The following is a 55,686-nucleotide window of genomic DNA, read 5'->3' on the forward strand; positions in this document are numbered from 1 at the left end:
AAACAGGATGCCATCGAAAAGAAGTAATTCCATGAGGCGCACCAACACAATCGGGGGACACCGTGGCCACACGTAAGACGAAAGTAAAAAGCAGCACCGAGCGGATTCTGGCGATCGATGTCGGCGGCACCGGCTTGAAAGCCGCCATCATCGATGCGGACGGTCAGATGAAAACCGAGCGTTTGCGCGTGCCGACGCCGCATCCGTGCACGCCGGATCAACTGGTGGATGCGTTGGCGAAGCTGGTCGAGCCGCTCATCGAAAAGGAGCCGCCCACGGTGATGTCGATCGGTTTCCCGGGTGTGGTGCGCAACAATCGCATTCTGACCGCGCCGCACTTTGGCGTGGAAGGCTGGCATGACATTCCGCTTGCGGATTCGCTGGCGCAGCGCCTCGGCGGTCTGCCGGTGCGCATGATCAACGACGCGGAAATGCAGGGTTTCGCCGCGATCGAAGGCCATGGTCTCGAGTTTGTGCTGACGCTCGGCACGGGCGCGGGCACGGCGCTGTTTCGCGACGGAGAGTTGATGCCTCACCTCGAGCTTGCACATCATCCCGTCAGCAAAAAGGGCGTGGCGTACGACGAGTACATCGGCGACGCGGCACGCGAGAAGGCTGGAAATAAGCGCTGGAATCGCCGGGTCCAGAAGATAATCGGCATTCTCGATTCGCTGGTGAACTACGACAAGCTGTGGATTGGCGGCGGCAACGCGGCGCGGCTGACGTTCAAATTGCCCGCGAACGTCGCAACCGTATCGAACGATGCGGGGATCGAAGGCGGCGCGCGGCTGTGGCATCCAAAATCATTGCGCGAGACGCGGCAGTTGCCGGAGGCCAATGAGCGGACGGGGCCATTCAAGTGAGGCGTGATTGGCGGATGGATTCGTTGCGCGTCGGCGGAATAAAGCGCCCGGTCGACACGTTTGCCATCCATGGCCGTAACGCGTGTTTGTTGCGCCATGACCTCTTTCCGCTTAGCTAACTTATCCCCGGGGCAGCCAACAATGATTCGAAGCGATACCGCTGGCGTTGCACGACGTCTGTTGTTTGTCAGCGTCTGTGCCGTGCTGACTTTTGCCGCAATGAGTGCCCGTGCGGCCGATGCATTTGCGCTGTCGTCGCCGGGTATGGCCGACGGCGGCACGCTGGATTCTAGCCACGCCGCAAGCGCGAATAATTGCGGTGGCGGGAACGTGTCGCCGGCCTTGCAATGGCGGAACACGCCTGCCGGCACAAAGAGTTACGCCATTACTATTTTCGATCCGGACGGCGCGAAGGGGCTGGGCATTGTGCACTGGGTGTTATATGGCGTCGCGCCGTCGGCGACCGGGCTCGGCGCGGGCGCTACGCCGCCCGCCGGTAGTGTGGCCGGAACGAACCGGACCGGCGGCCCCGGATATTACGGGCCGTGCCCGCCGGTCGGGGACGTTCCGCATCACTACGTCGTACAGATTTATGCGCTTGATCTAGCACCCGACGCATTGCCGGCAGGATTGACGCGCGACGCGTTGCAGGCGGCTGTCAAGGATCACGTGCTGGCCGCGACGAGTACGGTGCTTCGATACGGACGGTGATTTTTATGCCATTGACGGCGGCGGCGCCAGGCAACCGGCGCCGCCGTCATCATCCCAGTACCAACTACCTGGCCGCATCGCCCCAACGATATTCCTGACTGACCTCATCAAGCTGCGCCTTAACCTGTGCATCGAGCACCAGCTCCGAGGCCGCCAGCGTATCGCTCAACTGCTCAGCGCGACTGGCGCCGATAATCGCCGACGTAATCAGCGGATTCGCCAGCACCCATGCCAGAGAAACCCGAGTCAAGGACTCGCCCGTCGGCGTAGCGATCGCTTTCAACTTTTCAATCGTTTCGAACTCGCGCTTATGCCAGTAACGCTCCTGATACATGGCGCCCGCTTTGCCGACGGTTTCGGTGAACCGCCCGGATGCGGGCGCAGCATCCACGCGATGCTTTCCCGTCAACAAGCCACCCGCCAGCGGGTTGTAAGGCATTACGGCTAATTGCTCTTCGGCCGCCAGCGGCAACAACTCCCGCTCGATTTGCCGGAACAACAGGTTATAGCGCGGCTGCACCGATACAAACCGCGCCACGCGCAGCACATCAGCGCGGCCCAGCGCCCGCGCCAGCCGGTACGCCAGAAAATTCGACACACCGATATACCGGGCCTTCCCGGATCGCACGATCACGTCCAGCGCCTCCAGCGTTTCATCGAGCGGCGTGTTCGCGTCGTCGGAATGGAGTTGGTACAGGTCCACGTAGTCCGTGCCGAGCCGCCGCAGCGATGCGTCGATCGCATCCAGCAGATGTTTGCGCGACGCGCCTTGATCCCATGCCGACGGGCCCATTTTGCCGACCGCCTTCGTCGCCAGAATGAAGCGGTCGCGCTTACCCTTCAGCCACCGTCCGACGATTTCCTCCGTGCGCCCGGCAATGCTCTCGCCGCCGCCGAGCGGATAAACATTGGCGGTGTCGATGAAGTTCACGCCGGCGTCCGCCGCCGTGTCGAGGATCCGCTGTGAAACATCTTCTTCAGTCTGCAGGCCAAAGGTCATCGTCCCGAGACACAGGCGCGAAACGGTCAGGCCAGTGCGGCCGAATTTGCGGTATTCCATGGTCAACTCCGGAAATGGACGGAACAGTTACGGTAGGCGGTGTTGTAAAAAGGATAAACGGTGTGGTGATTTCGTGTTCGGTCGCGGGCAAGCGCAAGGGCGGTGGGTCGTTAGTATTTAGAAAGCTTCGCGTGTCGCTCAACTGATTTGTGTAAGTGCCGCGTAGCTCTATCGACGACCTGCGACATCCAGGTCATGTGGGTCAACTCTGCTCAAAGTTGACAGAAGTTGGCGCCCTTATTCGGGACATACGCTGGGTCGTATATTCATCTAACAAATATTCAAAATCGGACTAGGCCGGGCTGCTTAACATTACAAGTTCGTAATATTTTGTTTGGGGTGAGCTATCAAAAATTACGTATTCCATACGTTCGTAAAAATTGGAAACAATTTCATTACACCCGGTAAGCTTCACCGCGATGGATGCATTTTTATGCTTATGGAATGATATCGATTCTCATTTAACCACTAGCCAGCCATCCCGTCGTCCTCGCGCCTAGCAGGAGACCGGCAGCCAGCCAATTGCGGTTTTGTCACCGATTCCATGTCGAGCATGCGGATCGGACAAGCGCACATCCGACGGGATTTCCCATGTTCAATCACACGCCGCTTGCGACTGCGTTAGCGCTAGCTTTTGCCGTTCCATTCGCCACACCCGCTGTCGCGCAAACCGCGCCGCAGGCTGCATCGCAGCCGGCGGCCCAGAACGCACCGTCGGCCACTGCCGACAATGCGACCTTGCCGACCATCGGTGTTGCGGCGCAAGCCGAACAACAGGACTTCCAGGCAGAACGCTCGACGGTCGGCGCCAAGACGCCCACCGCATTGCGCGACATTCCGCAAACCGTGACGGTGATCAACAGGGCTGTGCTCGCCTCGCAAGGCGCCACCTCGTTCCAGGACGCGCTGCGCAATGCGCCGGGCGTGACGATTGGCGGAGCCGAAGGCGGCCAGATCGGTAATAACATCAACTTGCGCGGCTTCACCGCGCAGAACGACATCTATCTGGACGGCTTCCGCGACCGCAACCAGTACTATCGCGACACCTTCGATCTCGAAGAACTCGAAGTGCTGTACGGTCCGTCGTCGATGTTGTTCGGCCGTGGCTCGACGGGTGGCGTGATCAACCAGGTCAGCAAGAAGGCGAACCTGAATGACTCGGCGGAAGTGACGGGCATGATCGGCACCGACGACCGCTATCGCAGCACTGTCGACGTGAACCATAAGCTGACGGACACGTCGGCGATTCGCCTGAACGCATTCGGCCAGAGCCTCGGTTCGACGCGCGACGAGATGAAGAACAAGGACTACGGCATCGCGCCGGAAGTGCGCTTCGGCATCGGCACGCCGACTGAAGTCACGATCTCCGCGCTGATCCAGCACAACTACGACATGCCTGACTACGGCGTGCAGGCGTTGAACGGCCACCCGTCGCCGGTGCCGAAGAACACCTTCTACGGTCTGACCACCGACCGCACAATCCAGGACGTGCAGACGTTCACCGCCGCGATCAAACACAAGTTCTCGGACCAGCTCACGCTGACCAACCAGACGCAGTTTTCGCACTCGATGACCGACGCGCGCGAAACCGCGCCGCAATCGGTATTGACGGGGCCGTTTGCCAACAGCACCGCGCTGACCAATGGCAATTTCACGACGCTGTCGCCGTCGCAACTGTTCATCAAGTTGCAAAGCCACGATCGTGTGATCGAAAACCACTCGCTGTACAACGATACGTCGCTTCAGTACAAATTCGACACCGGGCCGATCAAGCACGAATTGATTGCCGGGGTCGATCTGGGTCACGACAGCTATTCGAATCAGGCCTACACGCGTAACAACTTGCCGATTGTTTCGATGGTGAACCCGGCGTATCTGTCTTCGCCTGCCGGTGTGACCACCACGGTCGGCAACCGCGCCGACTCTGGCTCGAACGAAATTGGCGCTTACGTGAACGACACGCTGTCGCTTGGCCAGCATTGGAAGGTGATCGGCGGTTTGCGTTGGGATCGCTTCCAGGCGCAGATCCACAACACGGTCAGCCTGCCGGGCTATGCGACGCAAACCAACTTCTTCACCAGCGTTCGCGCCGGCGTGATTTATCAGCCGACCGACTGGCAGTCGTATTACGCGTCGTATGGCACGTCGTTCGATCCGTCACTCGAAGCGTTGACCGTGACCAACCTGACGCAGAATCTCGCGCCGGAGTCGACCAAGTCGTATGAAGTCGGCGGCAAGTGGGATCTGCTGGGCGGCAATATCTCGGTGACGTCCGCGTTCTTCCGCGAGGAAATGACCAACGCCCGCACGCAAGTCTCGCCGACCGAATATGAACTCGACGGCGACATCCGCGTCGACGGCTTCCAGGCCGGCGTGACGGGTCACATCACCGACAAGTGGCAAGTGTTCGGCGGCTATACGTACATGGACGCTATCGTCCTGAAGGCGCTCGACGGCACCCAGGGGCATACGCCGGCCAACACACCGCGCAACACGCTGACGTTCTGGACCACTTACGCGATCACGCCGCACTGGGAAATCGGCGGCGGCCCGACCTATATGTCGCCGCGCTACGCGTCGAACACGAACTACGTGCAGGTGCCGGGCTATACGCGCTGGGATGCGACCGCCGCTTATCACGCGAAGAAATACGACGTCCGGCTGAATCTGCTGAACCTGACCAACAAAATGTACTACGACGCGCTCATCCAGTCGGACGGTGGCCGTTCTGTGCCGGGTATCGGACGCACGCTGCTGGCGACGTTCGACTACCGGTTCTGAAGCGTGCCCCATTGATACGGTAGGCTTGCTGTTCTCGCGAATAGCAGGCCGACGTAACGGGGCCAAGGAAACTCAAGATGCTGCTGCACATTCCGAATGTACTGAACGCCGAGCAGTTGCGCTTTGTGCGCGAGCGGCTCGACAGCGCCGGCGACGCATGGGTCGACGGCCGCGCGACCGCCGGTTATCAGGGCGCACCGGTCAAACGCAACCAGCAGATCGCCGAGCATTCACCGATCGCGCGTGAACTCGGCGATGTGATTGTTGCGTCGATCGAGCGCAACCCGCTTTTCATTAGCGCGGCGTTGCCGAACCAGGTTTATCCGCCGCTCTTCAATCGGTACGAAGGCGGCATGCAGTTCGGCAGCCATGTGGACGGCGCGGTGCGCGTGCTGCCCAACGGCGTGAAGCTGCGCACGGATGTGTCGGTGACGCTGTTCCTCTCCGAACCCGATGAATACGACGGCGGCGAACTCGTTGTCGAAGACACCTATGGCGTGCAACAGGTCAAGCTGCCGGCGGGCGACATGATTGTCTATCCCGCCACCAGTCTGCATCAGGTCACGCCGGTCACGCGCGGTGCGCGCCTCGCCAGCTTCTTCTGGGTGCAAAGCCTCGTGCGCAGCGATACGCAGCGCGCGCTGCTATTCGATATGGACACGGCGATTCAACGTCTGAACGCCACGCATGCCGACGATGCCGCGCGCCGCAGCCTCGTCGGGTGCTATCACAACCTGTTGCGCACCTGGAGCGAAACGTGAGCGTACCTGAGGCTATTGAACACCGGCCGGCTGCGGCCATCGACGCCGGGACCGTCGAACCGCAGCGGCTCGATCGCGACGATCAGAAAGCACGGCAGCAGCGCTCGCGCCGCGCCACCTTCGTCAAATGGCTGCGCAAAGTGCACGGCTGGATCGGTTTGTGGGGCGCTGCGCTCGGTCTGCTGTTCGGCACCACGGGCTTTCTGCTGAACCATCGCGGGGGGCCGCTCAAAGTGTCGACCGGCGAGCCGCAGGTGTCGGTCGTGCAGGTGCCGTTGCCGCAACCGGCGCCGCAAACGCCGCGCGAGCTGGGCAAGTGGCTCAAGCAGGAACTGAAACTGGCCGGCAACCCGGGGCGCGCGCAGAAAGAACCGGCGCATCCGGTCGCGTGGGGGGAGCGCAGCATGATCCAGCCGGAGCACTGGCAGCTCAACTTCGCGTCACCGCACGAAAACACCGCCGCTGAGTATTGGGTCGGCAATGGCTATGTGACCGTCAAGCGCAGTGAGAACTCGTTTCTCGCGACGTTGACGAATCTGCACAAGGGCGTCGGCCTGAGCGTCGGCTGGGTGCTGCTGATCGATACGCTGGCGGGCAGCATCATTCTGCTGTCGCTCACCGGCGTGCTGCTTTGGACGGAGTTGAACAAACGCAAAACCGTCGGCGCCGTGCTGGTGATGGGGTCGATCATTGCTGCGGTGTGCATGGGGTTGATTTAAAGAACGCAGCGGGCCAGGCGCGTTCGAAGCGCCGCGCCAGATAACGCCTGCGGCCGCCGCAACGTAGACGTCACGTCGGGCCCATACCCGAGGCGCGTGGTGATGAATGCCGGCGCACACGCCCGGCGTGCTGCACGGCCGCCAGCGGACAAGTGGGCACTCGCGCTAGAATCTTCGCAGACCGCCAAAACCGTTGGCCCTGCCGGAATTCTACCGATGACGCCATCCCCCAACCAGGTCGACGCCGCGCTGATATCGCGGCGTTCGATCCGTGCCTTTTTGCCCACGCCGGTGGCGCGCGCCGATATCGAGGCGATACTCGAAGCGGCCAGCCGCGCCCCCTCGGGCACCAATACCCAGCCGTGGAAAGTGTATGTGGTGACGGGCGAGTCGCTCGCGCGCCTGTCGCAGGCATTGGTCGCGGCCTATAACGACCCTCAGCGCGACGCGCTGTATCAGGAAGAATATCGCTACTACCCGCACCAATGGGTGTCGCCGTACATCGACCGCCGCCGCAAGATCGGCTGGGATCTGTACAGCCTGCTGGGCATCGAAAAGGGCGACAAGGCGCGCATGCATGAACAGCATGCGCAGAACTACCGGTTCTTCGGCGCGCCGGTCGGCCTGTTCTTCACGATCGAACGGGTGATGGAGCGCGGCAGCTGGCTCGACTACGGCATGTTCCTGCAAGCGATTATGACGGCGGCGCGCGGGCGCGGCCTGGATACCTGTCCGCAGGCCGCCTTTACGCCGTTTCATCGGGTGATTGCCGAGCATCTCGGCTTGCCGTCCGAAGAGCAACTGGTGTGCGGCATGTCGCTCGGTTTCGCCGACGAAAACGCGCTGGTCAATACACTGCGCACGGATCGCGAACCGGTCGAGCGGTTCACGCGATTCCTCGATTGATCCCGATCAACCTCGATCGACGGGCATCCCCGCTTCCCATCGGACCATGATGAAAACCTCACGCCGCCATTTTCTGATGCTGAGTGTGGGCGTGAGCTCATCGCTCATGCTGTCCCGCTTCGCGTTCGCCGACACCGCGAACGCACTGAGCGAAGCCGATCCGAAAGCGCAGGCCGTCGGCTATAAAGAGGACGCGTCGAAGGTCGACAAGGCAAAATTCCCTGATTACGCCGCCGGACAAACCTGCGCCAACTGTTCGCTGTTTCAAGGTAAGACTACCGACGCCTATGGCGGCTGCACGCTGTTCGGCGACAAGCAGGTCGCCGCGCGTGGCTGGTGCAGTTCGTATTCGAACATGTGACTGGGCCCAGCGGCCGCAGCACGCTGGTACGGGTGATTAAAACTACCTTTGGCGGGCTAGTTCAAAGCGTCCAGTATCAGGTCATACGAATGGCCGATCCACAGCGCCGCATCGCGGTGATCGCGCAAGGCGTCGCCGGTATTCGGATGCAGAAAAATATCGAGCGCACCGTGATTCAGCGTGAGCCAGCCGACGAGCTCGGCGAACTGCGCCTGGGTGAATGCAAGCTGATACGACCACATTGGATGGGGGCCGACCGGACGTTCGTGAAAGCGGCCCAGTTGCAGTTTGCCGTTCCAGTGTGCTTCGATTTGCTCGCGAAAGGTCCACGCGGCGTCGCGACTGTCTGAATCGAAATAAACATGGGCGTGCCAGCTCTCGATGGCCGAGGTGTCGCGAAAGGTCATAGCGGGTTTCGTTCCGTCTTTGTCAGACATTCCATTCTGCTTGAGTTTTCGCTGGCGCGTGCGGCGCTCGCCAGATGTTCGGTCATGATGGCCTTGCGGGCGCTCAGTCTCATGGTTCATGTCTGAAGAAATCGCCACGCTGCGCCGATTCAGCAAACTGGCTTGCCAATCCCCCTCGTTTCGCGCAATTGCATTCTGGCGCACTCACATAAACTGTTTTCCATGGAGCGACAAGTCACCGAGCCCATCGACGCGGTCTTCCCCCGCGTTGTTTTGAACCGTACCGTTGATGGCAGTTTGCCGCGGTTGTCCCACGTGGCAGGGCAGTAAAGCAGTAGGAAGTCGAAGCAATGCAAATAGTGCGCAATCGCAGTATCCATGCGCACAGATCAGCAGGGGGTTGCAGCGAGGTGATGTTGGATACGAGGGACCGAGCTGTAATGCAGTAGCGTCGTAACGCAGTAGCAGTTCAAGTAGCAACAGCTTTGGTAGTTGTGGTGGTTATCGGTCGGCAAGCATCCACGCGCCTGTACGACTCTGCCATCCTGTCAGGCCCTGTTCCTTCGCGGGAACAGGGTTTTTTTTCGTCCGTCCGTCCAATGCGACTTGTATTTAGTCGATCGGAACTTATATGGGGGCGTTGCGTTTCCCGCCAACTGCAGCGGAAAATCGGCGTACGCACGGCGAGACGCCGCGCACATTCGAGACTTTGAGTTGTTTAAGTCTGTCTTAATAGTTGCTTGCCATGATGGCTACACAGACTCACATTAAGGGCCTGTCAAGCCGCCGGCATATCGGCGGCGTTTGCCACCGGAGAGCACAATATTCGGTGGCAAAGCCGAGAGTTAGCGAAGGAGATTGAATCGATATGTCCAGCAAATCGCGAGTCCGCAAGCACACCCAGCCAGCCATGTCCCCGCTGCTGCGCGCGCTCACCTATAGCCGCACCGCCCACGAGCCGGTCACCATGGCGATGCTCCTGCAGTGCTACACCGCCCTCGATGCGTTCCGGCGCGGCCGGGGAACGCGGGATTTGCACGTGACCTTGAGCCGGCATTTGCTGGTGTCGCAAGAGTTGGCGCGTTTGGGACTCGGTGAGGACGTCATTGCCGATATCGAAAGCGCGCATGCGGCGATGGTGCAGCTCGACGCGCGTGAGCATCAAGACGGCGCCTGGATGCTCGAGGACGGCGAATACACCCGTCTTTGCACGGCGCTGGCGATTCTGGATGGGCAACTGTCGGTCGCATCGCTGAGCGAGATCGCGAACGCGGAAGCGAAGATGATCGAGGGGCTGATGAGATCGGCCCATACGCAGGCAATTGTCGAAGCGACGGTTTAACAACGTCGTGCCCTGCTGCAGCTAGCGCCCAAACCAAGAACGCCCTGCATGGGGCGTTTTTTTTGCTGCAATGCAAGTCCTGTCGTTAGCGTGAGTTAATCCGATGCTTCCGGTTAAAGCGCTGCGGCTATAATCCCCAGCATGAAATTTCTGCGGACCTTGCTCCTCCTGTTGCTGTGCGCTGCGCTGCCCATTAGTGGGCTGGCGGCCAGCGGCTTGACCGGAGAATGTCCGATGCAGATGAGCATGGGCATCGACGAGAGCGATGCAATGTCGGCTGACATGCCCGGCTGCGAGTCGATGCATTCATCGCAGACCGAAAAGGCCAAAGACTTTTTCTGCAAGTTCACGACGCAATGCCAGCTCGGCAGTCTGTATCACCCGGTCTCTCCGGCCGGAATAACCCGGCCTGCCGGGCTATCGAGCACCGTTGTTTTCCACTACGCGCAGTCGCTTCCGGTCCGTGAGCCGACCGGGCCGTGGCGACCTCCTCGCGCCATCTGATCCCTTGCTGACAGGTTCACCGCATTTGCGGTGAGGTCGTCCTGCGTCCAGGACGTGGACTCCCATTGGGAGTTCGCCGTTGGGGTTAGAACATGCCATTCATTTTTCGCACGCCGTCAAGCCGGCGTGCACCACTGCGCGCGCGCTCGCTTTTCGCCGCGCTGATTCTCGCGGGCGGCGCGGCGCACGCTCAGGAAACAAGCTATACGCTCGACGCGGCGCTTCAGGCCGCGACCGACCGCTCTTCTGCCATGGGGGCCGCACAGGCTTCCGTGCGCGCCAGCTCCGATGCCGCGGTCCGGGCGGGGCAATTGCCCGACCCGATGCTCAAAGCGGGCATCGACAACCTGCCGGTCAACGGCGCGCAACGGTTCACCATCGGTCAGGACTTCATGACGATGCGCCGTATCGGCATCGAGCAGGAATGGGTGTCCGGTGATAAACGCCGCCTGCTCTCCGCCCAGGCGAACGACAGGGTGGATCGCGAGCGAGCCGGCTATCTGCTGCAGCTCGTGAACACACGGCAACAGACGGCGGCGGCGTGGTTGAACGCCGTCTATGCCAAGGGGGCGCTCGCGTTGCAGCAGGAGCTGGTGCGTCACATGGGCCACGAACTGGACGCGACGAAAGCGTCTTACCGCGGAGCCAAGGTAACGGCGGCCGACGTCGTGCAAGCTCAGGCGACGCTCGCGCAGACGCAGGATCAGTTGCTCAAGGCGCAACAGACGTTTCAAACCGCATTGATCGGCCTGTCCCGCTGGACTGCTACGCCTGTGCTCGACGTCAGTGGCGAGCCACCGGAGCCGCAATCGTATGTGTCCTCTCTGCCACCCGATGAGCTTCGAGACGTCCAGCCTGTGCTCGTGGCCGCGTCGCGGGATATCGCCGTCGCCGACGCCGATACAGCGGTCGCCAACAGCGATCGCCGTCCCAACTGGAGTTGGGAAATCTCTTATCAGCAGCGTGGCGGACAGTACTCGAACATGGTGTCGGTCGGCGTCAGCATTCCGCTGCCGATCAATCGCAAGAATCGCCAGAACCGCGACGCCGACGAAAAGGCGGAACTCGGCACCAAGGCACGGCTGATGTACGAAGACGCGCAGCGGCAAGTCGAAGCCGATATCCGCACGCAATCGGCGGCGCTCGCCAGTGGTCGCGAGCGCATCGCCCATCTCACCGATTTCCTGCTGCCCGCTGCGGACCGCCGGGTCCAGCTCGCTGCCGCGGCCTATCAGGCGGGGAGCGGGTCGCTCGCGGATGCGTTTGCTGCCAGACGTGCACTGCTCGACGCTCAGCTACAGGTGCTCGACCTTCGACGCGAGGTGTCCCAGACATGGGCCCAGCTCGAATATCAGGTCGTGCCCGCGTCGATGTCCATCAGCCAGTGAAGGAGAACACCATGCACAAGAAACAACTGGCACGCGCGGTTCTCGTTGCGTTTGCCGCCGCCGCTTTGTTAGGCGCGGGCTACGTGGCCGGCACGCGCCATTCCACGCAGGCGGATTCGGCTTCGGCCGCTACGACATCCGCCGCAGGCGACAAGATCGATCCGAAGACCGGGCGCAAGGTGCTGTATTGGCACGACCCGATGGTTCCGAATCAGCATTTCGACAAACCGGGCAAGTCGCCTTTCATGGACATGCAGCTCGAACCCGTCTTCGCGGATGACGCCGGACCGAGCGGCATCAAGATCGATCCGGGCTTGCAGCAGAACCTCGGCATCCGCTACGCAACGGCGCGACGGCAGGAGGTCACCGAAGGATTCGATGCCGTGGGCATCACGCAATTCGACGAATCACGCGCCGACGTGGTGCAGTCGCGCGTCACGGGCTACATCGACCACCTGTACGCGGGTGCACCGATGCAGCGCATAGCGAAAGGCGCGCCGATCGCGTCGCTCTTCGTGCCGGACTGGCTGGCGCCGCAGGAAGAGTACCTCGCGCTCAAACGCAGCGGCATGGACAGCAGCATGCTCGAGGCCGCTCGCGCGCGCATGCGGGCGATGTCGATACCCGATGGTGTCGTTGCGAATCTCGACCGGAGCGGAAAGGCGCAGACACACGTTGTGCTGACCTCGCCGGAAACGGGCGTGGTCAGCGAACTGAACGTCCGCGATGGCGCCATGGTGACGCCCGGGCAGACACTCGCCAAGATCGCCGGGCTCTCCACGTTGTGGCTCGTCGTCGAAATACCGGAGGCCCTCGCGTTGACCGTGCATCCCGGTGCGCCGGTCGATGCGGCATTCGCGGGCGATTCCACCCAGCGTTTCAAAGGGCAGATTCGCGAAATCCTGCCGGGCATCAGCACCGGCAGCCGTACGCTGCAGGCTCGCCTCGAGATCGACAACGCAGCATTCAAGCTGACGCCGGGCATGTTGATGCGCGTGCGGGTCGGCGCGCAGAAACCGGTCTCACGTCTGCTTGTTCCATCCGAAGCGGTTATCACGACCGGCAAGCGCAGCGTGGTTATCGTCAGGAACGGTGATGGCCGTTTGCAGCCGGTGAATGTCACCGTCGGCAAAGATGCTGGCGACGAAACCGAAGTGTTGAGCGGCCTCGCCGATGGCGATCAGGTGGTGGCGTCCGGCCAGTTTCTGATTGATTCCGAAGCCAGCCTCAAATCGGTTCTTCCGCGGCTCACGGGGAGCGCGAACGCGGGCCCGAGCGCGCCAGCGTCCGCATCCGCATCCGCATCCGCATCCGCCGCGTCCGACGCATCCCAAACGTACGAAACCACCGGCCGCGTCGAAAAGGTGACCGCTGAAGACATCACCTTTTCCCACCAGCCGGTCCCGGCTTTGGGCTGGGGCAAGATGACAATGGCATTCGGCAAACCGTCGCCGACAGCCTTTCCAGACGCAAAACCCGGTGACGTAGTGCACTTCGCATTCCGGCAGACGGACAGCGGCTACCAGTTGACGACAGTCGAACCGGCAGGAGGCGCCAAATGATCGCGCGCCTTATCAGATGGTCCATTCACAACCGCTTTCTGGTGCTGCTTGCCACCGTGCTCGTCACGGCATGGGGCGTCTACTCGGTGACACAAACGCCGCTTGATGCGCTGCCTGACCTGTCCGACACGCAGGTCATCATCAAGGCCTCGTACCCGGGCAAGGCGCCGCAGGTCGTCGAAGACCAGATTACTTATCCTCTCACCACGACGCTGCTCGGTGTACCAGGAGCGAAAACCATTCGCGCGTATTCGTCATTCGGCGATGCGTTCGTCTATGTTCTGTTCGACGATAAAACCGACCAGTATTGGGCGCGTTCCCGTGTGCTCGAGTATCTGAACCAGGTGCAGAGCAGGCTGCCTGCTGGCGCGAGGGTATCGCTCGGACCTGATGCAACCGGTGTCGGCTGGGTCTACGAATATGCACTGGTCGACCGGAGCGGACAACACGACCTGGGACAGCTTCGCGCCCTGAACGACTGGTTCCTCAAGTTCGAGCTGAAGTCGGTACCGGATGTGTCCGAGGTCGCGAGCATCGGCGGCATGGTGCGTCAATATCAGGTTGTGCTCGACCCGGACAAACTACGCGCTTACGGCATCACGCAGGCGACAGTCGCCGACGCATTAGGCAAAGCGAATCAGGAATCGGGCGGTTCAGTCGTCGAGATGGCGGAGTCCGAATACATGGTGCGCGCGTCGGGTTACCTGCGCACGCTCGATGACTTCCGCAACGTCGTCCTGCGTACGAACGAAGCCGGTACGCCGGTGCTGCTGGGTGACGTCGCGCGGATTCAGATCGGACCCGAGATGCGGCGCGGCATCGCCGAGCTGAACGGCCAGGGCGAAGTGGCGGGCGGCGTCATCGTGATGCGCTCCGGCAAGAACGCGCTGACCACCATCGATGCGGTGAAGGCAAAGCTCGCCGACCTGAAGCGTTCGCTGCCTGCGGGCGTGGAAGTCGTGACAACGTACGACCGCTCACAGCTGATCGAGCGCGCGGTGGACAACCTGAAGGACAAGCTCATCGAGGAGTTCATCATCGTCGGGCTTGTCTGTGCGGTCTTTTTGTTCCATCTGCGCAGTGCGTTCGTCGCGATCCTGTCGTTGCCGCTGGGCGTGCTGGCCGCTTTTATCGTGATGCGGTATCAAGGTGTGAACGCGAATCTGATGTCGCTGGGCGGCATTGCAATCGCCATCGGCGCGATGATCGACGCGGCCATCGTGATGATCGAGAACGCGCACAAACATCTCGAAGCGTATGAGCACGCGCATCCGGGCAAGGCGATCACTTCGGCTGAACGTTGGGAGCTCATTGCCACGTCGGCCGCGGAGGTCGGGCCGGCGCTGTTCTTTTCGTTGCTCGTCATCACGCTGTCGTTCATTCCAGTGTTCTCGCTCGAAGGCCAGGAAGGCAAGCTGTTTTCTCCACTCGCGTTCACAAAGACCTACACGATCGCAGCGGCAGCGGGGCTCTCGGTGACGTTGGTGCCGGTGTTGATGGGGTGGCTGATCCGCGGCCGCATTCCGCACGAGAACGCGAACCCGATCAACCGCGTGCTGATCCGGCTCTATCGGCCGGTGCTGGAGGCGACGTTGCGTCGACCGTGGGTTGCGATCGGTCTGGCCGTGGTGGCGCTCGCGGCGTCCGCGATTCCGCTTTCGCAGCTCGGCGGCGAATTCATGCCGCCGCTCGACGAAGGCGATCTGCTGTATATGCCGACGGCGCTGCCAGGCATCTCGACGGAGAAAGCGAGTGAATTGCTGCAGCAGACCGACCGGCTCATCAAGACTGTCCCGGAGGTGCAAACCGTGTTCGGCAAGTCCGGCCGCGCTGATTCGGCGACCGACCCCGCGCCGCTCGAGATGTTCGAGACCACGATTCAGTTCAAGCCACGCAGCGAGTGGCGGCCCGGCATGACGCCGGAGAAGCTGGTCGACGAACTGGACCGCACCGTCAAGGTGCCGGGGCTTTCGAACGTGTGGGTTCCACCTATCCGCAATCGGTTGGACATGCTGTCGACGGGGATCAAGACGCCGGTCGGCGTCAAGATTTCGGGTCCTGACCTCGGGCAAATCGACCAGGTCGCCGCGCAGGTCGAAGCGGCGGTCAAGACCGTGCCCGGTGTGACGTCCGCACTCGCCGAGCGCCTGAACGGCGGCCGATACATCGACGTCGATATCGATCGGCTGGCGGCGGCGCGCTACGGCCTGGCGGTGGCTGACATCCAGTCGATCGTGTCGACCGCGATCGGCGGCGAAAACGTCGGCGAGGTCATTGCCGGGCGGGAGCGCTTTCCGATCAACATCCGCTATCCACGCGAGGTGCGCGATTCGCTCGAGAAGCTGCGCGAGCTGCCGGTCGTGACCGAGCGTGGCGCGCAAATCCGGCTAGCCGACGTGGCGCACATCACGATTGCCGACGGCCCGCCGATGATTCGCAGCGAAAACGCGCGGCTCGCCGGCTACGTGTACGTCGATATCCGCGACACCGATCTGCATTCGGCCGTGCAGGCCATGCAGCGCGCGGTCGCTGAGAAAGTGACGCTGCCGGCGGGGTATTCGATTGCGTGGTCCGGTCAGTTCGAATATCTGGAGCGGGCGGCGACGACGTTGCGCACGGTCATTCCGGTGACGCTGGTGGTGATTTTCGTGCTGCTCTTCCTGACGTTCAACTCTGTGGGTGACGCGCTGCTGTTGATGTCGACGGTGCCCTTCGCGCTGGTTGGCGGTTTCTGGTTTATCTGGATGCTGGGGCATGCCGTGTCTGTTGCGACGGCCGTGGGATTCATTGCGCTCGCGGGTGTGGCGGCGGAGTTCGGTGTCGTGATGCTGCTCTACCTGAAGGGCGCGTTGAATCGCCGACTCGACGCGGGCGAGCCGCTCACTGAAGCGCTGCTTCTCGACGCGATTCGAGAGGGTGCGGTGCAGCGTGTGCGTCCCAAGGCGATGACGGTCGCGGTTGTGCTCGCCGGTCTCATACCCATCATGGTCGGCCACGGCGCCGGCTCGGAAGTCATGCAGCGCATTGCTGCGCCGATGGTCGGCGGAATGATCACGGCGCCCATTCTTTCGATGCTGGTCATTCCCGCAGCGTGGTTCCTGTTGCAACGCCGCCGCGCGAAACGTCTGCCCGACCCACGGCTTTCTCACGCAGTCCCTTCCGGCACAACCGTGCCCACTACTCAAACTGGAGAACTTCAATGAAGAAATGGAGTGTTGCCTTTGCTTGTACTGCTTTCGCCGCCATTGCTGCGGCCCCCGCGTTTGCGGGCGACGATATGGCGGGGATGAACATGTCCATGAAGCCGGCGGCTTCAAAGGACTCGCCGAATGCGGCGCTGACGGATGCGGAGGTGAGAAAAGTGGACCCGGCTTCCGGCATGGTCACGCTGAAACACGGCGCGCTGCAGAACGTCGGGATGCCGGCCATGACCATGGCCTTCAAGGCGAAGGATGCCGCGATGATCAAGCAGATTCACCAAGGCGACAAGGTGAAGGTGCGCATTGAAGATGTCGACGGCACGATGACTATCGTGAAGCTGGAAAAAGCGTCGTGATGCGTCGTTGATGCAAACTCGCAGGCTTGTTGCTTCGGCCTGCGAGTTTCCAGGGCTGCGGCCGGGTGGGTGGCCGATTGAATTCCTGCGCTAGACTCTCAGCACGCCCGGTGGTGGCGACCCACAAGGAGACCGGTGTCATGGAACGCGCTGAATTCCTCGCCGTCACGCGGCAACTGGCCGCCGCCGCTGAACTTCTGGCCAAGGCCGGTCCGGAGGACTGGCGATTCGACGCGTTCCAGATGCTCGCGTTTTTTCGCCGATACGACCAGCCGGGTGCCGGTTCGAATGCAGTCGTAACGTTCAACGACGAATTGTTCGCGAGCACCGGCCATGCTGCGCTGACGCTGGCGGGACGCAACGAGTTTGCTGCGTCCCACGCGCTTCTCGAACAGGCCCGATCGCTGTTGCCGGCCATGTGAAAGCCGCTGCGATGGGCCGGCGTTGCTTGTTTGTCCTGCTCTAATCGTTGTACTTCGTAATATCGAAGTACGCAGTCCCATTCTGCCCACCGCTCAACTGCACGAGCCGCGAACCACCCGACGTCAACGCCGGGAACGGGCAATTCGTGCAAGTCTGCGCGCCCAGAGAATTGACCCCTGCGGAGACCGTCGTTTGATACTGACCAAACGTAGTGTTGTTCGGCGCGCCGACCGAGAAGCCGTCGACTTCCGTCGTCGAACCGCTGGCCGTTCCAGGGTAAGCCTGAATTTGCACGGACGTCACCGGATACGCGAGATTCTGTCCGTTCACGAGGCTCGACCACGTCACGCTCATTGCGTACTGCACGCCGGCCAGCGACCCGGCTGGCGTGAGGAACTGAGTCGCGAAGTCCGGCAGCAGCGTCGGCCACGCCACCGTGCTGCCCGCCGCCGCGTTCAACGGGCTGCCCGGATTGATGATCGACGACTGACCGAGTTGCGCACCGTTCTGGTCATAGAACGTCACGGTGTAGGTCGAATAGAGCGGCACGGTGCTCGCGTCGATCGGTTGCGCCGAGTAGTAGCCGCTCGAAGCCGGCGGCGTGAAGTTCGCGGTCGACGACAGCGATTGCCATGACCAGCGATACAGCGACGTATTGCTGCTGGTGGTGGCGGGCGACACCGGTGCCGCGCTCAACGTCAGCTCCGACAGCCCCAACGTGCTGCTGCCGACCGCATTACGCTGCATCAGCCAGACCGGCGCAGCGAGGCCAGGTCCTGTCACGGAAGCCGAATACACCGACGGATTCGACGCGGTCGGAATCGCAATCGTGAGACCCGACTCGTACCGGTTCACATCATTCAGCTTCGAATCGAGGAAGGTGCGACGCTGGATTTGCGACATGATCGACACAGCGAATTGCGATTGATCGCCGATCAGATCCCAGCCGAGTTGCGTGCCGTTGGCGAGCGTGACGGGCGTGGGGAGCTGTTGCGCAATGGTGTAGAGCACACCGGCTGCCGTGCCGCTTGCCAGCGTGAACGGCAACTGCACAAGCGCAAGCTGCTTGCCGTTGCGTGTGAAGAAGGCGAGCGTCTTCGGCGAACCGAAGACCGCGCCGGTCAAGGTTGCTTCCGTCAGACCGTGGGCTATGGCCAGATCGGTCGAGCCGCTTTCGAGGTAGGCTGAGTCGATGGCCGGCGAGCATGACGTGTTGAGCGTGCCGTTTGCCGCGCACGCAGTCAGCAGGGATGCAAGCGGCTCCAGATAGTTGGCGGCCGCGGGCGGCGCTGCCAGCGTGATCGACTGGGCGGTCTGGTTGTTCAGCGCGACCGTCGTGCCCGGCGCCGCATTCGATAGCAGCAACAGGCCGCCGTTGGCCGCCGACACCAGCGACACCGTGTCGATCACCGCGTCGGCGCCGGTGTGGTTCGGCGTAAAGGCCATCCCGATGGGATCGAAGCCCGCCGTCTGGATGCCGTTCTGCGTGAGGATTTTCGCCAGCAGCGTGTCGAGCGTGATGGTGGCGATCTGCACGGACGGCAGCGTTACTTTGGCCAGTACCGTGGTAGACGCGAGGTCGAGCGGGTTGCCCGAGGCCGTCAGCATGGCGGCAATCGCGGTCGTCAACGTAGTGACGTTGACGACGGCCGGCGCCGTGCCGTTCGGCAGTTTGGCGAGCACAGAGACGAGCGGGGCGGAGACGCCGGCGGCGTCGGTGGCGACGATCAGGAACGGTGCGGTCATACCCTTCACCGAGATCGTGTACGCGCCCTGGATGTTGGTGGTTGCCGTGGCCTGAGCGCCGGTCGCATCGGTCAGCGTGACGGTCGCGCCCACCAGGGCGGTGCCGGTCGCGACCGTGCCGCTCACCGAGGTGGCCGTGACCGCCGGCGTGCCCGACGACGTCGAGCTGGAACCCCCGCCGCCGCCGCAACCGCCAAGTTGGAACAACGCAAAGGCCACGGCGGCCGCGACGCCGCTACGCACTAACGATCGATGCATGAATTTCCCCGATGCCCTGTTTATATGGACTCGTCTGTTATGCCGGCAGATTATGTATGCCGATGAGTTTGATTGTATTTGCCGCGCTGGTTCGCCGGATTGAAAGCAGATTATTTGCTGGCTTTAGTCCACGCAGAATGCGTTCACGGCTTGCGCTTAAGCGTTGGGAGAATACTTCAAAGTGGCGCTGCTGTGTCAGCGGCGGATGCGGCGGCACACAGGCTTGAATAGGGAGAATATGAAGGGCGCTCGCGGGGTGCGAACCGAACCCATCATATTCTCCGACCGAATCGGTTCAGACAGATCAGGCGCTCATTACTTGCCCAGTTCGTGTCCGATAATCCCGCCGGCTACCGCGCCGCCGACCGTGCCGACCGCGCTATGATCGGTCGCTTCGTTGCCGATAACGCCGCCCGCCGCCGCACCGCCCAGGGTGCAGCCGGCCGTCAATGTCAGTAGCGCCAGTGCCATTGCAATGACGCCCAGGCCAGATCGGTTCCGCATGATGTCACCTCGGATGTATGTCGATACAACCGAAGCAGCAATCCCCATGCCGCATCTGTATTACGAGTCTCCGTAGCGCTTGCGGTTCGCCGGTGCCCGCGCGGTGAAACGGGTTTGCTGGCGTCATCCGCGCTTGCTAGACTGCCTTTCGCAACCCAACTGCAAGCGCGTTTTTTGCCGTCGTACGCCTGCCTGGCGTTCACGTCCGCAGCGCGATCAATCGGAGACGCCATGTCGTACATGCTGCTTATCGTCGAACCCCCGAATCAGCGCATCGAACGCGGTGAGCAGGCGGGGCGCGAGGTTTATGACCAGATGGTGCGTTTCGCGAACGGCCTCAAAGAGCGCGGCAAGCTGATCGCGGCCGAAGCACTGACCTCCTCCAGTGACGCCGTGCGCGTTCAGGTGCGCGACGGTCAGGCAAAACTGCTCGACGGCCCGTTCGCCGAAGCCAAGGAAATGATCGGCGGCTTCTTTCTGCTCGATTGCGAAAGCCGTGAAGAAGCGGTGGCGATCGCGCAAGCCTGCCCAGCGGCCACGTGGTGCACCGTCGAAGTCCGTAAGCTGGGGCCGTGTTTCCTGTAAGCGGGCTCGCCCATTCGCCGCTATTTTCATGGGGTTTTCCCTGGTGCGGCAGAAAATTTGTCGATCCGGTCGCGCATCGCTCGTCGTGTGAGTAAGGAGCCAGCACACAGATAATGGCTCTCCCGTTACCACACACCACCCAGGGAGCGATTGCGATGCGATTCATGATCATAGTGAAGGCGACTGCCCTCAGCGAAGCCGGCGGTCCGCCGGACGATGCCGTGATGGCCGCGATGGGCACCTACCATGAAGAACTGGCCAAGGCCGGTGTGCTGCTCGATGCAACCGGGCTGCAACCGAGTTCGAAAGGCTGGCGCATCCACTACAGCGCGGGCAAGCGCACGCTGACCGATGGTCCGTTCGCGGAAACCAAGGAACTGATTGCCGGCTACACGCTGATTCAGGTTCGCTCCCGCGAAGAAGCGATGGAATGGGCGCGGCGGTTTCCGGCGCCGTTCGGCGAGCAGGCCGAAGGCGAAATCGAAGTGCGCCAACTGTATGAACCCGAGGACTTCGAGCCGACTCCGTAAGCGGACCGCTTCCGCTAGCTGGACGCAGCCAAACATTGATCGTGAGGCCGATGTGAGCGCCGAACGCGACACCGATCCGGCCACATCGAGAGGATTTCGTTATGCATAAGCAGATCTACGTCAATCTCGCCGTCGACGATCTCGAACGGTCGAAGGCATTTTTCAGCGCGATCGGTTTCAGCTTCGATGCGCAATTCACCAACGAGCAGGCTGCGTGTCTGATCCTCGGCGAGAACCTCTACGCGATGCTGCTGGTCAAGGACCTGTTCAAGTCCTTTACGCGCAAGTCGCTTTGCAATCCCAAGGAAAGCACCGAAGCGCTGATGGGCCTGTCGTGCGAGAGCCGGGGTGAGGTCGACGCGCTGGTCGCGAAGGCGCTCGCCGCCGGCGGCACGGTGCCGCGCGCGCCGCAGGACTACGGCTTCATGTACGGGCATGGCTTCGAAGATATCGACGGGCACATCTGGGAGTTGATCTACATGGATCCGAACGCCAAGGCAGCGGGCTGATCCCGTGACCAAGCCGGCCACCCATCGAGCCATCGAGGCAGTCTGGCGGATCGAGTCCGCCAAGGTCATCGCCCACGTCGCGCGAATCGTGCGCGACGTGGGGCTCGCCGAAGAGCTGGCGCAAGACGCGCTGGTGGCGGCGCTCGAACACTGGCCTGAAGCGGGCGTACCCGACAACCCGGGAGCGTGGCTCATGGCAACCGCGAAGAATCGCGCTCTCGACCGCTTGCGCCAGGAAGCGCTGCATGCCCGCAAGCATGAGGAGTTGGGCCACGATCTCGACGCACTGGAGGCGCACGTCGTGCCGGATTTTGTCGATACCCTCGATGCCGCACGCGCCGACGATATCGGCGACGACCTGCTGCGCCTGGTGTTCACGGCATGTCATCCGGTGTTGTCCACCGAGGCACGTGTCGCGCTGACGCTGCGCCTGCTCGGCGGCCTCACCACGGACGAAATCGCCCGCGCGTTTCTCGTGCCCGAACCCACTATTGCACAGCGCATCGTGCGCGCCAAGCGCACGCTGTCCGCAGCCAAGGTGCCGTTCGAGGTGCCGCAGGCGGATGCGCGTGCGCCGCGGCTCGCATCGGTGTTGCAGGTGATCTATCTGATTTTCAACGAAGGCTATTCAGCCACAACCGGCGACGACTGGATGCGTCCGGCGTTGTGCGAGGAAGCGCTGCGGCTGGGGCGCGTGCTGAGCGGACTCGTGCCGGACGAAAGCGAAGCGCATGGCCTCGTCGCGTTGATGGAAATCCAGGCGTCGCGTACGCATGCGCGCACCGATGCCGATGGCCGCCCGGTGCTGCTGCTCGACCAGGATCGCAGCCGCTGGGACCCGCTGCTGATCCGCCGCGGACTGGCCGCGCTCAGCACCGCGCACGCGCTGGGCGGCGCGAGCGGTCCGTATGCGCTGCAGGCCGCGCTGGCCGCGTGCCACGCGCGTGCCCGCCGCGCCGAAGAGACCGACTGGGCCCAGATCGTCGCGTTATACGACGCGCTGGCGCAGGTGGCGCCTTCGCCGGTGGTCGAATTGAACCGGGCAGTGGCGGTTGGCATGGCGTTCGGGCCGGCTGCCGCCCTGGAAATCGCCGATGCGCTCGCCACCGATGCGGCGCTCGCGAACTATCACTGGTTGCCGAGCGTGCGCGGCGATCTGCTGGAAAAACTCGGCCGTGTGGAAGAGGCTCGCGCCGAATTCGAGCGCGCTGCCGCCATGACACGCAATGCGCGCGAGCGCGAGTTGTTGCTCGCGCGTGCTGCGCGCGGCGGCACGCATTGAGTGGCGCCGCGCATCGAGTTTGATGCCGTTTAGCGCGACGTCAACCGGCACAGGCCATTAGCAGATAAAACTCCCGTGGGCCGAATTCTTGTGGTGGATCGAGCACCGGCTCGACGTAACGTGTGATGCCTATCTGGTTGAAACCGGCGGCAACACAGGCTGCTTCCAATGCGGCTGCGTTGTCGACGGTGAAGCCGTATCTGGCGAACGGCATTTCTACGGCTGCCTCGGGCGTGATCGCTGCAATCACTAGCACACCGCCCGGGCGCAGCACGCGGTGCGTTTCCTCCAGACCGGAGATCAGGCCGGACCAGAAATACGTCGTGTTGATCGCAATGGCTTTGTCGAACGCACCGGACGGGAATGGCAGGGACATGGCGTCGGCAGTTTCGAGCCACACCCGGCCATCGCGGACGAAAGATGCGTTGCGGCGGCGCGCCTCGGCGATCATGGTCGGCGATAGATCGACGCCGGTGAAGAAGAGTCCTGCAGCTTGATCCAGCACGGACGCGATATGACCGCCGTTGCCCAGACCAATCTCGAGAATCCGCTCATGCGCGTGCAGGTCGAGCAGATCGAAGGCTGTGTCGATGACGGCCAGATTTGAGCGCTCCAGCATGTCGCCGACTGCCACGCCAACCTCGCCTGCCGGGCAGCCGAGTTGTGGAAGCAGAATGCTTTCGTCGAGGTGTGCGACCTGGTTGTCTGCAGCTTTAAGAGATGCATTCACGGTGAGTCCTCCATGACAGGGTGCGCCGAATACGCAACGCGGACACGCGATGCAAGATCGCGGCACCCCTTAACTTATGTCATGAATGTTGGCCGATTGAGCATCCAATCCACGCGTCTTTGACTTATGACAAAGCGGCGTGCGGCGGCCTATAGGACTGACGTGAAGCGCGTAGGAGAGACGAGCGCTACCGAATCAATTGACGCACGCCCAATGCGACGATCAAGCCGCCGCACACGCGATCGATCCACGCCTTGCAGCGCCGGTATGCCGACGCGATGCGCGCATGTGACAACGTGAGCGCGACGAACCCATACCAGCTGCTCGCGACCACGCAGACCATGCCGAGCATCGCGGCAAATGTTCCCATGCTCACGTGGGCGGGCGCAGCGGACGAGAACACTGCGGCAAAGAACGCCATCGACTTCGGATTCGCGATGTTGGTCGCGAAGCCTTGCGCGAACGCTTGCCGGAAGCCGCCTGCCGATGCCTGTACGGTTTGCACAGGCTTACCCGTGGATGCGTTTGCAATGAGGCGTCCGCCGAACCAGATCAGGTAACCGGCCCCAGCGATCTTTACCGCCAGCGCGAGCCACGGAAACGCGGTGAACACGATGCCGACGCCAAGAATCGCGCAGCTCGCCCAGAACAGGTTGACGAGCACGATGCCGGCGACCATCGCGAGCGCCTCGACACGTGTTGCCGATGCGGCTTTGTGCGCCACCGCGACGAAGTTCGGGCCGGGGATCACCACGCCGGCCACATACACGGAGAAAACGCCTAGAACTGCAGAACCATCAATCACACGCTGCTCCTTGATTCATCCATCCATCACGCAAAGCGTAGCGTAACCGCTAGCCGCGTTCGCCGCGCCATGCCGCTTCGCAATCAAGCGGAAAAGAACGCCACGGCGGCAGTGACCACGCCCGCAGCCGCAACCCCGAACGACAGGTTGCGCAGCCATTTCTTGCGGGTCAGCAAGGTGATCGCGCAGAGAGCGATCGCCACCTGGATCAAGGTCGTGGCCTGTGCCCAACGATGATGGCCGTGCAGCAGCGCTTCACTTTTGGCGTCGTTGTCCACGACGTCCTTCTCGATCGCTTCTGCCTTCGCACGGATCGGCTCTTTCTGCTGCTTGTATTTATCGACGTCGGCGACGAATTTCGCATGGACATCGGCATTGCCGAGCGACAGCGCCGCGCCGAGTTCAGCGAGGTTCTCTTTTTCGCCCTTGGCCTGGTAGTAGTTCCATTGATTCGACGCTTCGGTCTTTTTAATGGCGGCTTCGTTCTTGTAGTACAGCGCCAGATTTTCGCTATTGCCGCTCTGGTACGCGCACAGTGCGCCGATCGTCGCGAGGATCGCCGTCATCACGGCCATACGGCTCGCAAACGGGTCCGCGTCGTGATGGCCGGCGTGTTCAACCGCATGGTCGTGCAGACCATGCACTTCATATTCTTCAGACATCTGATTCTCCGAGCCAGGCTTTTCTTGTGGTCTCCGGGCGGTGCGCATGGCGGCAGCCCATGTGCGCGCGACGGCGCAATGACTGCGCGCCGGCCCGGCGGGCTCCATCTTAGCGTGCGGTGCCCGGTGATGGAAAAGCTACGAGAGCGAAGCGATGTCGATGACAGGCATTAAGGAGGGACGTCAATGAATGCCGGCGGCCAGCCATGTCCGTACGAACGGGATGACATGCTCGCCGGCCAGCATGCCGAGCAACCCGACTAGCGCGATGGTTGGCGGGGCGGGCGATTTCACCTGCATCACGCTATAAATCAAACCGACCACGACGCCGGCCACGAGCGAGATCAAATACGCTTTCATGTTGTTCATACCCATCTGAAATGCGGGCAGCCACGCCCGCCGGTCGCTTCGGCAATTACATCGTGATGACGATCCGGCCGCGCGTGCCGGCGGCCACCGATTCGTAGGCCTCGCGTGCGCGTTCGAGCGGGAATGCCTGCGCGATGGCCGGCCCTTGAAGCTTGCCGCTTTCGAAGCCTTCCACCAGCGCTGTCATCAACGGCGCCGATTCGGCAACGCCCAGCTTGGCGCTGTCCACGCCGAGCAGTTGCGTTTCGTTGTGATAGAAATCGATCAGGTCGAATTCCACGCGGCGTTTGCCCGTGGCGCTGATTTCCAGCACCCGGCCGCGGCGCTTGACGAGACTCAGCGCGGTCTCGAAGGCAACGCCGCCCACCGTGTCGTAGACGACGTCTGCGCCGGCGCCGCCGGTCAGCGCTCTTAAAGCCGCGGTTGCGTTTTCGTCGAACGGAACGTAGTCGTCGATCAGTCGGCCCGCGGGCGTATCGGGAGAAAGCGGATGACGGTCGAGGGCGATCACGCGCGCGCCGCGCGCTTTCGCGATCTGCACCACCGCGCCACCTACGCCGCCGCCCGCGCCGATTACGGCAATCGTCTCGCCCGCTTGCAGGTGGGCATACTCGACCGTACCGAGCCACGCGACCACGAAGTTCACGCCGATCGCGGCGGCCTCCGTGTGGCTGAGCGTGGTGGGCTTGCGCGACAGCGCGGCGAGCGGAATCTTGATGAACTCGGCGTGCGTGCCGTCCCGCGTGAAGCCGATGTCGCCGCCGGTGCCCCACACTTCGGCGCCAAGCCATGCTTGCGGGCCGTCTACCACGACGCCGCTAAAGTCGCGGCCGGGTGTGCGCGGCAGGACGGTGTGTTCGAAATGGCCGGACACGTTCTTGACGTCGCTCGGATTCACCGAGGCCGCCTTGATCTGCACGACGGCATTGTCCGCATCGGCTTGGGGCGTCGGCAGATCGACGTAGTCGAGCACCTCGGGCTTGCCAAAAGTCTTGAACTGAATCGCTTTCATTGCGTGTCACTCCTGTCGGGTCTTGCGCTGCGTTGTGCAGTCGATGAGCGTAGTCTAGATGGCCGGTGCAAAGGCATTGAGACAAAGACTTTCGAATTTCGGACAAGACGTGCCGTGGGCCAGTTTATGGACTGCGCAAGGAGCCGTTTGGCCATGGGCTCCAGTTGCTTGGCCGATCGCGCATATGGACCGGCTGTCGGCAGCGAACTGCTCAGCCCCGAGTGAATGACTAGGCCGACGGCACGAATAATTTACCTGTCGGTGGATGACCGGTCTTGCGCCTGCTCCGGCGAAGCGTCTGAAGCTGTCTCGCTCAGCGTACCGCTCGGATCGAAGCCGGTCGGCGGCGCGCCCAGTTCGCGCCGGAACATATCGCTAAAGCTGCTCGGCTGGAAACCCAGCGAGCGCGCAATGCTGCTGACCGAGCGGCCCTCGGCCAGGCCTGACACGGCCACGGCGAGTTGCACCTGACGGCGCCATTCGGCAAACCCAACCCCCAGTTCACGCGTGAAGAGGCGCGCCAGCGTGCGCACGCTCGCGCCGACCGAGGCCGCATGCTGTTCGAAGCTGATCGCGATCGAAGGATTGTCGATCACCGCGCGGCACAATGCATCGAGCCGCCGGTCCGACGCATCGGGCAGCGCGATGCGCAGCGACGAGCGGGGCGCATGCCCCAACTCCAGCATCGCGAGACGGTAGGCGGCTTCCAGATAGGCTTCGTCGCGAGCATGAGTGCGCTCGTGTTCCGCAATCGATGTGATGAGTTCGCGCAGCAGACCGTTGATCTCGAACACGTCACTGCGCCGGCTCAGATGACCGACGTTGCGCTCGTGCAGGTAGAGATTGCGCATCTCCACCTCGCTCATCATGTGGATGGAGTGAACCGTGCCGGCCGGCAACCAGACCGCGCGCTGCGGCGGCACGACCAGCGCTTCGCGGCCGACTTCCACCCACATCACGCCCGATACCGCATAGAGCACCTGCGCCCATGTGTGGGAATGCGGGTCGATGCGCAGTCCACGCGGATAGTGCCGCGCGAGGGAACGGGCGTCGGCGTCGTCGTCAAGTTCGGGTGGGCGGGCTTTGGGCACGGCGGTTCGGGTCGCGGTTCGAGGTTCGCAGTTCGCGGTTCGCGGATGAAGAGGCGCGGACCTTGCTGGTCCGTGTGCGAAGCATAGCGCGAGGTGCGAGGCGTGGGGCGCGATGCGTGCGGCGTGCAGTGGCGGACGCGGGTGCTCCCGGTGTCGCAACTGGCTGAGCGTTCGGCTGATGTGTTGCGGGCCGACACTGGCCGAGTGGCGCAAAGGACACATAAGACGGTAATCGTGGTTAAGGGCCCATGGCCTGTGCCGACGCACCTCGCCTCGCTCCGCTTACGTACGATGTCCCATCACCACCAGCAGTAATGACAAGGTCACCACCGACCCCACCGTCGACAGCAAAATCGTGCGCGAAGTGATATGCGCCTCGCGTTGATAGAACTCGGCCAGCATGAACGGGCCGGTTCCGGTGGGCAACGCGGCCAGTATGACTGCCATCTCGACCAGCGTGGCGGGGAGCCCGAATACGCGCGCCGCGAGCCACCAGGTCAGCGCCGGTTGTCCCAGCAGCTTGACGCCGGTCAGCAGCAGCGAAATGCCGCTCGCGCCTGCTTCGGAGGGACGCTTTTCCGCGAGGAACAGGCCGAGGCTCACCAGCGCGCACGGACTGGCGGCGCCGCTCAGCAGCTTCAGAAATGTCTCCGCGCTCTGTGGCAATGCGACGTGAGTGCTCGCGAACAGCACGCCCAGGATCGGCGACACGATCAACGGATTGCGCGCCAGCGATCCCAACACTTTCAACCCCAGCTTGTGCGGTGTGCGTTCGGTTTGCAAGCCGACTTCGATCAGCACGATGGCAAGCGCAAAAAGCACGCACGCGACGAGGATCGTGGCGATCGTGGTCGGCGTCAGGCTAGCCGAGCCGAACGCGATCATGCCGAGCGGAAAGCCGATGTAGCCGGTGTTCGGATACGACGCCGCAATCGCATCGACGCTTGCGTCGGCCAGATGCCGACCATTCATCAAACGCATAACGAGAATCAGCAGAAACGCGCTGACGCACCCGATCGAAAACGCCGCGACGAAGGCCGGCTGATAAAGCTGTTGCCATGTGGCATGCGCCATCGTGTCGAATAGCAGGGCCGGCAGCGCCAGCCAGACGACGAAGCGGTTCAGTTCGGACGCGCTGTTCGGTCCGAGCACGCCGCGCCGGCGGCATGCAAAGCCTGCGAAAATCAGGCCGAATACAGGAAGCAGAATTTCGAGCGTGGCTAACATCGATGCAAGAAGTGTGGGGCGGAGAGCGCAATGCGCCAGCGTAGTGGCTTGCGTTGATACAATCCAATACTGTTTTTTGCTTCCAATAATACCTTTTCTGCATCGTCAATCTGCTCGAGGGCGTCGTGATCGATATCAAGCCGTTGCGCTACTTCGTGACACTCGCCGAAACGCGCCATTTCGGCCGCGCGGCGGCGCGCCTGAATCTGTCGCAACCGCCTTTGAGCCGGCAACTGGCGGCGCTGGAGGCGAACCTGGGTGTGACGCTGCTCGAGCGCAGTCCGCGCAGCGTCACGTTGACGGCCGCGGGCGAGCGCTTTTATATCGATGCGAAAGCGATTCTGGCGTCGGTGGAACAGGCGATCAGCAACGCGCAAGCTGCGGCGCACGGCGACGCCGGCAAGCTCGCCATCGGCTTCACGATGTGCGCCGCGTACAACGTCGTCCCCGGCTACGCACGCGCGTTCGGCGCGGCGTTTCCCGAGGTTGCGTTGAATCTGCGCGAGGTCGTCTCGAACGATCTGGCCGCGCAAGTGCTGGCTGGCCAGATCGACGCGGCGATCATGTTTCCGGGCGTACCCGACAAGGGCATCGTGACCCGGACGATCCTCCGCGAGCCTTTGTGTGTGGCCTTGTCGCGCAGCCATCCACGCGCACGCGCGCGGCGTCTGAAGATCGCGCAACTGGCGGGCGAGCCATTCGTGCTGGCCTCCGCGGAAGTCGCGCCGAGCTTGCGCTCGACCATTCTCGAGCATTGCCGGTCGGGCGGCTTCGAACCGGATATCCGTTTCGAAGTGCAGTTGCAGCAAACCGTGCTCAGTCTCGTCGATGAAGGTGTGGGGGTGGCGCTGGTGCCAGCCTCGATGCGCAAAGCGCAACTCGCAGGCGTGGTGTTCCGGCCGCTGGTCGATGCGCCGCTGATCGAACAGGTGCTGGCGTGGTCGCCGGCCAATCGCAATCCGTGTCTGGCGCGGTTTCTCGAACTGGCGTGAGGGGCTGCTTCACGAATTCGTCAGATGGTCCGGGGTATCCGCCGGGGAGGTTGGATAGCGCATGGCGTTCTGCTTGAGGCGCCGCCGGCACCAGAACGTCCAGGCCGTCAGACCGGCATAGACGCCGTAACGCAGTACTTTGGAGGCCAACGCCGAGTGCGGATCGTTCGGCCACTGCAAGAGGATCAGGGTGCGCAAGAGGTTCTCCCCGGTCATGCCCAGACCCCATACGAGTGTCATCAACCGGATATTGGCGACGAGCGCGGGGCGCTCGCGCCAATCCTTTTCGTAGCGTTCGACGCTGCGATGATCTTCGCGCGCCATCGTCGAACGGCCGAGGTAGTACACCAGCGGACGCGGCAACGCGAGCGAGACGAGGAACGACGCGCCGATCATCCCCGAAACCATAGGGTCTTCCAGCGCTCGCATGCGCGCGCCGCCGCCTGCGGCCATTGCAATCAGCGACAGCGCGATGCCGGCCAGGACGATTGCACTGAGCGCGTCGAAATGGCGGTAGCGCAGCAGGTCCCAGCTCATCCATGCGATCAGGGGCAGCGCCGAGGCAATCAGCGCGCCGAGCTGGCCGTAGTAAGGGAACGCGAGCCGGTAGGCGAGCCAGGGAAAGGCGACGTTGACGACCAGGGCGGAGAGGTAGCGCAAGCGGGCTTTCATGGACGGAGCAGCAGTGAGTATGGCAATGGCGTGTGAGTCGCGCGCGCCGGTGTCCGTGGCGGTTATCCCGCCGCCGTGGCTGAACATGCGTATCCACGGAGTGTAGGGTGAAGCCTCTTCGCATGCCAGCGTTTGCAGTGCTGCGCAAGCGCTGCCAGGATTCTGGCAGCGAACCTGGCGCGCAAAAAATCTGCGATCATCCCAGGCACTCTTCAACATTTTTCAACCTACGTAGTTACTACGCCCACCACCAGCCCGCCCATGTCCAGCCACCCCACGCTCCTCACCACCGATCGCCTGATCATGCGTCCGCACACGCGCGACGATTTCCTCGAGAGCTATGCAATGTGGTCTGATCCCGAAGTGATCCGCTACATCGGCGGCAAGCCCTTCACGCGCGAAGAGGTCTGGGCGCGTCTGCTGCGCTACGCCGGGCATTGGGCCATGCTGGGATATGGTTATTGGGTGGTGCGGGAGAAGGACGGCGGCCGGTTCCTGGGCGAAGTCGGCTTCGCCGACTATCACCGCGAGATCGAGCCTTCCTTGATGGACACGCCTGAAATCGGCTGGGCGCTGGACCCTGCCGTCCACAACCGCGGCTACGCGACCGAAGCCGTGCGCGCCGCGCTCGGCTGGGCCGATGCGCATTGGCCTCGTGACGAGACGGTTTGCATCATCGCGCCGGAAAACCAACCGTCGCTGAACGTCGCGGGTAAGTGTGGTTATCGTGAGCAGCTTCGCACGACATACAAAGGCAACCCGACCATCGTACTGCGGCGAACGGCAGGCGTAGCCTGAGTCGTTGCGCGGTACGTCGGCTGAAGTCTCTCAGGTCTCTGACGCCCTTTGGGATTGACGAGCCGGCGCATGCCGGCCCTTCAGCCAGCTTGCAGCCGACCCGCAAGCCACCTTGTAACTGGCTCGCGAACCCGCTGTCTTATTGACCGCTCTCGCTCGCCGCGGCCCGCTGTCGCGCGATCAGGTCCACCAGCCGTTCCACCTGCTGGCCTTGCGCATCGAAATTGCCGGCATCGAGCCAGTGCGCATAGCTTGGACGCAGCGCAGGCCATTCGCTGTCGATGATCGAAAACCACGCGGTATCGCGATTGCGTTCGTGATACACGATCGCCTGCCGGAAGATCCCTTCGAACGTAAAGCCATAGCGCAACGCTGCCGTGCGCGACGGTCCATTCAGCGAATCGCACTTCCATTCGAAGCGGCGATAGCCGAGTTCGTCGAACACATGGTTCATGAGCAGGAACATCGCTTCGGTGGCAATGCGTGTGCGCTTCAGGCGCGGCGAGTAGGTGACGTGCCCGACTTCGATCACGCCGTTCGCGCGGTCGATGCGCATGAGCGCAAGCGTGCCAACCGCCTTGCCGGTGGCCAGATCGATCACCGCGTAGTGCAGCGGATCGGGCGACGCGGCCATGCGCGTCAAATGCTCGCGGTACGCGGCAAGGCTCTCGAACGGCCCGACCGCCAGATAGGTCCAGTCGCGGCCATCGGGTGCCGAACTGTAGGCCTCGTACAGGTCCGCCGCATGCCGTTCGACGTCCACGGGTTCGATCCGGCAATAGCTGCCCACCAGCGGCGCGCGGCTGGGCGCCTGAGCGCCTTTCCAGTCCGGCACGGGGACGCCGATTGGCTGCTCGAAAGCGTTGCGTCTGGGTTCCATGTCTGCGCTCCTGTCGATAGTAAATGTCCTTGCTGATGGAGAACGATACGGCAAACGTGGTATGTTAAAAAGATCCAGCAGAACGGTATTTGATAGGTCCAGCCGAGATGATCGAAATCATTGGTCCGCTCACCAACCCCGCCGTCGCGAGCACAAACGGCAACGGCGAAAAGTCCACGCCGCTGCAAAAACAACTGACCGAGCGCTTGCAGCAGGCAATCCTCGCCGGGCGTTTGCCGGCGGGGTCGCTGCTGCCGTCGTCACGCTTGCTGGCGGCGGAGATGGGCGTGTCGCGCAACACGGTGGTGATCGCGTACGAGCATCTGGCCGCGGTCGGTTATGTCGTGGCCGACAAAAAGGGCACGCGCGTGAGTCCGCTCTCCAGCCCGTCGGCGCGCGGCGAAAGGCGGACACCGCTGGCTGCGCCGGAGGTCGCGTACGCGGCGCGGGTCGATCAATTCGCGGCGACTCGCACCCATGCCGACAACACCTTGCCGCTGACGCCGGGTACGCCTGCGCTGGACCGCTTTCCGCTAGCCGCCTGGCGGCGCGCTCTCGAACGTTCGATGGAGCGCGCGTTGCCGCTCGCGCTCGGCTACGGCGATCCGTTGGGTGAACCGGCGCTGCGCGACGCGATCGCCGCGCATTTGCGGATGGCGCGGGGCGTGCGCTGCGACGGCTCGCAGGTAGTCATCACCGAAGGGGCACAGGAAGCGCTGAACCTGTGCGTGCGGCTGTTCACCAATCCGGGCGATATTGCGTGGGTGGAAGATCCGGGTTATCGCGGCGCCAAGGCTGCGTTCAATCTTGGCGATCTGAGCATGCGGCCGATGCCGGTCGATTCCGAAGGCATCGCGGTGCCGCCCGACGCCTGGCGCGAGCATCCGCCCAAGCTGATCTACACGTCGCCCGCGCATCAGTATCCGACCGGCGCGGTGTTGTCGGTGGCGCGCCGGCTGGAGCTGATCGCGCAGGCGCGCCGCTGCGGCGCGTGGCTGATCGAGGACGACTACGACGGCGAATTCCGCCATACCGGTGAGCCGATCGCCAGCATGCAGGGGCTGGTCGAGGACGCGCCGGTTCTGTATGTCGGTTCATTCAGCAAGACGATGTTTCCGGCGCTGCGCATCGGCTTCGTGGTGCTGCCGCGCGCGATCGCCGCGCACACGGCTGTCGCGTTGCAGGAGATGCTGCGCGGCGGGCATCGGCTGGAGCAACTGGCGCTGGCGCATTTCATCGACAGCGGTGAATTCGGGCGGCATCTGGGCCGCATGCGGCGTTTGTATCGGGAGCGCCAGCAGGCGCTGCGCGATGCGCTCACCGCGCATTTCGGGCCGTCGCAGATTCTGGGCGGCAATTGCGGGATGCATCTGACGCTTCGCTTGCCGCCGCACATTTCCGATCGGATCCTCACCGAACGCGCGCTCGCCGCGCGGCTCAATCCGCGCGCGCTGTCGGGTTTTGCGTTGCAGCAACGCGAGGAGGCGAACGGGTTGGTGATCGGCTACGGCAGCACGCCAGCCGAGCAACTTGCACTGGCTGTCCGCGTATTGGCCGAATTGGTGGGGGAGATGGCGCGTGAGTCAGACAACGGGGTGGCGGGCGGGACAAGCGGGCCAGCACGCAGATAACGAGCAAGCGGGCCGGCACGCAGCGTAACGAACAAAAGGGTAAGCGGGCCGGCACGTAGCGTAACGAGCAAAGGGACAAGCGGGTCGACATCCCGGCGCGCCGTGTAAGTTTTTACGTTTGTCCGCGTGGCCCATGTCGCGCTATCGTGTCGTTTATGCGCGGCGAATTCGGAGTGCGCGACGTCGACGAATCGCCCGCAGGTCATGCCCAGTGCACCGCCTTGAAACATCGCGTTATGTGCGGCGCGCGGCTGCCGGGCCGTTACCGGGCTCGGGCATGAAGAATGCCTTGCTTGTGGTTATCTTTGACGATTTATCCGACCGGAGACGACATGAAGGAAATCGAACCGACCGCCTGGTTTGAGCTCGCTGCCCACACGCCCGTCCGTGAAGGCTGGTACGAGGTGCAGTTGACGAGCGGCGACACGGCATTTGCGAAATATGGCGACGGCATATGGACCGAAAAACCGTTGCTGGTCTTCACGCACTGGCGCGGCCTTTCCGCGGACCCGTCGAAAGCTGCCGACGGCGAGGCGGAATCGATCGGCGCAGAGGCCACCGCGGCGCAGGGCGTGCGCGCCGCGTGGAACGCGTTTTTCCCGGGACTCGGCGAAGAGCAGCATAAGCCGTTGGACGCGATACCCAATGGCAAGGCTCCGCATTGATTGACAGACGCTGAGTTGGGGCGGTGGCTTGCCGGCTGCCGCCTGATGGCAATTGCGTTCACCGATAGGGATCGAGACGCGAATGCAAGGCGGAGGTATTCGACTGCGGTTTAGCGGTTGCATCCGGCCGGCTACGATGGTTTCCTCTTCCTCTTCCTCTTCCTCTTCCTCTTCCTCTTCGTCTTCGTCTTCGTCTTCGTCTTCAGCGCCGCGCGCCGTGCTGGCGCACCGGCAGCAGGCGGTTGCTATGCGTACGAATCGGCGCGCCGTCCGGCAGCAGATCCCATTTGACGAGGTACTCGGCGAACATCGCGCTTCAGGCTGCAAGTGTGGCTGCGTGGACTGCAGCTGCGAGGGCGATGGCCGGTGTGGTCAGAGGTTTCGCCCCGCCGATGACCATCAAGGCTGCGCCTGCCATGGATGTTTGTGCGAATGCCACGACGTCCGCACCATTTTCGTAGGCCGCGTCCGCAGCGGCGGCGATCATGGACAGATAGCCTGCTGTGTCGTCTGCTCTGAAACGGTCCCACGCGCCGCTCACCAGCTGAACCTCGACATGCGCCGCGGTATGCGTGGCGGCTTGGGCAAACACGCGGGTGGTCGGGTCGAGTGTGGTGGAGACGGTGCACAGCACGACCACCTTGCCGCCGTCTTTCACCGCGCGCTGAGCCAATGCGGCATCGGCCCGCAGAACCGGGACCGGTGCGGCTTGCGCGGCTAGGGCGTCATTCACTGACGGGCCGAGCGTCGAACAGTTGAGCAAAACGGCGTGAGCGTTGTCCTTCAGCGTGAGGAGCACCTCGCGGGTTTGCGCCGCGATCGCCTCGGTCAAGCCGCCTGCCTGCTCAGCGGCGGCAAGCAAGTCGGCGCGGACCACGTGCGTCAACTCGAGTGCCTCGAATCCGGCGGTGTGGGCGGCTGCATCGAACAGGGCGATGTTGCTGTCAGCGGTGTGCAAGCAGACGATACGCACGGTTTCTCCAACGGTTTGTGGTGGTTTTGCATTCTCGCCTGGAGCAAGAGACGACTGAATGGTTTTTATGTCGAAAGCGCAACGGCGCCCATGATTTGCGTGCTGCCGATTGCCTTCAGGTAGCGATCGGCCAGAAGCCGACATTCGAACGACAACTCCAGATCGTTGACAATGCGGCGTTTGAATTGCTGTAATGCGTCTCGGTGGTCTGGGCAGCCTTTTCTTTGGAGTTGTTGTGCGAGAGACAACACTTGCCATTGCTCTGATTCCGCTCGTGCTGTCCTTACTGAGCGCTTGCACCGCCGACGTCGTGGCAAATAGCAACGAATCTCCTATACCGTCTGCTGACAACATAGTGAGAGTTTGCCTCGCTCACGCAGCAGGTAGCGGCGAGCCAAGCTTGAAGGTAGGCGAATTGAACGCGTTGCAATGGCGGCACTATGTCAGTTGCGCGCTGAGCAGCCACATGTTTGTGGATGCAAGTAACGATCTTGGCAATCCGGACGCAATCGTATCTCTCCGGCTCGATCCTGACGGTTCGGTACGCTCTGTCGCGCTGCTACACACGAGCGGCAACGACGCGTGGGACGCCGCCGTACAACGTGCGATTGTCGCTGCTTTGCCGTTACCACCGGCACCGCCTAATCAAAACGTGTCGAGAATCGAATTCCATCTCCGGCCTCCACATCGCCCGCTCGGAATTGGAGGCGGCACGGGAATCACAGGCGAAAGCCATTGGTCAGTCAAGCATTGCATAACGGTGGGAAGTGCCCGCACGTGCGAATAGAGCTTCCGCGGCTTTTGAAACCTACCCGTCTAGCCTTTACTCTCGCTTTGTTCTGCATGATAGTTGCTGGCCTTTGCCGGAAAACAAAGCTACACAACTCAGGGGCTTGAGACTGTCGATCAAATAACATTTCAATCAACGGCAATGTCCGACTTTCCCTGTTCTAACAACCGAATTCTGGTCGTGGCACAAGAGGCACCTTTCTGATAGTTTGATCCACACACCTCATCTATCATCACGTCCCGGCATGGCCCGTCAAATCCTTAAGCCTCACCTGGGGAAGGACAACCGTCTGGGTGAAGTGACTAGCTACCTTATAGGTCGTAAGGGCAAGCGGCCGGATAGTGGCGCCGTTCGCCGCAGGGAGTGCCACCACGAATTGGCCGGGTTCAGTCAGAGCCTTGGTATTGAGACTCCATGGCATAAATGTGGTCGAACATCTGGTTTGCGGCGCGCCGATCGGAGTGCCGTTGAGATCGAGCACTGTTGCTGCGATGCAGTTTGAGCTGTCTGGGGCTGGGAAACAATAGAGTTCGACGACCTGGCTATTGACGGGATTGAGCCGTGTTTCGCACACGCCGAAGCCAGCAATTTTCTGCGAGGTGCCCAAGGGCAGCGAGGCTTTAGTGGTTGCTGCTGGGGCATAGGAATTCAGGTGGTAGGTCAGAGTTATCCGTCCCGGCGTGTTCTTGAATTTCGCGAACATGTCAGCTGGCAGATTGATCGCTTGATAGTTCGACTTGTGACCATTGCTTGTACCGTCGAAGGTATTACCCAGGACGTTGCTGATCGGGTGAGGAGGATGGCCCGACAAAAGCGATATGGTGCTGCGATATAACGGCTTGCCGTCGCTGCTATCGATACTTAGGTTGATGTTATTGACAGTGACTATACGGTCCGGGTCGACCGCGATTTTAAGCGGAACGTAGATGACGGGGGTCATGAACTGCGGGTCATCGCCGATCACTTCCGCCTTGGACTTGTCATCGAACGACAGGCGGATCGGGTCGGTCTCCGGCACTTTGCCATCGTCACTGACACGTTGAGACTGGGACGTCGCTATTCCCGGCATGAACATCACCGCGAACGTACAAATTGCCGCCACGACGAAGACACCACGCGACGTTGCCGTGTTCCGTCGGCCGTATTGCAGGGTAAGGACAAGTGCCGTTGCAATGACAAAGATGATCTGGAGCGCTAACTGAGCAGGCCAGCCAGCTAGGTTAGCCATCTCACCGTCGGTGATTATGAGGCCGGCAGCCCACGTTAGAACGATCGCGAAGACAATGCCTGCGGCCTGGCGCCAGCTAGCCGTGATCGTGCCGACGGCTAATGCGGGCAGACCGACACCGATAAATGTGAGAAGTCCTGTATAGGCCGCCGCGCCGATCGCCGGCAGTGGATCTAGTCCATGCATAAGGCCGACGCCAAGATTGAAAACAAAGGTCGGCAATAGGGTTACAAGGACGGCGAAACCAATTTTATCTAACGCGAGGTCGCTTCGACGGATCGGACGGATCAGCCAGTCGTCATTATTCGACACAACGGGGTCGCTCTGTACGACCAAAACGATAGTGAACCATGCCACGCCAGAGAACGCCAGGTCGATGAGTGCGTGTGGCAGCAGCAATTGCAGTGGCTGGGCGAAAATCCCCATTCGCAGGATCATCCAGGCCGACGCGATCTTCAGGGCGAACACCGCCGCTACGTACGGCCAATGCAGTCTCAGATCTTTTTTCAGAATATGCAGCCACATATCATCTCCCCGTCATTTGTTCGGCCCGCGCGAACGCGGTAAATATCGACCGTAAGTCCATCGGCTCGGCCTGAACGAATTTGACGTCGCCGAATGCGGCGGTGATTTCAGATGCCAGGCGATCCTCAGCAAACTTCGTATGCACAAAACTTAGAACATTGCCCGACGTGCCGGGATCAATCCATGCGCGAGGCAAAGTATCGGGAGGAGGGGCCGTCGATTGCAACGTGACGCGAATCAGGCGGACGCGTGCGTTCAAGACCTCGATCGAGTCTTCGAACAGCAGGCGACCCTGGTCGAGAAAACCCACGTCGCTAACGAAACTCTCGATTTCGTTCAGCTCGTGCGATGAGATGAAGATAGTGAGGTCTTCAGCATGGCTCAGTACGCTTTCGATCAGGTCGTCGCGTACCAGCGGGTCCAGGCCGCTGAATGGCTCATCGAGCACCAGCAGCTTTGGTTTGAAGGCCAGGGCGGCAACGAGTGCAACCTCGATACGCATACCGTGTGAAAGGGCGCGGATTTTACGCTCCACCGGCAGCTTGAACCGCTCCAACATGGCTCTTTCCAGCGCTTCGTCCCAATCCGGATAGAACGGTCTCAGGTAATCCAGATAGGCACCCACGGTCATTTGCCCAGGAAGCACCTGGCTCTCCGAGACGTAGCCGATCTGGCTGAAGTGGTAGCTCGTGAGTTCGCGTGATGGCGTCCCCATCAAGGTGAGATCACCCCGCGTCGGCGCGAGGATGTTCATCATCATCTTGATCGTGGTCGTTTTGCCGGCGCCATTGGCGCCAATCAGGGCATAGACGCTCCCTTCCCTGACCGAAAAACTCAGGCCACTGAGCGCCTCATATGAGCCGAAGCGCTTCTCGATATTCCGGGCCTCAATCATCATTTTGTATTCCCCTCGCTATGTCGATCCGGTTCCAGCGTTCGATGATGGCGTCGAGCAATTCCGCCTGCGTCAGACCGACGCGACGCGCGCCAACCACCAGTGCCTCGACTTCGTGCCCCAGCAACTTTGCCTTTTCGCCGGGGCGCGCCTGGGGCGGCTCACAGACGACGGTCCCAATCCCCGGCCGCGCTTCCAGCCAACCTTCATGGACCAGGTGCTGGATGATCTTGTGCGCTGTATTTGGGTGAATTTTGAGTTCTGCGGCCAGCGCCCTGACCGAGGGAAACTCCTGGCCAGGCAGGTAGTCGCCGCTGATGAAGGCGCGCTTGGCAGCAAAAACCACAGCGTCGAATATCGATTGACCCGGTTGCGGTTTGTAATCGAGTAGTGTCATATTCATAATGTGACACGTGGTACGCCAAGATGTCAACCGACGTTCATGTGGCCGTGTGGCAGGCAGGTTGTAAGGGAATCATGCCGACTCAGTTCCTAGGCGAGCTTTCTGTCGAGGCGCGCTATGTCTTGCCGGAGTTCTGGCGCATGGGCATCGGCTAGCGCTTAAGCAATTCAGCGCGTCAATCACTGCACAGCGCCAGGGAGTCAATCCGCCTAAATTCACGGCGTTCAGCGCCGTTATACAATTCTCTGCCTCGCTTCGCGACCCGTACGGAATGCGTTCCCATGCTGGCTAGTCCATTTTCCGTTGAAGAGGGCGTTGTATCTGCGTCGCCCGCAGCCAGCAATTTGGCGATACCGGCAGCTGACGTGCAATGTCAGGCATTGACGCGCCTCGCGCGGGCGCATTTCGGCGTGGCAACCGCTCTGGTTACCTTATCCGACGCCCATGGGCAGCGGCTTCAGGCGCTCGACGGGTTGTCGCCTGATGTGCTGCCGCCGAATCTGTCAGGTCCGTCGTCGCATGCGGCCACGGCAACGACCAAAGTGGTCGTCGTGCCAGATACATCGGATGACGAGCGTTTTGGCCGCGCCACGCGCTGGCCGCGTTTTTACGCTACCTGCGGGCTGACGAGTGCCGACGGGCGCCACCTGGGCGCGCTGTACCTGCTGGACAAATCGCCTCGCAACCTCGATGACGCGCAGCAGAATTTCCTGCGCGAACTGGCCGGGCTGATCGCCCACGGACTCGAACGCGAGCTGGCACTCACCACGCTGCGTCACCGCGTCGAAGAACTGGAGGCCAGCGGGGAGATCATGACGCTGGCGCTTGCCGGCAGCGAAACCGGCACCTGGGACCGCGATGTCGTCACTGGCAAAATCGACTACTCGCCTGCCTGGAAATCGATGCTCGGCTACGAGGAGCACGAGGTCAGCAACCGGATCGAAGACGCCTATCTTCGTCTGCATCCCGACGACCTCGCCTACGTGCAGGCGACGATGCAAAGTCACTTCGAGAACAAAACCGACAGCTACGTGGTCGAGCACCGGATTCGCTGCAAGGACGGCAGCTACAAATGGATCTGTAGCCGCGGCAAGGTCGTCGAGCGCGGGAGCGACGGTCACGCACTGCGCATGGTCGGTACGTCGACCGATATTACTGCGCTGCGGGAGACAGCCGCGCAGCTACGGCAGTCCATCGAGATGGTCACGAATCTGACCAACGAGGTTCCGGGCATGGTCTTCCAGTACAGGCTGATGTCCGATGGGCTTGCCTTCTTCCCGTATGCAAGCGAGGGAATCCGCGACATTTACGAGCTGACGCCGCAGCAGGCCGCGACGAGTGCGCAGACGATCGACGCGCTGATCGATGCACGCGACCTGGTCGCGTATAGGAAATCGCTTGAAGAATCGGCCGCGAGCCTGTTGCCGTGGCACCTGGAATACCGGGTGCAACTGCCGGAGCAAGGTTTGCGCTGGCGGCAAGGTGATGCACAGCCGCGACGGCTGGACGACGGCAGCACGCTGTGGCACGGCTTTATCACGGACGTGACCGATCGCAAGCATATCGAAGCGGAGTTGCAGGAGTTGGCAACCATCGATTTCCTGACGCAACTGCCCAATCGCCGCCACTTCATGATCCAAAGCGAAGCGGAGTTGGCGCGCATCCGGCGCGCCGGCAGTAGCGTCGCCGCGGTACTGATGTTCGATCTGGACCATTTCAAGGCGCTCAACGACCGCTGGGGACACGCAGTGGGCGACAGAGCGCTTAGCCACTTTGCCGCACTGCTACGCGCCGAAGTGCGGGCCGGTGACATCGTAGGCCGTCTCGGCGGTGAGGAATTCGCGATGGTGCTGCCCAATACGGGTGCCGACGCGGCCATCACGCTCGCAGCACGCGTCCAGCAGCGTGCTTCGCGAACTCCTATGTTGCACGGCGATGAGCCCATTGCGCTGACCGTCAGCATCGGCATCGACATAATGCGTATAACCGACGTTGGTGTCGACCAGTCGCTGTCTCGCGGTGACAGGGCACTGTACCGTGCGAAGGAGCGGGGGCGGAACCGAATCGAGATTTATGGCGACTAGGGCCGCCAGGGATACCTAAAGAATCGCTAAAAATACGGACCGCGCGGCCGTGTGCCAGCTACCTTTCAACGAGCAACGAGCAACGAGCAACGAGCAACGAGCAACGAGCAACGAGCAACGAGCAACGAGCAACGAGCAACGAGCAACGGGTGCGAGCGAAATATGGCAAGTCAAATGGGGTTCTTAGCGGGAGAACCTTGCAATCCCCATCGGCTGATAATCGTCGAGGGCATCATAGGATCGGGCAAGTCAACGACCATGCGTTTCATTGCGAAACGCTTACAAGATGCGGGGCGAGCGGCGGTGCCTATCCATGAAAGGACCGACCCACACCCGGTTCGCGCGACCGATGAACTCGAACACTGGTTTGAGCCGTGGCGAGACGCAACGCCACAGAATCTCGCGGACCGTGCATTGGCCAGATGGAGCGCATTCGTCGACGACACGCAGACAGATACCCCGATCCGGATATTGGATGGTCAGCTTTTTCACGGAGACCTGACTCACCTGCTGCTGATGGAAGCCGACCGCGCGCTCATTTCTGGCTACATACAGAATCTGGCAAAAGTCATTGCACCGCTCAATCCGTTCGTCCTTTACCTTTGGCAGGAAGATGTCGAAGAAGCAATCCGAACGGTCTGTGCAGAACGTGGACCCGAATGGGTTGACTATCAGATCAACTGGAAACTCGCCGCCCCCTACTGCGTGCGCCGGGGTTTCGTGGGACTAGATGGACTGATCTCCCTTTATCGTGAATATCGTCGACTCACCGATGATTTATTTAGCGAACTGCCGCTAACCAAACTCGCTATTGAAAATTCGCGAAGGGACTGGCCGACATATAACACGCAAATTCTGCGTGAGTTGGGGCTGCCGACGGAATGAGGGGGCAGGCAGTGTCAGTCGGCCAGAAGCAGGCCTTTCAAATACACGTCGTCGATTGCCGACAATCCGAGAATTGGTTGGTATAACGTAAGGGCACGTTGCTAATCTGCGTTCTTGCTCCATTAAGACGGCTCAACAGAGACATAAGCGATGACTTCAAAAAGCATCCGCCGGGCAAAGGTAGAGGACGTTCCGGTTCTTACACAGATCCGGAACGATGCGCATGCTAAGAAGGTAGCCCATGGCGATTATGCGTGGGGCAAGGAAAGGAGCGGATTTTCCGAGCAGTGGGTACGAAACAACGTCGCTCAAAAAGAAGTGTACGTCGTTGAGCTGGATGGCACTTCGGTCGGAACGTTTTCGCTCGATCTAGACGATGAAAGGCACTGGGGACCTCAAGAACCGATTGCCGGTTATGTGCATGGGCTTTGTGTGCGGAAAGGTTTTAACGGATGTGGACTCGGCAGTTTCATGCTTGATTGGTGCGCTAACAAGGTGAGCACCGTGAACCGGCGTTTTGTTCGGCTCGACTGCGCCACCCACAACGCGAAACTATGTGCCTATTACGAATTGCTTGGCTTTATGCGCGTAGGACTGTACACAGAGCCGGAACCCGGCGGCTATGTCTGGTCCCTTTACGAAAAATTGGCCCACTAGCTTTTGATCAGGCGACCATGAAAATTGAAGTCACCGATGTGCGGAACGAGCTGGATGATGCTTTCGTTGCATCGCGACGACTTAATGCCGCAAAAACCGAAGCTCTCCGGCCAATCCCTCACTGTTGCCCCTTCGCGAACGGTGCCGTCACCTCCAGAGCCATCGCGGTAAATGCACGCACCGCGGCAGAACGGTAAGCGTTGCGTCGTTGGAGCAGTGCAGCGGGCCTGAGTTCGAGTTCCGGTCGGATTCTCGCTGCAGTCAAACCGGCGCCGGCGACATTTTCCGGCAGGATCGTTGCCACGCCACTCTGGCGAACAATCTCAATCAGCACTGTGATGGAGTTGGCCTCCACCACGATATCTGGACGCAGGCCCCTGCGCGCGAAGTAACGATCCACGCTTCTGCGGATCGAAAAAGACGTATCCAGTAATGCCAGCGGAGTGGCCAGAACGTCGGCGGGCGTCACGGCCGCCTTCCGCGCGGACGATCGGCCTGCTCTGGCGATCAAGGCAAGTCGTTCCTTGTGCAGGAGGGTCACGTCGATATCCTCCACCGGCATATCGCCAAAACCGATCCCCAGGTCCAACCGGTCGTCCCGAAGTGCCGGCTCGATTTCCTCCTGCTGCGACACCACGCGAATCGACAGCGAGATCCCCGGATAACTTGATCTGAAGCGCTGCACCAGCGGGCCGATCAGATAGCTTGCGACGGTCGGTGTCACGCCAAGGCGGAGCGAGCCGGTTGAAAGATCCTCGACGTCCCGCACCGCGCGAGCGGCTTCGTCGAGTTCCTCCAGGACATGGCGGGCATAACGAAGGTACACGGCCCCTTGATCCGTTGGACGGACCCGGCGTCCGCTTCTGTCCAGTAGCTGAGCGCCCAGGCGATCTTCCAGTTCCTTGATTTGCTGCGATAGCGCCGGCTGCGAAACATGCAGTACCTGTGCCGCCCGGGTAAAGCTGCCGTTGTCGACGACCGCCGTGAGATATCGGATATGGCGGAGGAGCATTGTCTATAACCTCAGCTTATAGAAAGCGTAAGAAACGAGTCTTGGACGATTATGCATCCAATCCATATTCTGTAGTCAGACGCGCAACGAAACACGTCGATGCCGCGATGGCGGAAAGTGCCCCATCGCATGACTGACGCCCGTGAATCAGACAGGGTGTCGCCCCAATTGAAGGAGAGTTGAGATGCAACAATTTGCCCGAGTCCTCGTAAATGATCGCGCCGTTCCCGTTATCATCGTTGGCGATCAGCATCTGGATCTGCGCCCGGTCGCGGCGGACATCACGCCTGAAGTCATCGCGAGCGGTGTTCTGAACGAGGTCGATACGGCCGCGCTCAATCCGCTGCGCGGCGAATACACCTATCTCGCGCCAATCAGTGGTATCCGTCAGATCGCAGCGACCGGCTTCAACTACAAAAAACACATCGAAGAGTTCAAGATGACGCCGCCCACCGAACCGGAAGTCTTTCTCAAGGCGGTGACCTCGCTTGCCGGCCCGAACGACCCGATCTCCCGTGGTCCTAACGCCGGCACGAAGCTGGATTGGGAAGTGGAGTTGGCAATCATTGTGGGGCGCGAAGCTCGCGACATCGCAGCAGCAGCCGCCGCCGACTATATCTTTGGTTATGTCTGCATCAACGACATCTCGGACCGTGCAACCCAGGTCGACGAAAAAGGCGGCCAGCACCTGGTGCGTGCCAAGTCACGCCCCGGCTATTCACCGATCGGACCGTACCTGGCAACCGGTGTCGATGGCGCGAATCTCGGACTGTGGACGAAGTTGAACGGCCAGTTCGAGCAGCAAGGCAACACGAGTGACATGCTGTTCTCGATCGGCGAGATGCTCGCCTATTTCTCGGCGCACATGACGCTGCTTCCTGGCGACATTCTCGCGACAGGAACACCGCCGGGAGTAGGGTTCGGCAAAAACCGATTCATGGAGCCCGGCGACGTGCTGGAATGTGGTATCACGCCATCTTGGCGGACAGCGGCACCTGATCCTGGCCTGAAGACGATGACACGAGGTCGGGGTGCATATTGCCGACCTCGTGCCATCAAGCGTGACATGAGTTTTTTGTGCGCTTCCTGATTCTCATCGAATCCGCGGTTTCAACTCTTACGAACGGCTGTTCACACCATGTACACGATTATCAGGCTAGGGCGGCAATACAAAGGTCTCGTAGCGTTGGTGCTTCTGATGACCCTCTTCCGCAGTGCGATTGCCGACTGGAACGTCGTACCAAGCGGTTCAATGTTGCCAACCATTCGCCCCGGCGATCACATCATCGTCGACAAGATGGCTTATGAATTGCGCGTCCCGCTGACTCACATCGGAGTTGCGCGTTTGAGTGACCCTAAACGCGGCGACATCGTGACGATCGATTCATCGGCCGCGCACGAACTTCTCGTCAAACGGGTAATTGGCGTACCTGGCGATAGCGTGGCGATGCATAACAACGTGCTATACCTTAACGGCAAGCGCGCGGACTATCAGCCGCTTGGGTTCGATCAATTGCCGGGCGATGCAAGCTCGCATGCCGAGTATCTCACCGAGCAATTCGACGGTGTTGCACACAGGGTGCGGTTGTCGCTCGGCGCTCCGAGTCCTCGCAGTTCGTTCGGGCCAGTCGTCGTGCCGGCCGGCGAGTATTTGATGCTAGGCGACAATCGCGACGACAGTGCGGACTCCCGCTATTTTGGATTTTTCCCGCGTACCGAGATCATGGGCCGGGTGCGTCGGGTCGCCTTTTCGCTGGACCCGACTCACTTCGATTTGCCACGATCCGACCGGTTTGGCAAACGTCTGGATATCCCTTACCTGCCACAGAACTCTTGATTACGCGGCACGTTGCACCCGTTTTGCGCGTCCCCGCTACAATCTGCCTGATCCATTTGACGCGGAAGAGCACGCATGAAAGTCACCCGGGAACCTGTCGCATTGTCGCGGGCCACGCAGCTACTGAATCATGGCCCAGTCACGATCATTACCAGCGCGCACGGCGGCCGCTCGAATGTGATGGCCGCATCGTGGGCGATGCCGCTCGATTTCACCCCGCCGAAGGTAGTCGTGGTGGTGGACAGCCGCACGCTCACGCGGCAACTGATTGAAGCGAGCGGTGTATTTGGATTGCAACTGCCGAGCCGCGGATTTGCTGCGCAGACGCTGGCGGTGGGAACGAACGCGGGCGCTGAGCTCGACAAGTTTGCAGCCTTTGACCTCGAGACTTTTCCCGCGCAAGAAATCGATGTGCCGATGCTGGCCGGCTGCATCACGTGGATGGAATGCAAGGTGATTCCAGACGATAGCCAGCGGCACGATCTGATCATTGGTGAAGTGGTTGCCGCGTATGCAGATAGCCGCGTGTATTCGAACAACCGTTGGCACTTTGGCGATGATCCGAATCTGCGCACGTGCCATTACGTGGCGGGCGGGACGTTCTTCGCTACGGGCGACGCGTTTGAAGTCGAGCCCGTGGCGAGCGGGGCGGCGGGGTAATCGGTTAGCGGCGGCCCGCCCACGCCGCTATTTCTGCCTTAGAAATCTGCCCGCCTTCTGTTCCAGCAGCGCGATGAGCTCGGGCTGCATGAACGCATAGTCGTCGGGGATGTCGAGGCAAATCACTTTTTTGCCGTTTAAACACGTGCGGAATTTTGCCGATAATCGCGCTCGATGCGCTTTCTCCATGACGAAGACGATGTCGGCCCAGCGAAGCTGCTCAGGCGAAAGCTGCACGTCGGCATCCGCACCAAGTCCGGCCGAATCGGTTTCTACGTTCGGCCACGCGGCGAACACCTGTTCGGCCGTCGGGCTGCGCAGGCGGTTCTTGCTGCAGATAAACAAGGCGCGTATCACTAGACTATCTAGCGATGTTTTTGTTCGAAGGCCAAGTGCGCCTCACCTATCGCCGTCGGCAAACGCCGTGAGCGCATCGCCCGCCAGCCGATAGCGAACCCATTCGCTTTGCGCGCTCGCGCCGATCGATTCATAGAAGCCGATTGCCGGCTCGTTCCAGTCGAGCACGCTCCATTCGAAGCGCCCACAGCCTGTTTCGCATGCAATCTGCGCGAGGTGGCGAAGCATCTGTTTGCCCGCGCCGCTGCCGCGCGATGTCGGCGATATGTACAGGTCTTCCAGATAGAGCCCCTGTTTGCCGAGCCACGTCGAATAGGAAAAGAAGTAAACGCAGAATCCGATCGGCTCGCCGTTCATTTCGCAGATCAAAGCCTTCGCCGTGGATGCGGCGGAGAACAGGCTCGCCTCGATGTCTTCAACAGTTGCGACAACTTCGTGCTCCGCCTTTTCATACACCGCGAGTTCGGTGATGAAGCGGAGAATCAGCGCGGCGTCGGCTGTGTGGGCGGGGCGGATGTGGATGGTCAAGGTGGGATGCTCGGTCGGTTGGATGTCGAGTCGAATTCTAACGAAGATGCATCGACTCCGGATCAGGCATCCATCGTACCGTCTATCGAGATTGCGATTGACGTGCCCTCATAAAATCGTTTACTGTCGATCCATGGACTTCCACTCGATTCCCTTCGCTGCCGTCACCACCACGACGACCACCTTCACAGGCGGGTCGTCTGGAGGTTGCGCACGCTAGAAGCAGGAAGCTGTGGCAGACCACCAAAGGCCCCGCCGGAAACGGACGGGGCCTTTGGCGTTTCTGGACCTCCGTTTGCGGCATCGATCTGCAGCATTTGCAATTTCAAACCCAATGGAGCGTCACCGTGAACGACATCGACCATCGCGTACTAGGCAACAAACTCGACCTCTTCCATCAACAGGAAGAGGGTCCCGGCATGGTTTTCTGGCACCCGCGCGGCTGGGAGCTTTACCGTGTGCTGGAAGACTACATTCGCGCCCGCATGCGGCGCGCGGGCTTTCGCGAAATCCGTACGCCGCAATTGCTGGCGCGCTCGTTGTGGGAGAAAAGCGGTCATTGGGAGAAGTTTGGCGCGGCGATGTATTCGTTTGCCGCGGCGGAACGTGTCCCTGGGGAACAAGGCGATGCGGAACAAGGGCGGGCGTTGTGCCTGAAACCGATGAGTTGTCCGTGTCACGTGCAGGTGTTCAACCAGCGCGTGCGGTCGTATCGTGAGCTACCGGTTCGGTATAGCGAGTTCGGCGCGTGTCATCGTGATGAACCGTCGGGTTCACTTGAAGGGCTCAAGCGTACGCGTGCATTCGTGCAGGACGACGCGCATGTGTTCTGCACGGAGGCGCATATCGAAGCTGAAGTCGGCCGCTTCTGTTCGCTGTTGCGTGCGGTCTATGCAGACCTCGGTTTCCCCAGTTTCAAAGTGGCATTAGCCACGCGGCCCGCTATGCGTGCGGGCAACGATCAAACGTGGGATCGCGCAGAAGAGGCGCTGGCCAATGCAGCGCGTGCAGCGGGTCTCGAATTCGACATCCTCGAAGGCGAGGGCGCATTTTACGGCCCGAAACTGGAGTTTCATCTGACGGACAGCCGCGAGCGCAGTTGGCAATGCGGCACGATCCAGCTTGATTTCGTGCTGCCGGACCGGCTCGACGCGGAGTTCGTCAACGAACGCAACGAACGCGAGCGGCCGGTGATGATTCATCACGCCGTGCTTGGCAGCATGGAGCGTTTCATTGCGATGCTGCTCGAACATCACGAAGGATGGCTGCCGGTGTGGCTCGCGCCGGAGCAGGTCGTGGTCGCCACGATCAGCGATGCGAACGCGGCCTACGCGCAGGAAGTGATGCAGGCGCTCGAAGACGCCAGCATCAGAGCGTTGCTCGACAGCCGACCCGAGCGATTGGAGAAGAAGATCGTCGACGCAAGGGAAAAGCAGGTGCCGATTTTTGTCGCGGTCGGTTCGCGTGATGAGCGCGGCAGGACGATCAGCATTCGTCTGCGCGACGGGCAGCAATCGACGCTTGCGCTCGCGGAGGGTGTCGGCCATTTACGGCTGGCTGTGCTCTCACCGCTGCTGCGAGCCACGCCATGACGGATAGTCCATCACCGGTTGACGCGTACTTGCCGCCGGTGATGGCGTCCCCCTAGATCTCCAATACCCCTGCCGCCATGAAACCGCCGTCCACTGGCACCGTCTGGCCGTTCACATACGAGGCCTGCTCGGAGCACAGGAACTGGACCACAGCGGCGATTTCCGCGGGCACGCCGTAACGCTTCGCCGGTACCGCGCGCGTGTAATTGTCGCGCGCGACTTGCGAATGCAGATCGAGCGTCATTGGCGTATCGATCGGCCCTGGTGCGACGCCGTTGGTCGTGATGCCGTATTCGGCGAGCTCAATCGCCATCTGCCGCGTCAGTCCAACTACCGCGGCCTTCGATGTGCCATAAGCGGTGCGTCCCGAACTTGCGCGCAGTCCGCTAACCGAGGCGATGTTCACGATGCGTCCCCAGCCGCCCTTGCGCATCAGCCGCGCAGCATGCTGGCCGCACAGCATGGGCCCGGTCACGTTCACGTCGAAGACTTTGCGCCAGTGTTCGACCGGATAGTCGAGAAACGGAAACGTCTTGGCGATGCCGGCGTTGTTCACGAGGATGTCGCAGCGGCCGAACTGGTTCTCGATGGCGTCGAACGCGGCGTCGATCGAGGCCGGTGCGGACACGTCGAGCTGTATCGCATACGCCTCATAACCGGAGGCACACAGCGAACCCGCGAGGTCGTTCGCGGCGTGCGCGTTGATGTCGGCGATGAAGACAATGTGTCCCGCTTCAGCAAGCTGCCGGGAGATGGCCGCACCGATGCCGTTACCGCCGCCCGTGACGAGCGCGACGCGCGGATGGTTGAGGGAAGACTGGCCACGGCAGGAAGTTTCAGTATTCAGGTTCACTGCGAACTCTCGGATGATGGGAAACAGTGGAAGAAATCGGTTTCAAAACAGAGATCAGAAAGCAGGAATCAAAAAGCAGGCGCCAAAGCGCCGCGCTTCAAAGGGCAGTCACGTCGTCAAAAAACCAATCGATAGCCACGGCACGAATGCGACCACCAGCAGTGCAATGAGCAGCGCGCCGAGATAACCCCATACGCGGCTCACGACCCGATCCGGCGACACCTTGCCGATCGCACACGCGGCATAGAAACCCACGCCCATGGGCGGCGCGAACAGGCCGAGCCCCATCGACAGGATCACGACCATCGCGTAGTGAACGTCGTGAATGCCGAGCGCCCGCGCCACCGGAAACAGCAGCGGGCCGAACAGCACGATTGCGGGAATCCCCTCGAGTACGCTGCCGAGCACCACGAACAACACGATCGACACACACAGAAACGCACGTGGGCCGCCCGGTATGTGCTCCATCGCCGCCACCAGCGATGCGGAGAAACCCGATTGCGTGAGCGCCCACGCCATCGCGGTGGCCAGACCGATGATCAGCAGAATGGCGCCGGACAGACTGGCGGTGTCGAGCAGCAGCGAATAGAAGCGGCGCCATTCGATCCGGCGTCCGCACAGATGCAGCAGCACGCCTGCGATCAGCGTGTACGCAATGCCAATGGTCGACACCTCGGTAGCGGTGGCCGCACCCTCGATCACCACCACGCGAATCAGCATCGGCAGCGCGAGCGCGGGCAGTGCGATCACAAAGGTGCGCAGAATCGTTCGCAAGGGCGCACGCGTGCTGTTGCTCGCCGGTTCATGCCGTGCACGCCGCCAGCAGACGAAGCCAATGGCGATGGTCGCGACCACGGCCGGCATGATTCCGCCGACGAACAACGCGGTGATCGACACGCCGCACACCGCGCCGATTGTGATCAGCACGAGGCTCGGCGGAATCGTTTCGGTCATCGCGCCGGTTGACGACAACAGCGCGACCAGTTCCTCGGGTTTCGCGCCGCGCCGCTGCATTTCGGGGAACAGCGCCGGCGCGATCGCCGCCATGTCGGCCGCTTTCGCGCCGGATATGCCGGAAACGAGAAACATTGCGCCGAGCAGCACGTATTGCAGCCCGCCGCGCACGTGGCCGAGCAACGCGGCCATGAAGTCGATCAGGCAACGCGCGAGCCCGCTCAATTCCAGCAACGCGCCAAGCAGCACGAACAGCGGCACCGAGAGCAGCACCAGATTCGCCATCCCTTCATCCATCCGGCTCACGACGATGCCGAGCGGCGCATGCGTCATCAGCACCAGATAGGCGAGCGTCGCGGTGCCGAAGCTGAACGCGATCGGCACGCCGCCCGCCACGCACAAGCCGACCAGCACCACGAAGAACACGATCAGATTCAGGTTGCCGAGCGCGAGCAGGTAGGGTTGCGCGATCCATAACGCGGCAGCGATCACGCCTGCGGTGAGCAAGGCGCCGGCGAACTGTCCGGGACTCACTTCACGTGCGATGCGGGCAAGCGCCGCCATCAGCATCAACGCGGCACCGACCGGCAACGCAGCGCAACGCCAGCCGTCCGGCAACTGCAGGGCGGGCGTGCTGACCGGCATCTGCAAATTCATGTGTTCGATGGCCGGGGTGATGATGAGCGCGACGAAGGTGCAGACGGTGAGCGCGCTGACCGCTTCAAGCCAGCCGCGCCATTTCTCCGGCAAACGCGTGACGATCGCGGTGAGACGCATATGCGTGCCGCGATGCAAGGCGAGCACGGCGCCGAGCATGGCCAGCCAGCTGAACAGGATCGACGCGAGTTCGTCGGACCAGATCAGCGGCTGGTCCAGCCCGTAACGAAAGATCACGCCACATAGCAGAATCACCGTCTCGGCGACCACCAGGCAGGCTGCTACCGCGCCCACGCCGTGCATCACCCAATCGACGGCGGTCGTCAGGCCGCGCGCGAGCCAGCCTTCGTTTTCCAGTTTCTTCGTCAAGGTCAGATGCATGGCGCGTCAGGCGAGTTTGCCGGTGTATTTTTCGAGGGCGGTCCACGCGTCGTCGCCGAATTTCTTGTGCCAGTCGGCGTAGAAGCCGGTTGAAGTCAACTGGCGACGGAACGCATTGATATCGACGTCGTTGAACTGCAGGCCTTTCGTTTTCAGATCCGGCATTAGCGACGCGTTCAACCTGGCGACGTCCGCGCGTTCCTGCACGGCCGCATCGTTGACGGCGTTCTGCACGATGGTCTGCAGGTCCTTCGGCAGACGCGCGAACGACTGCTTGTTCGCGAGGAACCAGAAGCCGTCCCACATGTGATTGGTCATTGAGCAATACTTCTGCACCTCGTAAAGCTTGGCCGCGGTGATGGTGGCGAGCGGATTCTCCTGGCCTTCCACGACCCGCGTTTGCAGCGACGAATACACCTCGGAGAAATTGATGCTTGCCGGCGACGCACCGAGTGCCTGGAACATCGAAGTCCAGAGCGGACTCATCGGCACGCGCAGCTTGATGCCTTTCAGGTCGCCCGGCAGATGGATCGGCTTGGTGCTGGTGGTGGTTTGACGGTAGCCGTTGTCCCAGATCTTGTCGAACGCGAACACCGAGGTCTTTGCAATCTCCTGGCGCACGCGCGCGCCGAGTGCGCCGTCGAGCGCGGCCCACACCTGGTCGTAGTCCTTGAACGCGAAGCCGACCCCGGTGATCTGCGCGGCCGGCACGAGGGTGCCGAGAATCAGCGGCGACAGCGTGAAGTAGTCGATCGCACCCGAGCGGACCTGCGAGAGCATGTCGGTATCGCTGCCCAACTGATTGTTCGAATACACCTGAAAATCGACCCGCCCTTTGCTTTCCGACGCGATGCGCGTCGCGGCTTCCTTCGCGCGGAGGTTCATCGGATGGGTGGCGGGCAGGTTGTTCGCGTACTTGAGAGTGAACTCGGCGGCGTGCGCGGAGCGGCCGTGCAGACCGGCGAACGACGCTGCGGCGGCAAGAGAAGCGCATTTGAGAAAGTCGCGCCGGGTGGTAACGCTCATCGTCTGTCTCCTGAGTTTTATGTTTGCCGCTTCGAAGGCCGGCGGCTACCTAAAAGCAAATTGAATGCCATTTGGCGCGAGCCGCGCGGGTATTGGCGCTAAGGCGGCAACCCCGGGTTATTGCCAGGCCGGGCATGCCGTGCAGGTGTCGAGCGAATGCGACACCTGTCGCATGCTTTGTGTCGCACGCGAGCGAGGAGGGGACGGCGGACTCGTGCGCGGTGCGAAAGCGGGATGGGAGGCTGTTGCTGCGCGTGGCCCGCATGGGTACGGCGCTCGCTTCGTACGGACCGTGCCTGCCAGATCGCGGTGATGAAACGAATCATCTGGCTGGCCTGGCTTTTGCATGAAGAGCCGTCATTCCCAAGCCAAGGAGTTGTTCGCAATGCAACCGACCATCATCGGATGGAGCCATATCCCGTTCGGCAAACTCGACGCGTTGGACATCGAACGCATGATTGCCGACAGTGCGCTCGGCGCGCTCGAGCATGCCGGCGTCGAAGCCGGTCAGATCGATTCGATTCACGTGGGCACCTTTAACGGCGGGTTCGTCTATCAGGACTTTCCGTCGGCGCTCGTCTTCAACGCGATTCCTGACATGCGCTTCACGTCGACCGTGCGTTGCGAGAACGCATGCTCTACCGGCTCGGCCGCGGTGTACTCCGCGCTCGATGCGGTGCGCTCGGGGCGTTCCGCCTGCGCGCTGGTGATCGGCTACGAAAAGATGACGAGCCTGCCCACTGCCGAAGTCGGCAAGGTGCTGCAGAAATGCTCGTATGCAAGCGAGGAGGCGGACGTGCCAGGTGGTTTCGCCGGCATTTTCGGTCAGCTCGCGCAAACGTATTTCGATCGCTATGGCGATCAGTCGGACGCACTGGCCGCGATTGCCGCGAAGAACCATCACAACGGCGTGTCGAATCCGTATGCGCATATGCGGCGCGATTTCGGCTATGACTTTTGCCGAACGCCATCGGAGAAAAACCCGTTCGTCGCCGGGCCGCTGAAGCGTACCGACTGCTCGATGATTTCGGACGGGGCGGCCGCCTTGATCATTGCGTCGCCGGACATTGCGCGGCGCGCGCGTCACGCGGTCGAGTTTCGCGCCACGGTGCAGGTGAGCGACTACCTGCCACTGTCGCGCCGCGATCCGATCGCCTTCGAAGGCGCGCGTCTCGCGTGGAAGCAAGGCTTGGCGCAAGCGGGTATGACGCTCGACGATCTGTCGCTGGTCGAAACGCACGACTGCTTCACGATTGCCGAGCTGATCGAGTACGAAGCGATGGGGCTGGCCGAACCGGGACAGGGCGCGCGGGTGATTCTCGACGGTGTGACCACGAAAGAAGGACGCTTGCCGGTCAATGCATCGGGCGGACTGAAGGCGAAGGGGCATCCGGTCGGCGCGACCGGCGTGTCGATGCACGTGATGGCGGCGATGCAGGTGAGCGGCCAGGCCGGCGCGATGCAGATTCCGAATGCGCGCACGGCCGGCGTCTTCAATATGGGCGGCGCGGCCGTGACCAATTATCTGAGCATTCTCGAAGCACGCCGCTGAAAGACCTTTCATAACCTGGACCCGGCATGCGCGTCTCCCCACTTCTCTTTCTTCAAAGCACTGGCTTATGCTGACCACCGTCATGAACCTCGGGAATCTGCTGACCGACGCAGCCCGACGCCACGCCGATCAACCCGGCTTCATCCACGCCGAACGCAGCGTAAGCTGGCACGACATCAACGCGCGCGTCGACGCGGTCGCGCACGGTTTGAGCCGGCTCGGCATCGGCAAGGGCGACAAGATTCTCGTGCATTCACGCAATAACCTGGCGCTGTTCGAAAGCGCGTGGATCGCGTTCAAACTCGGCGCCGTGTGGGTGCCGACCAACTGCCGGATTACCGCAGCGGAGGCGGCGTATCTCGGCGAATCGAGCGGCGCGGCGGCGATGATTTACGAGGCCGGATTCGATGCTCACGTCGATGCGGTGCGCGCGGCGTCGCCCGCCTTGCAGCATGTGATCGCGATCGGCACGCCGCGGGTGGGCGAACTCGCCTACGAGACACTCGCGCAGCAGATGGACGCGCCGCCGTTCGCCGCGGTGGATGTGGATCGCGACGATCCGCTCTGGTTCTTCTATACGTCCGGTACCACGGGCCGCCCGAAAGCGGGCGTGCTCACGCATGGGCAGATGGCTTTTGTGCTGACCAACCACATTGCCGATCTGATGCCCGGGTTGACGCACGAGTCGCGCTCGCTGGTGGTGGCGCCGCTGTCGCATGGCGCGGGCATTCATGCAATGGTCAACGTGGCGCGCGCGGCGGCCAGCGTCTTGCCGGCCTCGGAGAAGCTCGATGCGGAAGAAGCGTGGGCGCTGGTGCAGGAACATCGCGTCGACAATATGTTCACCGTGCCGACGATCGTCAAGATGCTGACCGAGCATGAATCGGTGGACCGTTACGATCACCGCTCGCTGAAGTACGTGATCTATGCCGGCGCGCCGATGTATCGCGAAGACCAGAAGCATGCGTTACGAAAACTCGGCAAGGTGCTCGTGCAGTACTACGGCCTCGGCGAAGTGACCGGCAACATCACGGTGCTGCCGCCCTCGCTGCATACCGCCGACGACCATGCTGCCGACAGTCGCGTCGGCACCTGCGGCTATGCGCGCACCGGCATCGAAATCGGCATTCTCGACGACGAGGGCCATCGCCTCGCAGCGGGCGCGAGCGGCGAGATTTGCGTGCGCGGACCGGCGGTGTTCGTCGGCTATTACAACCATGCAGAGGCGAACGAAAAGGCCTTCCGCCATGGCTGGTTTCATACCGGAGACTTAGGCCATCTCGACGAACAGGGCTTCCTGTACATCACCGGACGTTCGTCGGACATGTACATTTCCGGCGGCTCGAACGTCTATCCGCGCGAAGTTGAAGAGGCGATTCTGACCCATAAGGCCGTGCAGGAGGTCGCGGTGGTCGGCATGCCCGATCCCAAGTGGGGGGAAATCGGCGTCGCGGTGGTGGTGCGGCGCGAAGGCTGGGCACTTGAGGAGGATGTCTTGCTCGCGCATCTCGAACCGCATCTCGCGCGCTACAAATGGCCGAAACG

The 55,686-nt window shown here is 61.7% G+C and carries 56 protein-coding genes (2 of these 56 running past the window's edge); 33 read left to right on the forward strand and 23 right to left on the reverse strand.

The window, feature by feature from the left end; translation table 11 throughout:
• From zwf to PQQ95_RS09410, 3 genes are all read left to right on the forward strand, one after another.
• Positions 1–27, forward strand: partial view of a glucose-6-phosphate dehydrogenase gene (gene zwf / locus PQQ95_RS09400; RefSeq protein WP_408437090.1) — the 3' portion only. The gene continues 1,566 nt to the left of window position 1, outside the view; the window shows 27 of its 1,593 coding nt (coding positions 1,567–1,593); its start codon lies off the left edge, out of view; its stop codon occupies positions 25–27.
• Between the two features lie 35 nt (positions 28–62).
• Complete coding sequence (locus PQQ95_RS09405) at positions 63–863, forward strand: ROK family protein (RefSeq protein ID WP_408437091.1); 801 nt, start codon at positions 63–65, stop codon at positions 861–863.
• Positions 864–1,004: 141 nt separating this feature from the next.
• Positions 1,005–1,574, forward strand: a complete 570-nt coding sequence (locus PQQ95_RS09410; protein ID WP_408437093.1) for a YbhB/YbcL family Raf kinase inhibitor-like protein — start codon at positions 1,005–1,007, stop codon at positions 1,572–1,574.
• Positions 1,575–1,638: 64 nt separating this feature from the next.
• On the opposite strand, the gene PQQ95_RS09415 is transcribed toward PQQ95_RS09410, so the two are convergent.
• Positions 1,639–2,634: an aldo/keto reductase gene (locus tag PQQ95_RS09415; protein ID WP_408437094.1), complete on the reverse strand. Its 996-nt coding sequence runs from the start codon at positions 2,632–2,634 to the stop codon at positions 1,639–1,641.
• A 591-nt stretch (positions 2,635–3,225) separates the two neighbouring features.
• Here PQQ95_RS09415 and PQQ95_RS09420 point away from each other — a divergent pair.
• The 5 genes from PQQ95_RS09420 to PQQ95_RS09440 all read left to right on the forward strand — a co-directional run bounded on the left by PQQ95_RS09420 (position 3,226) and on the right by PQQ95_RS09440 (position 8,162).
• Entirely contained in the window at positions 3,226–5,415 is a 2,190-nt protein-coding gene (locus tag PQQ95_RS09420) for a TonB-dependent receptor (protein ID WP_408437096.1), read from the forward strand.
• Between the two features lie 77 nt (positions 5,416–5,492).
• On the forward strand, positions 5,493–6,176 hold the full coding sequence (locus tag PQQ95_RS09425) for a Fe2+-dependent dioxygenase (protein WP_408437098.1): 684 nt from the start codon (positions 5,493–5,495) through the stop codon (positions 6,174–6,176).
• Positions 6,173–6,895, forward strand: a complete 723-nt coding sequence (locus PQQ95_RS09430; RefSeq protein WP_408437099.1) for a PepSY-associated TM helix domain-containing protein — start codon at positions 6,173–6,175, stop codon at positions 6,893–6,895. Before PQQ95_RS09425 ends, PQQ95_RS09430 begins: the two co-directional genes overlap by 4 nt.
• A gap of 216 nt (positions 6,896–7,111) precedes the next feature.
• On the forward strand, positions 7,112–7,801 hold the full coding sequence (locus tag PQQ95_RS09435) for a nitroreductase (RefSeq protein ID WP_408437100.1): 690 nt from the start codon (positions 7,112–7,114) through the stop codon (positions 7,799–7,801).
• 49 nt (positions 7,802–7,850) lie between these two features.
• Positions 7,851–8,162: a high-potential iron-sulfur protein gene (locus tag PQQ95_RS09440; protein ID WP_408437450.1), complete on the forward strand. Its 312-nt coding sequence runs from the start codon at positions 7,851–7,853 to the stop codon at positions 8,160–8,162.
• 56 nt (positions 8,163–8,218) lie between these two features.
• Here PQQ95_RS09440 and PQQ95_RS09445 read toward each other — a convergent pair whose 3' ends face one another.
• Positions 8,219–8,569 (reverse strand): DOPA 4,5-dioxygenase family protein, encoded by a 351-nt coding sequence (locus PQQ95_RS09445; RefSeq protein ID WP_408437451.1) that lies wholly within the window; start codon positions 8,567–8,569, stop codon positions 8,219–8,221.
• A gap of 868 nt (positions 8,570–9,437) precedes the next feature.
• Between PQQ95_RS09445 and PQQ95_RS09450 the strand changes: the two genes are divergently transcribed.
• The 7 genes from PQQ95_RS09450 to PQQ95_RS09480 all read left to right on the forward strand — a co-directional run bounded on the left by PQQ95_RS09450 (position 9,438) and on the right by PQQ95_RS09480 (position 17,343).
• Positions 9,438–9,911: a hypothetical protein gene (locus PQQ95_RS09450; protein WP_408437102.1), complete on the forward strand. Its 474-nt coding sequence runs from the start codon at positions 9,438–9,440 to the stop codon at positions 9,909–9,911.
• 141 nt (positions 9,912–10,052) lie between these two features.
• Positions 10,053–10,415, forward strand: a complete 363-nt coding sequence (locus tag PQQ95_RS09455; protein WP_408437104.1) for a hypothetical protein — start codon at positions 10,053–10,055, stop codon at positions 10,413–10,415.
• Positions 10,416–10,507: 92 nt separating this feature from the next.
• Positions 10,508–11,803, forward strand: coding sequence for a TolC family protein (locus tag PQQ95_RS09460; RefSeq protein WP_408437105.1), 1,296 nt, complete (start codon positions 10,508–10,510; stop codon positions 11,801–11,803).
• 11 nt (positions 11,804–11,814) lie between these two features.
• The gene (locus PQQ95_RS09465; protein ID WP_408437106.1) at positions 11,815–13,365 is read left to right on the forward strand and encodes an efflux RND transporter periplasmic adaptor subunit; all 1,551 of its coding nucleotides are present in this window, start codon (positions 11,815–11,817) and stop codon (positions 13,363–13,365) included.
• On the forward strand, positions 13,362–16,568 hold the full coding sequence (locus PQQ95_RS09470) for an efflux RND transporter permease subunit (protein WP_408437108.1): 3,207 nt from the start codon (positions 13,362–13,364) through the stop codon (positions 16,566–16,568). Before PQQ95_RS09465 ends, PQQ95_RS09470 begins: the two co-directional genes overlap by 4 nt.
• The gene (locus PQQ95_RS09475; RefSeq protein WP_408437109.1) at positions 16,565–16,921 is read left to right on the forward strand and encodes a copper-binding protein; all 357 of its coding nucleotides are present in this window, start codon (positions 16,565–16,567) and stop codon (positions 16,919–16,921) included. The genes PQQ95_RS09470 and PQQ95_RS09475 overlap by 4 nt, the downstream gene beginning before the upstream one ends.
• A gap of 140 nt (positions 16,922–17,061) precedes the next feature.
• Positions 17,062–17,343, forward strand: coding sequence for a hypothetical protein (locus PQQ95_RS09480; protein ID WP_408437110.1), 282 nt, complete (start codon positions 17,062–17,064; stop codon positions 17,341–17,343).
• Positions 17,344–17,383: 40 nt separating this feature from the next.
• Here the strand turns inward: PQQ95_RS09480 and PQQ95_RS09485 are convergent, their stop codons facing one another.
• Positions 17,384–19,348: a hypothetical protein gene (locus PQQ95_RS09485; protein WP_408437112.1), complete on the reverse strand. Its 1,965-nt coding sequence runs from the start codon at positions 19,346–19,348 to the stop codon at positions 17,384–17,386.
• Positions 19,349–19,663: 315 nt separating this feature from the next.
• Positions 19,664–19,819, reverse strand: a complete 156-nt coding sequence (locus tag PQQ95_RS09490; protein WP_408437452.1) for a glycine zipper 2TM domain-containing protein — start codon at positions 19,817–19,819, stop codon at positions 19,664–19,666.
• Between the two features lie 264 nt (positions 19,820–20,083).
• Here PQQ95_RS09490 and PQQ95_RS09495 point away from each other — a divergent pair, with 264 nt between their 5' ends.
• The 4 genes from PQQ95_RS09495 (at position 20,084) to PQQ95_RS09510 (ending at position 22,758) form a co-directional block, all read left to right on the forward strand.
• Positions 20,084–20,437 carry a YciI family protein gene (locus PQQ95_RS09495; RefSeq protein WP_408437114.1) on the forward strand — a complete coding sequence of 118 codons (354 nt, stop codon included), beginning with the start codon at positions 20,084–20,086 and terminating at the stop codon, positions 20,435–20,437.
• Between the two features lie 155 nt (positions 20,438–20,592).
• On the forward strand, positions 20,593–20,967 hold the full coding sequence (locus tag PQQ95_RS09500; RefSeq protein ID WP_408437115.1) for a YciI family protein: 375 nt from the start codon (positions 20,593–20,595) through the stop codon (positions 20,965–20,967).
• Positions 20,968–21,068: 101 nt separating this feature from the next.
• Entirely contained in the window at positions 21,069–21,476 is a 408-nt protein-coding gene (locus tag PQQ95_RS09505) for a VOC family protein (RefSeq protein WP_408437117.1), read from the forward strand.
• Positions 21,477–21,480: 4 nt separating this feature from the next.
• On the forward strand, positions 21,481–22,758 hold the full coding sequence (locus PQQ95_RS09510; RefSeq protein ID WP_408437118.1) for an RNA polymerase sigma factor: 1,278 nt from the start codon (positions 21,481–21,483) through the stop codon (positions 22,756–22,758).
• A 40-nt stretch (positions 22,759–22,798) separates the two neighbouring features.
• On the opposite strand, the gene PQQ95_RS09515 is transcribed toward PQQ95_RS09510, so the two are convergent.
• The 7 genes from PQQ95_RS09515 to PQQ95_RS09545 all read right to left on the reverse strand — a co-directional run bounded on the left by PQQ95_RS09515 (position 22,799) and on the right by PQQ95_RS09545 (position 28,654).
• A complete protein-coding gene (locus tag PQQ95_RS09515) occupies positions 22,799–23,488 on the reverse strand; it encodes a class I SAM-dependent methyltransferase (RefSeq protein ID WP_408437120.1) in 690 nt (229 codons plus the stop codon).
• Between the two features lie 187 nt (positions 23,489–23,675).
• Positions 23,676–24,293 (reverse strand): LysE family translocator, encoded by a 618-nt coding sequence (locus tag PQQ95_RS09520; RefSeq protein WP_408437121.1) that lies wholly within the window; start codon positions 24,291–24,293, stop codon positions 23,676–23,678.
• Between the two features lie 83 nt (positions 24,294–24,376).
• Positions 24,377–24,955, reverse strand: coding sequence for a DUF4337 domain-containing protein (locus PQQ95_RS09525; RefSeq protein ID WP_408437123.1), 579 nt, complete (start codon positions 24,953–24,955; stop codon positions 24,377–24,379).
• 183 nt (positions 24,956–25,138) lie between these two features.
• Positions 25,139–25,324, reverse strand: coding sequence for a DUF1427 family protein (locus PQQ95_RS09530; RefSeq protein WP_408437125.1), 186 nt, complete (start codon positions 25,322–25,324; stop codon positions 25,139–25,141).
• Between the two features lie 46 nt (positions 25,325–25,370).
• On the reverse strand, positions 25,371–26,336 hold the full coding sequence (locus PQQ95_RS09535) for a quinone oxidoreductase family protein (RefSeq protein WP_408437126.1): 966 nt from the start codon (positions 26,334–26,336) through the stop codon (positions 25,371–25,373).
• A gap of 251 nt (positions 26,337–26,587) precedes the next feature.
• The gene (locus tag PQQ95_RS09540) at positions 26,588–27,427 is read right to left on the reverse strand and encodes an AraC family transcriptional regulator (protein WP_408437128.1); all 840 of its coding nucleotides are present in this window, start codon (positions 27,425–27,427) and stop codon (positions 26,588–26,590) included.
• 282 nt (positions 27,428–27,709) lie between these two features.
• A complete protein-coding gene (locus PQQ95_RS09545; protein ID WP_408437130.1) occupies positions 27,710–28,654 on the reverse strand; it encodes an AEC family transporter in 945 nt (314 codons plus the stop codon).
• Positions 28,655–28,779: 125 nt separating this feature from the next.
• Here PQQ95_RS09545 and PQQ95_RS09550 point away from each other — a divergent pair, with 125 nt between their 5' ends.
• The gene (locus tag PQQ95_RS09550; protein ID WP_408437132.1) at positions 28,780–29,646 is read left to right on the forward strand and encodes a LysR family transcriptional regulator; all 867 of its coding nucleotides are present in this window, start codon (positions 28,780–28,782) and stop codon (positions 29,644–29,646) included.
• 9 nt (positions 29,647–29,655) lie between these two features.
• Here PQQ95_RS09550 and PQQ95_RS09555 read toward each other — a convergent pair whose 3' ends face one another.
• Complete coding sequence (locus PQQ95_RS09555; protein ID WP_408437453.1) at positions 29,656–30,318, reverse strand: VC0807 family protein; 663 nt, start codon at positions 30,316–30,318, stop codon at positions 29,656–29,658.
• A gap of 261 nt (positions 30,319–30,579) precedes the next feature.
• Here PQQ95_RS09555 and PQQ95_RS09560 point away from each other — a divergent pair, with 261 nt between their 5' ends.
• Positions 30,580–31,116 (forward strand): GNAT family N-acetyltransferase, encoded by a 537-nt coding sequence (locus PQQ95_RS09560; protein WP_408437134.1) that lies wholly within the window; start codon positions 30,580–30,582, stop codon positions 31,114–31,116.
• A 139-nt stretch (positions 31,117–31,255) separates the two neighbouring features.
• On the opposite strand, the gene PQQ95_RS09565 is transcribed toward PQQ95_RS09560, so the two are convergent.
• Positions 31,256–31,996, reverse strand: coding sequence for a GNAT family N-acetyltransferase (locus tag PQQ95_RS09565; RefSeq protein WP_408437136.1), 741 nt, complete (start codon positions 31,994–31,996; stop codon positions 31,256–31,258).
• A 107-nt stretch (positions 31,997–32,103) separates the two neighbouring features.
• Here PQQ95_RS09565 and pdxR point away from each other — a divergent pair, with 107 nt between their 5' ends.
• Both pdxR and PQQ95_RS09575 read left to right on the forward strand, forming a co-directional pair.
• On the forward strand, positions 32,104–33,627 hold the full coding sequence (gene pdxR, locus PQQ95_RS09570; RefSeq protein ID WP_408437138.1) for a MocR-like pyridoxine biosynthesis transcription factor PdxR: 1,524 nt from the start codon (positions 32,104–32,106) through the stop codon (positions 33,625–33,627).
• A 332-nt stretch (positions 33,628–33,959) separates the two neighbouring features.
• The gene (locus PQQ95_RS09575; protein WP_408437140.1) at positions 33,960–34,292 is read left to right on the forward strand and encodes a hypothetical protein; all 333 of its coding nucleotides are present in this window, start codon (positions 33,960–33,962) and stop codon (positions 34,290–34,292) included.
• Between the two features lie 316 nt (positions 34,293–34,608).
• Here the strand turns inward: PQQ95_RS09575 and PQQ95_RS09580 are convergent, their stop codons facing one another.
• On the reverse strand, positions 34,609–35,265 hold the full coding sequence (locus tag PQQ95_RS09580) for an aspartate/glutamate racemase family protein (RefSeq protein ID WP_408437142.1): 657 nt from the start codon (positions 35,263–35,265) through the stop codon (positions 34,609–34,611).
• A gap of 193 nt (positions 35,266–35,458) precedes the next feature.
• Between PQQ95_RS09580 and PQQ95_RS09585 the strand changes: the two genes are divergently transcribed.
• Positions 35,459–36,052: a TonB family protein gene (locus PQQ95_RS09585; RefSeq protein ID WP_408437144.1), complete on the forward strand. Its 594-nt coding sequence runs from the start codon at positions 35,459–35,461 to the stop codon at positions 36,050–36,052.
• A gap of 235 nt (positions 36,053–36,287) precedes the next feature.
• Here the strand turns inward: PQQ95_RS09585 and PQQ95_RS09590 are convergent, their stop codons facing one another.
• The 3 genes from PQQ95_RS09590 to PQQ95_RS09600 are packed head-to-tail and all read right to left on the reverse strand — an operon-like array spanning position 36,288 to position 39,106.
• Positions 36,288–37,808, reverse strand: coding sequence for a hypothetical protein (locus tag PQQ95_RS09590; protein WP_408437146.1), 1,521 nt, complete (start codon positions 37,806–37,808; stop codon positions 36,288–36,290).
• A 1-nt stretch (position 37,809) separates the two neighbouring features.
• A complete protein-coding gene (locus tag PQQ95_RS09595; protein WP_408437148.1) occupies positions 37,810–38,706 on the reverse strand; it encodes an ABC transporter ATP-binding protein in 897 nt (298 codons plus the stop codon).
• Positions 38,696–39,106 (reverse strand): GntR family transcriptional regulator, encoded by a 411-nt coding sequence (locus tag PQQ95_RS09600; protein ID WP_408437149.1) that lies wholly within the window; start codon positions 39,104–39,106, stop codon positions 38,696–38,698. The genes PQQ95_RS09595 and PQQ95_RS09600 overlap by 11 nt, the downstream gene beginning before the upstream one ends.
• 281 nt (positions 39,107–39,387) lie before the next feature.
• On the opposite strand from PQQ95_RS09600, the gene PQQ95_RS09605 reads away from it, so the two are divergent.
• The 3 genes from PQQ95_RS09605 (at position 39,388) to PQQ95_RS09615 (ending at position 42,732) form a co-directional block, all read left to right on the forward strand.
• A complete protein-coding gene (locus PQQ95_RS09605; protein ID WP_408437150.1) occupies positions 39,388–41,190 on the forward strand; it encodes a sensor domain-containing diguanylate cyclase in 1,803 nt (600 codons plus the stop codon).
• A 162-nt stretch (positions 41,191–41,352) separates the two neighbouring features.
• Positions 41,353–42,075, forward strand: a complete 723-nt coding sequence (locus PQQ95_RS09610; RefSeq protein ID WP_408437151.1) for a P-loop NTPase family protein — start codon at positions 41,353–41,355, stop codon at positions 42,073–42,075.
• Between the two features lie 150 nt (positions 42,076–42,225).
• On the forward strand, positions 42,226–42,732 hold the full coding sequence (locus tag PQQ95_RS09615; protein WP_408437152.1) for a GNAT family N-acetyltransferase: 507 nt from the start codon (positions 42,226–42,228) through the stop codon (positions 42,730–42,732).
• Positions 42,733–42,850: 118 nt separating this feature from the next.
• On the opposite strand, the gene cynR is transcribed toward PQQ95_RS09615, so the two are convergent.
• On the reverse strand, positions 42,851–43,744 hold the full coding sequence (cynR, locus tag PQQ95_RS09620) for a transcriptional regulator CynR (protein WP_408437153.1): 894 nt from the start codon (positions 43,742–43,744) through the stop codon (positions 42,851–42,853).
• A 184-nt stretch (positions 43,745–43,928) separates the two neighbouring features.
• On the opposite strand from cynR, the gene PQQ95_RS09625 reads away from it, so the two are divergent.
• The 3 genes from PQQ95_RS09625 to PQQ95_RS09635 all read left to right on the forward strand — a co-directional run bounded on the left by PQQ95_RS09625 (position 43,929) and on the right by PQQ95_RS09635 (position 46,241).
• Positions 43,929–44,834 (forward strand): fumarylacetoacetate hydrolase family protein, encoded by a 906-nt coding sequence (locus PQQ95_RS09625; RefSeq protein ID WP_408437154.1) that lies wholly within the window; start codon positions 43,929–43,931, stop codon positions 44,832–44,834.
• 48 nt (positions 44,835–44,882) lie between these two features.
• Positions 44,883–45,581, forward strand: a complete 699-nt coding sequence (gene lepB / locus PQQ95_RS09630; protein ID WP_408437155.1) for a signal peptidase I — start codon at positions 44,883–44,885, stop codon at positions 45,579–45,581.
• Between the two features lie 75 nt (positions 45,582–45,656).
• Positions 45,657–46,241 carry a flavin reductase family protein gene (locus tag PQQ95_RS09635; RefSeq protein WP_408437156.1) on the forward strand — a complete coding sequence of 195 codons (585 nt, stop codon included), beginning with the start codon at positions 45,657–45,659 and terminating at the stop codon, positions 46,239–46,241.
• Positions 46,242–46,268: 27 nt separating this feature from the next.
• Here PQQ95_RS09635 and PQQ95_RS09640 read toward each other — a convergent pair whose 3' ends face one another.
• Positions 46,269–46,598 carry a low molecular weight protein tyrosine phosphatase family protein gene (locus tag PQQ95_RS09640; RefSeq protein WP_408437157.1) on the reverse strand — a complete coding sequence of 110 codons (330 nt, stop codon included), beginning with the start codon at positions 46,596–46,598 and terminating at the stop codon, positions 46,269–46,271.
• Between the two features lie 42 nt (positions 46,599–46,640).
• Positions 46,641–47,126, reverse strand: coding sequence for a GNAT family N-acetyltransferase (locus PQQ95_RS09645; protein ID WP_408437158.1), 486 nt, complete (start codon positions 47,124–47,126; stop codon positions 46,641–46,643).
• 347 nt (positions 47,127–47,473) lie between these two features.
• Between PQQ95_RS09645 and thrS the strand changes: the two genes are divergently transcribed.
• On the forward strand, positions 47,474–48,718 hold the full coding sequence (gene thrS, locus PQQ95_RS09650) for a threonine--tRNA ligase (protein WP_408437159.1): 1,245 nt from the start codon (positions 47,474–47,476) through the stop codon (positions 48,716–48,718).
• 52 nt (positions 48,719–48,770) lie between these two features.
• Here thrS and PQQ95_RS09655 read toward each other — a convergent pair whose 3' ends face one another.
• The 3 genes from PQQ95_RS09655 to PQQ95_RS09665 form a co-directional block, all read right to left on the reverse strand.
• Positions 48,771–49,571: an SDR family NAD(P)-dependent oxidoreductase gene (locus tag PQQ95_RS09655; protein WP_408437160.1), complete on the reverse strand. Its 801-nt coding sequence runs from the start codon at positions 49,569–49,571 to the stop codon at positions 48,771–48,773.
• Between the two features lie 108 nt (positions 49,572–49,679).
• Positions 49,680–51,563 (reverse strand): TRAP transporter large permease, encoded by a 1,884-nt coding sequence (locus PQQ95_RS09660; protein ID WP_408437161.1) that lies wholly within the window; start codon positions 51,561–51,563, stop codon positions 49,680–49,682.
• 6 nt (positions 51,564–51,569) lie between these two features.
• Positions 51,570–52,589, reverse strand: a complete 1,020-nt coding sequence (locus PQQ95_RS09665; RefSeq protein WP_408437162.1) for a TRAP transporter substrate-binding protein — start codon at positions 52,587–52,589, stop codon at positions 51,570–51,572.
• A gap of 385 nt (positions 52,590–52,974) precedes the next feature.
• Between PQQ95_RS09665 and PQQ95_RS09670 the strand changes: the two genes are divergently transcribed.
• Positions 52,975–54,141 carry an acetyl-CoA acetyltransferase gene (locus PQQ95_RS09670; RefSeq protein ID WP_208647890.1) on the forward strand — a complete coding sequence of 389 codons (1,167 nt, stop codon included), beginning with the start codon at positions 52,975–52,977 and terminating at the stop codon, positions 54,139–54,141.
• Positions 54,142–54,208: 67 nt separating this feature from the next.
• Positions 54,209–55,686, forward strand: the 5' portion of a protein-coding gene (locus PQQ95_RS09675) for an acyl-CoA synthetase (protein WP_408437163.1). Its footprint extends 109 nt past the window's final position; 1,478 of the gene's 1,587 nt are visible here — the first part of the coding sequence; the start codon lies at positions 54,209–54,211; the stop codon falls past the right edge of the window.

The sequence above is a fragment of the Paraburkholderia caffeinilytica genome (assembly GCF_046030355.1).
GTDB classification, from domain to species: Bacteria; Pseudomonadota; Gammaproteobacteria; order Burkholderiales; family Burkholderiaceae; genus Paraburkholderia; species Paraburkholderia caffeinilytica_B.

What these genes read in the sequence shown, in the direction of transcription:
- PQQ95_RS09410 (WP_408437093.1), top strand. Translation starts at nt 1,005, where the DNA reads ATGATTCGAAGCGATACCGCTGGCGTTGCACGACGTCTGTTGTTTGTC.
- PQQ95_RS09415 (WP_408437094.1), bottom strand. Translation starts at nt 2,634, where the DNA reads ATGGAATACCGCAAATTCGGCCGCACTGGCCTGACCGTTTCGCGCCTG.
- PQQ95_RS09420 (WP_408437096.1), top strand. Translation starts at nt 3,226, where the DNA reads ATGTTCAATCACACGCCGCTTGCGACTGCGTTAGCGCTAGCTTTTGCC.
- PQQ95_RS09425 (WP_408437098.1), top strand. Translation starts at nt 5,493, where the DNA reads ATGCTGCTGCACATTCCGAATGTACTGAACGCCGAGCAGTTGCGCTTT.
- PQQ95_RS09435 (WP_408437100.1), top strand. Translation starts at nt 7,112, where the DNA reads ATGACGCCATCCCCCAACCAGGTCGACGCCGCGCTGATATCGCGGCGT.
- PQQ95_RS09440 (WP_408437450.1), top strand. Translation starts at nt 7,851, where the DNA reads ATGAAAACCTCACGCCGCCATTTTCTGATGCTGAGTGTGGGCGTGAGC.
- PQQ95_RS09445 (WP_408437451.1), bottom strand. Translation starts at nt 8,569, where the DNA reads ATGACCTTTCGCGACACCTCGGCCATCGAGAGCTGGCACGCCCATGTT.
- PQQ95_RS09450 (WP_408437102.1), top strand. Translation starts at nt 9,438, where the DNA reads ATGTCCAGCAAATCGCGAGTCCGCAAGCACACCCAGCCAGCCATGTCC.
- PQQ95_RS09455 (WP_408437104.1), top strand. Translation starts at nt 10,053, where the DNA reads ATGAAATTTCTGCGGACCTTGCTCCTCCTGTTGCTGTGCGCTGCGCTG.
- PQQ95_RS09460 (WP_408437105.1), top strand. Translation starts at nt 10,508, where the DNA reads ATGCCATTCATTTTTCGCACGCCGTCAAGCCGGCGTGCACCACTGCGC.
- PQQ95_RS09465 (WP_408437106.1), top strand. Translation starts at nt 11,815, where the DNA reads ATGCACAAGAAACAACTGGCACGCGCGGTTCTCGTTGCGTTTGCCGCC.
- PQQ95_RS09470 (WP_408437108.1), top strand. Translation starts at nt 13,362, where the DNA reads ATGATCGCGCGCCTTATCAGATGGTCCATTCACAACCGCTTTCTGGTG.
- PQQ95_RS09475 (WP_408437109.1), top strand. Translation starts at nt 16,565, where the DNA reads ATGAAGAAATGGAGTGTTGCCTTTGCTTGTACTGCTTTCGCCGCCATT.
- PQQ95_RS09480 (WP_408437110.1), top strand. Translation starts at nt 17,062, where the DNA reads ATGGAACGCGCTGAATTCCTCGCCGTCACGCGGCAACTGGCCGCCGCC.
- PQQ95_RS09485 (WP_408437112.1), bottom strand. Translation starts at nt 19,348, where the DNA reads ATGCATCGATCGTTAGTGCGTAGCGGCGTCGCGGCCGCCGTGGCCTTT.
- PQQ95_RS09490 (WP_408437452.1), bottom strand. Translation starts at nt 19,819, where the DNA reads ATGGCACTGGCGCTACTGACATTGACGGCCGGCTGCACCCTGGGCGGT.
- PQQ95_RS09495 (WP_408437114.1), top strand. Translation starts at nt 20,084, where the DNA reads ATGTCGTACATGCTGCTTATCGTCGAACCCCCGAATCAGCGCATCGAA.
- PQQ95_RS09500 (WP_408437115.1), top strand. Translation starts at nt 20,593, where the DNA reads ATGCGATTCATGATCATAGTGAAGGCGACTGCCCTCAGCGAAGCCGGC.
- PQQ95_RS09505 (WP_408437117.1), top strand. Translation starts at nt 21,069, where the DNA reads ATGCATAAGCAGATCTACGTCAATCTCGCCGTCGACGATCTCGAACGG.
- PQQ95_RS09525 (WP_408437123.1), bottom strand. Translation starts at nt 24,955, where the DNA reads ATGTCTGAAGAATATGAAGTGCATGGTCTGCACGACCATGCGGTTGAA.
- PQQ95_RS09530 (WP_408437125.1), bottom strand. Translation starts at nt 25,324, where the DNA reads ATGAACAACATGAAAGCGTATTTGATCTCGCTCGTGGCCGGCGTCGTG.
- PQQ95_RS09535 (WP_408437126.1), bottom strand. Translation starts at nt 26,336, where the DNA reads ATGAAAGCGATTCAGTTCAAGACTTTTGGCAAGCCCGAGGTGCTCGAC.
- PQQ95_RS09545 (WP_408437130.1), bottom strand. Translation starts at nt 28,654, where the DNA reads ATGTTAGCCACGCTCGAAATTCTGCTTCCTGTATTCGGCCTGATTTTC.
- PQQ95_RS09555 (WP_408437453.1), bottom strand. Translation starts at nt 30,318, where the DNA reads ATGAAAGCCCGCTTGCGCTACCTCTCCGCCCTGGTCGTCAACGTCGCC.
- PQQ95_RS09560 (WP_408437134.1), top strand. Translation starts at nt 30,580, where the DNA reads ATGTCCAGCCACCCCACGCTCCTCACCACCGATCGCCTGATCATGCGT.
- PQQ95_RS09565 (WP_408437136.1), bottom strand. Translation starts at nt 31,996, where the DNA reads ATGGAACCCAGACGCAACGCTTTCGAGCAGCCAATCGGCGTCCCCGTG.
- pdxR (WP_408437138.1), top strand. Translation starts at nt 32,104, where the DNA reads ATGATCGAAATCATTGGTCCGCTCACCAACCCCGCCGTCGCGAGCACA.
- PQQ95_RS09575 (WP_408437140.1), top strand. Translation starts at nt 33,960, where the DNA reads ATGAAGGAAATCGAACCGACCGCCTGGTTTGAGCTCGCTGCCCACACG.
- PQQ95_RS09585 (WP_408437144.1), top strand. Translation starts at nt 35,459, where the DNA reads ATGCGTCTCGGTGGTCTGGGCAGCCTTTTCTTTGGAGTTGTTGTGCGA.
- PQQ95_RS09590 (WP_408437146.1), bottom strand. Translation starts at nt 37,808, where the DNA reads ATGTGGCTGCATATTCTGAAAAAAGATCTGAGACTGCATTGGCCGTAC.
- PQQ95_RS09595 (WP_408437148.1), bottom strand. Translation starts at nt 38,706, where the DNA reads ATGATGATTGAGGCCCGGAATATCGAGAAGCGCTTCGGCTCATATGAG.
- PQQ95_RS09600 (WP_408437149.1), bottom strand. Translation starts at nt 39,106, where the DNA reads ATGAATATGACACTACTCGATTACAAACCGCAACCGGGTCAATCGATA.
- PQQ95_RS09605 (WP_408437150.1), top strand. Translation starts at nt 39,388, where the DNA reads ATGCTGGCTAGTCCATTTTCCGTTGAAGAGGGCGTTGTATCTGCGTCG.
- PQQ95_RS09610 (WP_408437151.1), top strand. Translation starts at nt 41,353, where the DNA reads ATGGCAAGTCAAATGGGGTTCTTAGCGGGAGAACCTTGCAATCCCCAT.
- PQQ95_RS09615 (WP_408437152.1), top strand. Translation starts at nt 42,226, where the DNA reads ATGACTTCAAAAAGCATCCGCCGGGCAAAGGTAGAGGACGTTCCGGTT.
- cynR (WP_408437153.1), bottom strand. Translation starts at nt 43,744, where the DNA reads ATGCTCCTCCGCCATATCCGATATCTCACGGCGGTCGTCGACAACGGC.
- PQQ95_RS09625 (WP_408437154.1), top strand. Translation starts at nt 43,929, where the DNA reads ATGCAACAATTTGCCCGAGTCCTCGTAAATGATCGCGCCGTTCCCGTT.
- lepB (WP_408437155.1), top strand. Translation starts at nt 44,883, where the DNA reads ATGTACACGATTATCAGGCTAGGGCGGCAATACAAAGGTCTCGTAGCG.
- PQQ95_RS09635 (WP_408437156.1), top strand. Translation starts at nt 45,657, where the DNA reads ATGAAAGTCACCCGGGAACCTGTCGCATTGTCGCGGGCCACGCAGCTA.
- PQQ95_RS09660 (WP_408437161.1), bottom strand. Translation starts at nt 51,563, where the DNA reads ATGCATCTGACCTTGACGAAGAAACTGGAAAACGAAGGCTGGCTCGCG.
- PQQ95_RS09665 (WP_408437162.1), bottom strand. Translation starts at nt 52,589, where the DNA reads ATGAGCGTTACCACCCGGCGCGACTTTCTCAAATGCGCTTCTCTTGCC.
- PQQ95_RS09670 (WP_208647890.1), top strand. Translation starts at nt 52,975, where the DNA reads ATGCAACCGACCATCATCGGATGGAGCCATATCCCGTTCGGCAAACTC.